General features: G+C 67.8%; 54 protein-coding genes and 1 riboswitch (2 of these 55 only partly in view). Of the genes, 23 read left to right on the forward strand and 31 right to left on the reverse strand.

What is annotated here, in order from left to right; genetic code table 11:
• Positions 1-790, reverse strand: partial view of a LysR family transcriptional regulator gene (locus tag VGN82_RS18865; protein WP_327528575.1) — the 5' portion only. Its footprint begins 116 nt before the window's first position; the window shows 790 of its 906 coding nt (coding positions 1-790); the start codon lies at positions 788-790; its stop codon lies beyond the left edge, outside the window.
• Positions 791-878: 88 nt separating this feature from the next.
• On the opposite strand from VGN82_RS18865, the gene VGN82_RS18870 reads away from it, so the two are divergent.
• Positions 879-1,427: an NAD(P)H-dependent oxidoreductase gene (locus VGN82_RS18870; RefSeq protein ID WP_327528576.1), complete on the forward strand. Its 549-nt coding sequence runs from the start codon at positions 879-881 to the stop codon at positions 1,425-1,427.
• Between the two features lie 76 nt (positions 1,428-1,503).
• Complete coding sequence (locus VGN82_RS18875; protein ID WP_327528577.1) at positions 1,504-2,424, forward strand: pirin family protein; 921 nt, start codon at positions 1,504-1,506, stop codon at positions 2,422-2,424.
• On the opposite strand, the gene VGN82_RS18880 is transcribed toward VGN82_RS18875, so the two are convergent.
• The 3 genes from VGN82_RS18880 to VGN82_RS18890 form a co-directional block, all read right to left on the reverse strand.
• Positions 2,402-3,625: an MFS transporter gene (locus VGN82_RS18880; RefSeq protein WP_327528578.1), complete on the reverse strand. Its 1,224-nt coding sequence runs from the start codon at positions 3,623-3,625 to the stop codon at positions 2,402-2,404. The two genes, VGN82_RS18875 and VGN82_RS18880, sit on opposite strands and share 23 nt — an antisense overlap.
• 126 nt (positions 3,626-3,751) lie before the next feature.
• Complete coding sequence (locus VGN82_RS18885) at positions 3,752-5,164, reverse strand: amidase (RefSeq protein ID WP_327528579.1); 1,413 nt, start codon at positions 5,162-5,164, stop codon at positions 3,752-3,754.
• Between the two features lie 5 nt (positions 5,165-5,169).
• Positions 5,170-6,810, reverse strand: a complete 1,641-nt coding sequence (locus tag VGN82_RS18890; RefSeq protein WP_327528580.1) for an ABC transporter substrate-binding protein — start codon at positions 6,808-6,810, stop codon at positions 5,170-5,172.
• Between the two features lie 209 nt (positions 6,811-7,019).
• On the opposite strand from VGN82_RS18890, the gene dxs reads away from it, so the two are divergent.
• Positions 7,020-8,933 carry a 1-deoxy-D-xylulose-5-phosphate synthase gene (gene dxs, locus VGN82_RS18895; protein ID WP_327528581.1) on the forward strand — a complete coding sequence of 638 codons (1,914 nt, stop codon included), beginning with the start codon at positions 7,020-7,022 and terminating at the stop codon, positions 8,931-8,933.
• Positions 8,934-8,952: 19 nt separating this feature from the next.
• Positions 8,953-9,681: a TlyA family RNA methyltransferase gene (locus tag VGN82_RS18900; RefSeq protein ID WP_327528582.1), complete on the forward strand. Its 729-nt coding sequence runs from the start codon at positions 8,953-8,955 to the stop codon at positions 9,679-9,681.
• On the opposite strand, the gene VGN82_RS18905 is transcribed toward VGN82_RS18900, so the two are convergent.
• Entirely contained in the window at positions 9,682-10,128 is a 447-nt protein-coding gene (locus VGN82_RS18905) for a hypothetical protein (protein ID WP_327528584.1), read from the reverse strand.
• Between VGN82_RS18905 and VGN82_RS18910 the strand changes: the two genes are divergently transcribed.
• A complete protein-coding gene (locus VGN82_RS18910; protein ID WP_327528585.1) occupies positions 10,103-11,026 on the forward strand; it encodes an SOS response-associated peptidase in 924 nt (307 codons plus the stop codon). The genes VGN82_RS18905 and VGN82_RS18910 overlap by 26 nt on opposite strands.
• A gap of 55 nt (positions 11,027-11,081) precedes the next feature.
• Here VGN82_RS18910 and VGN82_RS18915 read toward each other — a convergent pair whose 3' ends face one another.
• Both VGN82_RS18915 and VGN82_RS18920 read right to left on the reverse strand, forming a co-directional pair.
• Positions 11,082-12,470 (reverse strand): FAD-binding oxidoreductase, encoded by a 1,389-nt coding sequence (locus VGN82_RS18915; protein ID WP_327529181.1) that lies wholly within the window; start codon positions 12,468-12,470, stop codon positions 11,082-11,084.
• Between the two features lie 39 nt (positions 12,471-12,509).
• The gene (locus VGN82_RS18920) at positions 12,510-13,748 is read right to left on the reverse strand and encodes a class I SAM-dependent RNA methyltransferase (protein WP_327528586.1); all 1,239 of its coding nucleotides are present in this window, start codon (positions 13,746-13,748) and stop codon (positions 12,510-12,512) included.
• A gap of 143 nt (positions 13,749-13,891) precedes the next feature.
• Here VGN82_RS18920 and VGN82_RS18925 point away from each other — a divergent pair, with 143 nt between their 5' ends.
• Both VGN82_RS18925 and VGN82_RS18930 read left to right on the forward strand, forming a co-directional pair.
• Positions 13,892-14,938, forward strand: a complete 1,047-nt coding sequence (locus VGN82_RS18925) for a cysteine synthase A (protein WP_327528587.1) — start codon at positions 13,892-13,894, stop codon at positions 14,936-14,938.
• 5 nt (positions 14,939-14,943) lie between these two features.
• Positions 14,944-15,447: an MOSC domain-containing protein gene (locus VGN82_RS18930; RefSeq protein ID WP_327528588.1), complete on the forward strand. Its 504-nt coding sequence runs from the start codon at positions 14,944-14,946 to the stop codon at positions 15,445-15,447.
• Between the two features lie 73 nt (positions 15,448-15,520).
• Here VGN82_RS18930 and VGN82_RS18935 read toward each other — a convergent pair whose 3' ends face one another.
• The 5 genes from VGN82_RS18935 to VGN82_RS18955 form a co-directional block, all read right to left on the reverse strand.
• Positions 15,521-15,661, reverse strand: coding sequence for a hypothetical protein (locus tag VGN82_RS18935; protein ID WP_327528589.1), 141 nt, complete (start codon positions 15,659-15,661; stop codon positions 15,521-15,523).
• A 163-nt stretch (positions 15,662-15,824) separates the two neighbouring features.
• The gene (locus tag VGN82_RS18940) at positions 15,825-16,754 is read right to left on the reverse strand and encodes a lipid kinase (protein WP_327528590.1); all 930 of its coding nucleotides are present in this window, start codon (positions 16,752-16,754) and stop codon (positions 15,825-15,827) included.
• Positions 16,755-16,871: 117 nt separating this feature from the next.
• Positions 16,872-18,656 (reverse strand): SLC13 family permease, encoded by a 1,785-nt coding sequence (locus VGN82_RS18945; RefSeq protein ID WP_327528591.1) that lies wholly within the window; start codon positions 18,654-18,656, stop codon positions 16,872-16,874.
• 48 nt (positions 18,657-18,704) lie between these two features.
• Entirely contained in the window at positions 18,705-19,694 is a 990-nt protein-coding gene (locus VGN82_RS18950; protein WP_327528592.1) for a magnesium transporter CorA family protein, read from the reverse strand.
• Between the two features lie 88 nt (positions 19,695-19,782).
• Entirely contained in the window at positions 19,783-20,628 is an 846-nt protein-coding gene (locus VGN82_RS18955; protein ID WP_327529182.1) for an SDR family NAD(P)-dependent oxidoreductase, read from the reverse strand.
• A gap of 89 nt (positions 20,629-20,717) precedes the next feature.
• Between VGN82_RS18955 and VGN82_RS18960 the strand changes: the two genes are divergently transcribed.
• Positions 20,718-21,512, forward strand: coding sequence for a class I SAM-dependent methyltransferase (locus tag VGN82_RS18960; protein WP_327528593.1), 795 nt, complete (start codon positions 20,718-20,720; stop codon positions 21,510-21,512).
• A gap of 20 nt (positions 21,513-21,532) precedes the next feature.
• On the opposite strand, the gene VGN82_RS18965 is transcribed toward VGN82_RS18960, so the two are convergent.
• Positions 21,533-23,308: an acyl-CoA dehydrogenase gene (locus VGN82_RS18965; protein ID WP_327528594.1), complete on the reverse strand. Its 1,776-nt coding sequence runs from the start codon at positions 23,306-23,308 to the stop codon at positions 21,533-21,535.
• Between the two features lie 206 nt (positions 23,309-23,514).
• Here VGN82_RS18965 and VGN82_RS18970 point away from each other — a divergent pair, with 206 nt between their 5' ends.
• Positions 23,515-24,495, forward strand: a complete 981-nt coding sequence (locus tag VGN82_RS18970) for an L-threonylcarbamoyladenylate synthase (protein WP_327528595.1) — start codon at positions 23,515-23,517, stop codon at positions 24,493-24,495.
• A 72-nt stretch (positions 24,496-24,567) separates the two neighbouring features.
• On the forward strand, positions 24,568-25,473 hold the full coding sequence (locus tag VGN82_RS18975) for a LysR family transcriptional regulator (RefSeq protein ID WP_327528596.1): 906 nt from the start codon (positions 24,568-24,570) through the stop codon (positions 25,471-25,473).
• A 20-nt stretch (positions 25,474-25,493) separates the two neighbouring features.
• Here VGN82_RS18975 and VGN82_RS18980 read toward each other — a convergent pair whose 3' ends face one another.
• The gene (locus VGN82_RS18980) at positions 25,494-26,456 is read right to left on the reverse strand and encodes a glycoside hydrolase family 19 protein (RefSeq protein ID WP_327528597.1); all 963 of its coding nucleotides are present in this window, start codon (positions 26,454-26,456) and stop codon (positions 25,494-25,496) included.
• Between the two features lie 348 nt (positions 26,457-26,804).
• Positions 26,805-26,885, forward strand: a riboswitch (ZMP/ZTP riboswitch).
• A 17-nt stretch (positions 26,886-26,902) separates the two neighbouring features.
• Here VGN82_RS18980 and VGN82_RS18985 point away from each other — a divergent pair.
• Positions 26,903-27,583 carry a DJ-1/PfpI family protein gene (locus VGN82_RS18985; protein ID WP_327528598.1) on the forward strand — a complete coding sequence of 227 codons (681 nt, stop codon included), beginning with the start codon at positions 26,903-26,905 and terminating at the stop codon, positions 27,581-27,583.
• Between the two features lie 8 nt (positions 27,584-27,591).
• Here VGN82_RS18985 and acuI read toward each other — a convergent pair whose 3' ends face one another.
• On the reverse strand, positions 27,592-28,578 hold the full coding sequence (gene acuI / locus VGN82_RS18990; protein WP_327528599.1) for an acrylyl-CoA reductase (NADPH): 987 nt from the start codon (positions 28,576-28,578) through the stop codon (positions 27,592-27,594).
• 92 nt (positions 28,579-28,670) lie between these two features.
• Positions 28,671-29,915: an MFS transporter gene (locus tag VGN82_RS18995; RefSeq protein WP_327528600.1), complete on the reverse strand. Its 1,245-nt coding sequence runs from the start codon at positions 29,913-29,915 to the stop codon at positions 28,671-28,673.
• Between the two features lie 240 nt (positions 29,916-30,155).
• On the opposite strand from VGN82_RS18995, the gene VGN82_RS19000 reads away from it, so the two are divergent.
• The 4 genes from VGN82_RS19000 to VGN82_RS19015 all read left to right on the forward strand — a co-directional run bounded on the left by VGN82_RS19000 (position 30,156) and on the right by VGN82_RS19015 (position 33,517).
• Positions 30,156-31,442 (forward strand): cell wall hydrolase, encoded by a 1,287-nt coding sequence (locus VGN82_RS19000; protein ID WP_327528601.1) that lies wholly within the window; start codon positions 30,156-30,158, stop codon positions 31,440-31,442.
• A 201-nt stretch (positions 31,443-31,643) separates the two neighbouring features.
• Positions 31,644-31,883, forward strand: a complete 240-nt coding sequence (locus VGN82_RS19005; RefSeq protein WP_327528602.1) for a hypothetical protein — start codon at positions 31,644-31,646, stop codon at positions 31,881-31,883.
• Between the two features lie 83 nt (positions 31,884-31,966).
• The gene (locus VGN82_RS19010; RefSeq protein WP_327528603.1) at positions 31,967-32,560 is read left to right on the forward strand and encodes a hypothetical protein; all 594 of its coding nucleotides are present in this window, start codon (positions 31,967-31,969) and stop codon (positions 32,558-32,560) included.
• A 363-nt stretch (positions 32,561-32,923) separates the two neighbouring features.
• Positions 32,924-33,517 carry a hypothetical protein gene (locus tag VGN82_RS19015; RefSeq protein WP_327528604.1) on the forward strand — a complete coding sequence of 198 codons (594 nt, stop codon included), beginning with the start codon at positions 32,924-32,926 and terminating at the stop codon, positions 33,515-33,517.
• A gap of 120 nt (positions 33,518-33,637) precedes the next feature.
• On the opposite strand, the gene VGN82_RS19020 is transcribed toward VGN82_RS19015, so the two are convergent.
• The 7 genes from VGN82_RS19020 to VGN82_RS19050 form a co-directional block, all read right to left on the reverse strand.
• Positions 33,638-33,907, reverse strand: coding sequence for a hypothetical protein (locus VGN82_RS19020; RefSeq protein ID WP_327528605.1), 270 nt, complete (start codon positions 33,905-33,907; stop codon positions 33,638-33,640).
• Positions 33,908-33,915: 8 nt separating this feature from the next.
• On the reverse strand, positions 33,916-34,188 hold the full coding sequence (infA, locus tag VGN82_RS19025) for a translation initiation factor IF-1 (RefSeq protein ID WP_066724490.1): 273 nt from the start codon (positions 34,186-34,188) through the stop codon (positions 33,916-33,918).
• Positions 34,189-34,271: 83 nt separating this feature from the next.
• Positions 34,272-35,723 (reverse strand): DEAD/DEAH box helicase, encoded by a 1,452-nt coding sequence (locus VGN82_RS19030; RefSeq protein ID WP_327528606.1) that lies wholly within the window; start codon positions 35,721-35,723, stop codon positions 34,272-34,274.
• Positions 35,724-35,906: 183 nt separating this feature from the next.
• Positions 35,907-36,116 (reverse strand): cold-shock protein, encoded by a 210-nt coding sequence (locus VGN82_RS19035; protein WP_066724499.1) that lies wholly within the window; start codon positions 36,114-36,116, stop codon positions 35,907-35,909.
• A gap of 272 nt (positions 36,117-36,388) precedes the next feature.
• Positions 36,389-37,006 (reverse strand): Isoquinoline 1-oxidoreductase subunit, encoded by a 618-nt coding sequence (locus VGN82_RS19040; protein ID WP_327528607.1) that lies wholly within the window; start codon positions 37,004-37,006, stop codon positions 36,389-36,391.
• Positions 37,006-39,183, reverse strand: a complete 2,178-nt coding sequence (locus VGN82_RS19045; RefSeq protein ID WP_327528608.1) for a xanthine dehydrogenase family protein molybdopterin-binding subunit — start codon at positions 39,181-39,183, stop codon at positions 37,006-37,008. Before VGN82_RS19045 ends, VGN82_RS19040 begins: the two co-directional genes overlap by 1 nt.
• A gap of 1 nt (position 39,184) precedes the next feature.
• Entirely contained in the window at positions 39,185-39,643 is a 459-nt protein-coding gene (locus tag VGN82_RS19050; RefSeq protein ID WP_327528609.1) for a (2Fe-2S)-binding protein, read from the reverse strand.
• Positions 39,644-39,838: 195 nt separating this feature from the next.
• On the opposite strand from VGN82_RS19050, the gene VGN82_RS19055 reads away from it, so the two are divergent.
• Complete coding sequence (locus VGN82_RS19055) at positions 39,839-40,453, forward strand: TetR/AcrR family transcriptional regulator (protein WP_327528610.1); 615 nt, start codon at positions 39,839-39,841, stop codon at positions 40,451-40,453.
• A gap of 82 nt (positions 40,454-40,535) precedes the next feature.
• Here the strand turns inward: VGN82_RS19055 and ppdK are convergent, their stop codons facing one another.
• Entirely contained in the window at positions 40,536-43,220 is a 2,685-nt protein-coding gene (gene ppdK / locus VGN82_RS19060; protein WP_327528611.1) for a pyruvate, phosphate dikinase, read from the reverse strand.
• A gap of 345 nt (positions 43,221-43,565) precedes the next feature.
• Between ppdK and VGN82_RS19065 the strand changes: the two genes are divergently transcribed.
• Entirely contained in the window at positions 43,566-45,128 is a 1,563-nt protein-coding gene (locus tag VGN82_RS19065; protein ID WP_327528612.1) for an ankyrin repeat domain-containing protein, read from the forward strand.
• 22 nt (positions 45,129-45,150) lie between these two features.
• Here the strand turns inward: VGN82_RS19065 and VGN82_RS19070 are convergent, their stop codons facing one another.
• Positions 45,151-45,663 carry a YcgN family cysteine cluster protein gene (locus VGN82_RS19070; protein WP_327528613.1) on the reverse strand — a complete coding sequence of 171 codons (513 nt, stop codon included), beginning with the start codon at positions 45,661-45,663 and terminating at the stop codon, positions 45,151-45,153.
• Between the two features lie 295 nt (positions 45,664-45,958).
• On the opposite strand from VGN82_RS19070, the gene VGN82_RS19075 reads away from it, so the two are divergent.
• The 3 genes from VGN82_RS19075 to VGN82_RS19085 all read left to right on the forward strand — a co-directional run bounded on the left by VGN82_RS19075 (position 45,959) and on the right by VGN82_RS19085 (position 49,555).
• Positions 45,959-48,187, forward strand: a complete 2,229-nt coding sequence (locus VGN82_RS19075) for a transglycosylase domain-containing protein (protein WP_327528614.1) — start codon at positions 45,959-45,961, stop codon at positions 48,185-48,187.
• 125 nt (positions 48,188-48,312) lie between these two features.
• Positions 48,313-48,912, forward strand: coding sequence for a DUF1214 domain-containing protein (locus VGN82_RS19080; RefSeq protein ID WP_327528615.1), 600 nt, complete (start codon positions 48,313-48,315; stop codon positions 48,910-48,912).
• A 10-nt stretch (positions 48,913-48,922) separates the two neighbouring features.
• A complete protein-coding gene (locus VGN82_RS19085; protein ID WP_327528616.1) occupies positions 48,923-49,555 on the forward strand; it encodes a DUF1254 domain-containing protein in 633 nt (210 codons plus the stop codon).
• A 20-nt stretch (positions 49,556-49,575) separates the two neighbouring features.
• On the opposite strand, the gene VGN82_RS19090 is transcribed toward VGN82_RS19085, so the two are convergent.
• Entirely contained in the window at positions 49,576-50,352 is a 777-nt protein-coding gene (locus VGN82_RS19090; protein ID WP_327528617.1) for a hypothetical protein, read from the reverse strand.
• Positions 50,349-50,585: a hypothetical protein gene (locus VGN82_RS19095; RefSeq protein ID WP_327528618.1), complete on the reverse strand. Its 237-nt coding sequence runs from the start codon at positions 50,583-50,585 to the stop codon at positions 50,349-50,351. Before VGN82_RS19095 ends, VGN82_RS19090 begins: the two co-directional genes overlap by 4 nt.
• 145 nt (positions 50,586-50,730) lie before the next feature.
• Between VGN82_RS19095 and VGN82_RS19100 the strand changes: the two genes are divergently transcribed.
• The gene (locus VGN82_RS19100) at positions 50,731-51,864 is read left to right on the forward strand and encodes a DUF2336 domain-containing protein (RefSeq protein WP_327528619.1); all 1,134 of its coding nucleotides are present in this window, start codon (positions 50,731-50,733) and stop codon (positions 51,862-51,864) included.
• Between the two features lie 42 nt (positions 51,865-51,906).
• Here the strand turns inward: VGN82_RS19100 and VGN82_RS19105 are convergent, their stop codons facing one another.
• The 3 genes from VGN82_RS19105 to VGN82_RS19115 all read right to left on the reverse strand — a co-directional run bounded on the left by VGN82_RS19105 (position 51,907) and on the right by VGN82_RS19115 (position 54,745).
• Positions 51,907-52,242, reverse strand: a complete 336-nt coding sequence (locus VGN82_RS19105) for a DUF1491 family protein (RefSeq protein WP_327528620.1) — start codon at positions 52,240-52,242, stop codon at positions 51,907-51,909.
• A 79-nt stretch (positions 52,243-52,321) separates the two neighbouring features.
• Positions 52,322-52,924: a hypothetical protein gene (locus tag VGN82_RS19110; RefSeq protein WP_327528621.1), complete on the reverse strand. Its 603-nt coding sequence runs from the start codon at positions 52,922-52,924 to the stop codon at positions 52,322-52,324.
• Positions 52,925-52,939: 15 nt separating this feature from the next.
• A complete protein-coding gene (locus tag VGN82_RS19115; protein ID WP_327528622.1) occupies positions 52,940-54,745 on the reverse strand; it encodes a sensor histidine kinase in 1,806 nt (601 codons plus the stop codon).
• Positions 54,746-55,082: 337 nt separating this feature from the next.
• Here VGN82_RS19115 and VGN82_RS19120 point away from each other — a divergent pair, with 337 nt between their 5' ends.
• Together VGN82_RS19120 and VGN82_RS19125 are read left to right on the forward strand one after the other, a co-directional pair.
• Complete coding sequence (locus VGN82_RS19120) at positions 55,083-55,391, forward strand: hypothetical protein (RefSeq protein WP_327528623.1); 309 nt, start codon at positions 55,083-55,085, stop codon at positions 55,389-55,391.
• A 66-nt stretch (positions 55,392-55,457) separates the two neighbouring features.
• Positions 55,458-55,886 (forward strand): SufE family protein, encoded by a 429-nt coding sequence (locus VGN82_RS19125; RefSeq protein WP_327528624.1) that lies wholly within the window; start codon positions 55,458-55,460, stop codon positions 55,884-55,886.
• A 24-nt stretch (positions 55,887-55,910) separates the two neighbouring features.
• Here VGN82_RS19125 and VGN82_RS19130 read toward each other — a convergent pair whose 3' ends face one another.
• Positions 55,911-55,948 carry the end of a DUF6456 domain-containing protein gene (locus tag VGN82_RS19130; RefSeq protein ID WP_327528625.1) on the reverse strand. Its footprint extends 787 nt past the window's final position, so the window shows 38 of its 825 coding nt (coding positions 788-825); its start codon lies beyond the right edge, outside the window; the stop codon is at positions 55,911-55,913.

The raw sequence follows: 55,948 nt of genomic DNA on the forward strand, positions 1-55,948 counted from the left end.
TCGGCGGCTCAAAGGCGACGATCTCCCCTCTAACCCGCTCAGGCAGGCAGCGGCTCGGCAAGAGCCCGATCATGTCGGACTCGGTCAGCAGCGGCGGCACCATGACGAAGCTCGGCACCACCATGCCGACATGGCGCGTGCGCCCGATCCGTGTCAGCGCCTCGTCGAGCGGGCCGCGTGTGTCGCCGCGGCCTGAGACCAGCACATGCGGATAGGCGAGCCAGCGATCCAGGTCGAAGGCGGCAGCCGCCGGATGGTCGCGACGCATGGCAACGCGATAGCGCTCCTGCAGCAGTTCGCGGCGGGTAAAGTCCGAGTCGACGCTCGGGAAGACCGAAACGGCGAGATCGACGCCGCCGCGCCCGAGCCCCTCCAGAGCCGCCGCAGCACCATGCCAAGGCATCACCGCGACCGTGATGCCGGGAGCCGTCCGCGCAAGACGGCGTTGCAGCGCCGCGCCGATGGCGACGGCAGGAAGATCCGCCATGACGACGCGCACAGTCTGGCGGATCGCATGAAGATCCGGCTCGGCTCGGTCGAGCAGGGCGGCCATGCCGGCAAGGACCTCCTTGATCGGGCCCGCGAGCGCCTGCGCCTTCGGGGTCAGCACCATGCCGCCGCCCCCCCGTTCGAGGAGCCGGTCGCTGAAGAGATGGCGGCAGCGCTCCAGCGCGCTCGACATCGCCGGTTGCGACAGGCCGACGCGCTCCCCGGCCCGCGAGACATGGGCCTCATCGAGCAGGGCGTCGAGCACCACGAGAAGGTTGAGATCGACCGAACGTAAATTCATACTCTGGATATTACGGTATACCGACCATCGATTGGAGGAATTTTATTGCGACGGACATCCTCTCCCTCGTTCCCCGAAGGAGGATGCCATGACCAAGACCCTGATCCTGCTGTTCCATCCGCATCTCGCCGGCTCGCGCGCCAATCGTGCCCTGCTCGACGCGGCTGCGACGCTCCCCGGCGTCGAATTCGTCGACATGCAGGCGCTCTATCCCGACGGATGCATCGATGCAGAAGCTGAATCGGCTCGCCTGCTCGCCGCAGACCACATCGTGCTGCTGTTTCCGGTGCACTGGTATTCGACGCCGCCCCTGCTCAAGGCCTGGCAGGATGCCGTCCTGACGCGGATGTTCTACATGGCCGCCGAGACCGAGGGGACGCTGCTTGCTGGCAAGCCTCTGCTCATCGCGGCGACAGCCGGCAATGTCGAGGCGGCCTATGCGCCGGGCGGGGCCAACCGGTTTCCTTTGCGTGAATTGCTGCTCCCGCTGGAAGCGACGGCCCATCGCTGCACCCTCGCCTGGGCCGAACCCTTCCTCGTCTACGATGCGCGCCGCGCCGATGCGGAAGCGCTGGATGCGGCAGGTGCGCATTACCGTTCGCGGCTCAATCGCCTGCCGGCCGCCGCCGCGGCTTGACCACTCCCGGCAGGTCTTGCCTTTGCCGACCGGCTCAATCGGTCTACGCTCTCGTGCAGCCACAGGAGCCCACGCCATGTCGCAATTTCCCTCCGAAGATCCGATTCCCGGCGACGCCCGCTCCTGCGCTGCGATCGAGCAGGTGATCGTGCCGCGCGCCCATGATCTCGGCGGCTTCTCGGTCAGGCGCGCCCTGCCCTCGATCGGGCGGAAGATGGTCGGCCCCTTCATCTTCTTCGACCAGATGGGTCCGGCCGAGTTCCATCTCGGCGAAGGGCTGGACGTGCGGCCGCACCCGCATATCGGGCTCTCCACCGTAACCTATCTGTTCGACGGCGAGATCATGCATCGCGACTCGCTCGGCACCGAACTCGCGATCCGCCCGGGCGCGGTCAATCTGATGACGGCGGGGCGCGGCATCGTCCATTCCGAGCGCACCGGGCTCGAGGCGCGCGCAAGCGGACCGAAGCTCTACGGCATCCAGGCCTGGCTCGCCTTGCCGCAGACGCATGAGGAGGTCGCGCCCGAGTTCAAGCACCATGCAGCACCGGAACTGCCGCGGATCGTCGAGGGCGGCAAGCGCATCAGCCTGATCATGGGCTCAGCCTATGGGCAGACCTCGCCGGTCAAGTTCCCCTGGGATGCGCTCTATGCCGAGGCGGTGCTGTCGCCGGGCGCCGTCCTGCCGCTCGACCCTGACTATGACGAGCGCGCGATCTACATCGTCTCCGGCAAGGTCGACATCGCCGGCGACGAGTTCGGCGCCGGCCAGTTGCTGATCTTCAAGCCGGGAGACCGCATCTCGATCCTCGGTGTCGGCCAGACGCGCCTGATGATCGTCGGCGGCGAGCCGATGGACAGCAAGCGCTACATCTGGTGGAACTTCGTCTCCTCCTCGAAGGAGCGCATCGAGCAGGCCAAGGCGGAATGGAAGGCCGGCCGTTTCGACACCGTGCCCGGCGACGAGACCGAGTTCATTCCGCTGCCTGAGGGTTGAGCTCCCCTTCAGGCATTGCTCTCAGCGCCGGCATGCTCGACGCCAGGATCGCCAGCGTCGAGAGGCCGAAGAGCGCGACCGGCAGCCAGATCGCCGTGGCGAGCCCGAACCATTCGCCCGCAAGGCCACCGGCGAGCGCGCCGATGGGGCGCATGCCGTACATCGCGGTCGTCAACGTCGCGCTGACGCGGCCGAGCAGGGCCTGCGGCGTCACCGCCTGGCGCAGGCTGGTCTGGGTGATGAACCAGAGGATCGGCCCGAAGCCGAACAGGAAGAAGGCGACCGCCAGCGCGGGCCAGCCCAGCCCGACCGGCGCCAATGCCAGCAGGCCAGCGCCGACGAGGGAGGAGGCCGGCCCGAAGACGAGCAGCAGCCCCGTCGGCAGGCGAGCGATCAAGGCGGCGCCGCTGAGCGCGCCCGCAATCAACCCCGCGCCATAGACCGAGGAGGCGAGGCCGATCGTCTCCGGCGCGAGCAGCAGGATGCGGGCGGCATAGGGCGCGACCATCGCCGTAAACGCGAAGAAGGCCATGTTCCAGGCGATGGCACAGAGCGCAATCGGCCGGAGATAGGGATGGCGCGCGACGAACAGGCCGCCCTCCGCGATGGCACGATGCAATGGCTGGCGCGGCTGGGGGGCGGGGTGCTCGCCCGGAAGCCTCGACGCAGCCATCAGCACGAGTAGGCCCGCCGACGCGCAGATCAGCAGGCCGAACCAGCCCTGCCCGCGCGCAACGGCCCAGCCTGCGATCAGCGGCGCTGCGAGGCTGAAGCAGGCGCGTCCCAGTTCGAGCCGGCCGTTGGCCCGCGGCAGGGCCGCGATCCCCACCACGCGCGGCATCAGCACGAAGATCGACAGGGCGATGACGACCGGGCCCGTCGCCGCGACGAAGGCCGAGCCCGCGAGCAGCCAGGCAGTCTCACCCGTCGCCAGAAGGGCCGCCCCCGCCAGTGCGCCGACGATCATGAGCAAGCCGCCGATGCGGATCAGGCCGCGCGGCGCGACGCGGTCGGCGAAGACGCCGGCCGGCAGCGAGACCAGAAGCCAGGCTGCCGATTGCGCGGCAACTAGCAATCCGACGAGGCGCGGGCTCGCTCCGGCCTGCGTCGCGGCCAGCGTGATGGTGTCGAGCGCCAGCCTGTCGGCGAACTGCGCCAGAACGCCGGTCGCGATCAGGGCGAAGAGAACGGGTGACGGCATGCTCGGAATCCTGCGTGGCTGATGAGGCCAGCTATCTCACCGCAACCATGAGCGACCCACCCGTTTCCTGCCCGTTCCGGTCGCCACGCCCTTCTTCTTCCCGGAGCCGCTTTCGTACCGCCGGCCTCACAGGACCGCGGGTGGAACCCGCAGGTGATGATCGGTTGCCTGCTGCAAGGCGTAGCCGATGCGCAGCGCGGTCGCCTCCTGATAGCCCGGGCAGGAGATCTGGAAGGACAGCGGCAGGCCCGCGGCGTTGAAGCCGTTGGGCAGACAGAGCGCGCACATCTCCAGATAGTTGGCGAAGCCGTTGAAGCGCGAGAGCTTCACGCTGGCGTCGATTTCGTCGAGCCTGAGCGCGGCAAACGCCGTGCCGGGCGTGAGCAAGGCATCGACGCCGGCGAGAGCCGCCTCCATCCGCCGCTTGCGCCCGACATGCTCGGCCTTGTTGGCGAGATAGTCCTGTGCCGTGACGCCGGCCCCGGCCATGATGCGGGCGCGGACGGCCTCGTCGAGCTGGGCCGTCGGATCGCTGGCGATGGCGCCATGGTGGAAATAGCCCTCGGCCTGAACCATGGCCTGCGGCTGCAGGAAGATGTTGAGGGCAAAGGGCAAGTCGACATCGACGATCTCGGCGCCGAGGGCTGCCAGTACATCGAGCGAACAATCATAGGCCGCGAGCATTTCGGCATCGACGCCTTCGCGTTCGCTCTCCGGCATCCGGGCCAGACGCAAGCCCCGGACGCCGCGCTTCAAGGCCGGCATCGGATCGACAGGCACGATGCCGCGCGTCGTGGGATCGAGCGGGTCGGGCCCTTGCATCGCATGGTAGAGCAGCGCGGCGTCCTCGACATCGCGCGTCATCGGGCCGGGCGTGTCGAGCGAGGGGGCGAGCGGCAGCACGCCATAGGTCGAGATCCGGCCGATCGTTGGCTTGAGCCCGGTCAGCCCGCAGAAGGAAGCCGGTAGCCGGATCGAGCCGCTGGTGTCGGTGCCGACAGCCCAGGGCACGAGCCGACCGGCCACAGCGACGCCGGAGCCGCTGCTGGAGCCGCCGGGCGCACGTACATGCTCGCCATCCCAGGGATTGCGCGGCATGCCCATGTGCTGGTTGAAGCCCCAGCCTCCCGCGGCGAACTCGACCGTGTGGGTCTTGCCGAGGATGATCATACCCTGGGCGAGCAGGCGCCGTGCCAGCGTCGCGGTGACGGTCGAGCGACGCTCGCGCCAGTGCATCGAGCCGCCGGTCGTGATCCGGCCCTCCAGATCGACGAGATCCTTCAGCGCGACCGGCACGCCATGCAGCGGGCCCAGCGCATGGCCCGAACGGATCGCCTTGTCGGCGGTCTCGGCGGCCTGCCGCGCATCGGCGGCGTAGACCTCGACGAAGGATTGCAGCGCCGGCTCCAGACGCTCGATCCGCCGCAGCAACGCATCGACGACATCGACGGGAGACAGGCGCCGCGCAGCGATCTCGCGAGCCAGCATGTGGGCCGGCAGCAGAGCGGGATCGGTGGCAGCGCCAACCATCGTGTTCATCGGGTTCATTCCAGGCTGACGCGCGCCAGGTCGATGAACCAGGATTGCGGTGAGACGAACCCTCGCACCTTCCTCGACATCGCGCGCGGGTTGAGGTCATGGACGATGTAGAGCCAGGGCGGGTTGTCCACCAGCCGCTCATGAGCCAGAGCGGTCTGCTCGGCGATGACCTTCGGATCGTTTGCTGCAGCCAGCTTTGCCAGCGCCGCCTCGAAGGCCTCGTCCTTCCACTGCGGAAAGTTGAAGCCGTTGGGCGGAGCGCTGGCCGCCGCGAAATAGCGCGCCATCACGCTCGGATCGGTCGAAGGCGAGGAGATGTTCAGGGCGAGCGAGCCGTTGAGCGAGGCGGCGTCGGGCAGAGCGCGCATGCTGTTCAGCAAGAGCTGCCATTCCGTGACGTTGAAATCGACCTGGACGCCACAGGCCTCCTTGAGGCTCGCCTGAACAAATTCGTTCATTGGCAGGGGCGACATCTGGCCGGAGCCCGAGGTCGAGATCATGACCTTGAAGGCAAGCGGCTTTTGCGCGGTGAAGCCCGCCTCCGCGAGCAGCGCCCGGCCCCTCGCGGGGTCGAAGCGATAGCGGTTCGCCGGCTTGCCGAAGTCGGGATCGCTGGACTTGAGCCAGCCGATCGCCGGCTCGGCCGCGCCGTTCAGCAGGGTGACGATCGCGTCGCGGTCGACGCAGTAGTTCAGCGCCTGCCGGACACGCGCATCCCTCAGCGGGCTGTCGGTGGCGCCGATGTTGAGAAGCCAGGGCCAGACATGCGGGTAGGAACCGGTTGTGATGGTGAAGCCGGCCTGCCTGAGCGAGGGAATGCCGTCGGCGGGCGGCACCTCGATCCAGTCGACCTGGCCGGTGCGCAGGGCGGCGAGGCGCGCATTCGCTTCCGGCATCGGCACGAGGACGACCTTGTCGAGCTTGGCCTTGCCGGCCGCGTCCCAGTACCCGTCATGGCGCAGCAGTTCGACGCGTTCGCGCGGCACCACGCTGGAGATCCGGAACGGCCCCGTGCCCGCTGCCGGCAGCGTCGCGACCCTGGCCCAGTCACGGCCCGCCTGCTCGAAGGATGCGGGCGATGTGAACAGCGCGAGCGACACCATGTAGGGGAAATAGGATGCCGCGACGCTCGTGGTGATCGCCACCGTGGCATCGTCGATCTTGCGATAGCCGTTCATGATCGGCGCGCGGGCCCGGACGATCGCGGAGGCAGGCGCCTCGAACTGCGGCGCGTCCTTGTTGAAGTAGCGCTCGAGATTCCAGATCACCGCGTCGGCGTCGAACGGCGTGCCGTCATGGAAGCTCACGCCGCGCCGCAGATGGAAGATCCAGGTCAGGGGATCGCCAGCCGCCTGCTCCCAGCGTTCGGCAAGCCCGGGACGAAGCGGCGCGAGCCGGTCGGTCGTCGTCAGGTCCCACAGGGCGAGGCTCTCGAACACCGGGTAGCCGAGAAATCGCATCCCCTCGAAGCCGTTATTCGGCAGGCCGGTTGGCGTCGGAATGTCGGACGCGGTCATCGCGATGCGCAACGTGCCCTGCGCGTGAAGCGGGGCGCCCATTCCGGCCCAAGCCAAAGCGGCAAGCGTTGCGATGCGGAAGCCGGCCTTCAGCCAGCCGCCCATGATTGGCGAGCGACCCTTGCGCATCGTCCAGCCCCTGATTCCTCAACGTCGCCCACTCCTGTTCCAGCAAGTTGTGCGCCAGAGCACAAGCCGCCTGGATCGAAGGCACGCGTTTTCGAGGGTGCCGGTGGCGAGCACGGTAAACACATTGTTCGGCCGGGAATTGCGGACCGGCCTTCGACGACGCCGCCGCGCCCTTGTGCCACCCTGTCGGGATGCGATAGACCGTGCGCGTGACCCAGCGCCCTGCCACGCCGATCCTCGACCGCGTCCGCACGCCGGAGGATCTTCGCACATTGCCGGATAGCGACCTGCGGCAAGTCGCCGACGAGTTGCGCCAGGAAACGATCAGCGCCGTCTCCGTCACGGGCGGGCATCTCGGTGCGGGGCTGGGCGTCGTCGAGCTGACGGTCGCGCTGCACCATGTCTTCGATACGCCACGCGACCGGCTGATCTGGGATGTCGGCCACCAGGCCTATCCCCACAAGATCCTGACCGGTCGGCGCGATCGCATCCGCACATTGCGCCAGCCCGGCGGTCTCTCCGGCTTCACCCGCCGCGTCGAGAGCGAGTACGATCCGTTCGGGGCGGCGCATTCCTCGACCTCGATCTCGGCCGGTCTCGGCATGGCGGTCGCCCGCGATCTCTCCGGCGGCTCCAACAACGTGATCGCCGTGATCGGCGACGGGGCGATGTCGGCCGGCATGGCCTATGAGGCGATGAACAATGCGGGTGCGCTCGGTTCACGCCTCGTCGTCATCCTCAACGACAACGACATGTCGATCGCGCCGCCGGTCGGGGCGATGTCGGCCTATCTCGCCAGGCTGGTCTCGGGCCGGACCTATCGCTCGCTGCGTGAGATCGGCAAGCATCTCGCCGAACGGCTGCCGCGCTTCTTCCACGAGAAGGCGAAGCGCACCGAGGAGTTCGCGCGCGGCTTCTTCACCGGCGGCACGCTGTTCGAGGAGCTGGGCTTCTACTATGTCGGGCCGATCGACGGCCATAATCTCGACCATCTGCTGCCGGTGCTGCGCAATGTGCGCGACTCGCAGACAGGGCCGATCCTCGTCCATGTCGTGACGCAGAAGGGCAAGGGCTACGCCCCGGCCGAGGCCAGCGCCGACAAGTACCACGGCGTGGTCAAGTTCGATCCCGTCACCGGGCAGCAGGCCAAGGCTCCGGCGAATGCGCCGAGCTACACCTCGGTGTTCGGCAATGCCCTGATCAAGGCGGCGCGCGAAGACAGCAAGATCGTCGCCGTCACCGCGGCCATGCCATCGGGGACCGGGATCGACGCCTTCGGCAAGGAGTTTCCCGGCCGGACCTTCGATGTCGGGATCGCCGAGCAGCATGCGGTCACCTTCGCCGCGGGCATGGCGACCGAAGGCTACAAGCCTTTCGTTGCGATCTACTCGACGTTCATGCAGCGCGCCTACGATCAGGTCGTCCACGACGTGGCGATCCAGAAGCTTCCGGTCCGCTTTGCGCTCGACCGGGCCGGCCTCGTCGGTGCCGACGGAGCAACCCATGCGGGGGCCTTCGACATCGCCTATCTCGCCTGCCTTCCCGACATGGTGGTGATGGCGGCAGCCGACGAAGCCGAGCTGACCCATATGGTCGCTACGGCAGCGGCCTTCGACCAAGGGCCGATCGCCTTCCGCTATCCGCGCGGCGAGGGTGTCGGGGTCGAGATTCCAGATTTCGGCGTCCCGCTGGAGATCGGCCGCGGCCGGATCGTCCGGGAGGGCTCGCGCGTCGCGCTGCTCTCGCTCGGGACGCGGCTGGCGGAATGCATGGCGGCGGCGGAGCAGCTCGGCCAGCGCGGCCTGTCGACGACGGTCGCCGATGCGCGCTTCGCCAAGCCGCTCGACGAGGCCCTGATCCTGCGGCTCGCTCGCGAGCACGAGATTCTGCTCACGGTCGAGGAGGGCTCGGTCGGCGGCTTCGGAAGCCATGTCCTGCAACTGCTCGCCCGCAGCGGCCTGCTCGATGGCGGCCTCAAGGTCAGGACGCTGACCTTGCCGGACATCTATCAGGACCACGACAAGCCCGAGGCGATGTATGCGTCGGCCGGGCTCGACGCCGCCGGCATCGTGCGCACGGTCGAGGGCGCGCTTGGGGTGCCGAGCGCGATCAAGCGCGCCTGAACGCGCGAGTGCCGGTGACATGAAGAGCCGCGCCGACCAGCTGCTCGTCGAGCGAGGCCTGTGCGAAAGCCGGGCGCGCGCGCAGGCTGCGATCGCCGCGGGCCTCGTCACGGTGGACGGCCGACCCGTCCGCAAGGCTTCCGAGATGCTGGCGAAAGACGCGGTCCTGACCGCGCAGGCGCCGCACCCTTACGTCTCGCGCGGCGGGCTGAAGCTGGCAGAAGCACTCGATGCCTTCGGATTCGACCCGGCCGGACGCACCTGTCTCGATGTCGGCGCCTCGACCGGCGGCTTCACCGACCTGCTGCTCAAGCGCGGCGCCAGCCGGGTGATCGCGGTGGACGTCGGCCGCGACCAGCTCCATGCCTCGTTGCGCACCGATCCGCGCGTCATGAGCCTGGAAGCACGCGACATCCGTACGCTGACACCTGACGAGTTGCCGGAAGCCCCCGCGCTGGCGGCGATCGATGTCAGCTTCATCTCGCTGCGCCTGGTGCTTCCGGCGGTTGCCGCGCTAATGGCACCGGCTGCGCAGATCGCGGCCCTGATCAAGCCCCAATTCGAGGCGGGCCGTGCCGCGCTGAAGAAGGGCATCGTCAGGGATGCGGCCGTGCACGACAGCGTCTGCGCCGACATCGCGGAGTTGCTGACCGGACTGGGCTTCAGCATCGACGGGCCTGTCCCCTCCCCGATTGAGGGCGGCGACGGCAACCGTGAATTCCTGATCGGCGGCCGGCGCCCAGGCTGATCAGCCAGCCAGCAGGGCGTCGATCTCGTCCTGGAGGGCGCGATTTTCGACCGCGCTGATATCGACCTTGCCGTTGGCGTTGACGAACTGGGTCGCCCGGCCGATCTGGCGGCGCAGCGCCTCGCCGGCAACCTCGGCGATGGTCCTGCTCTCGAGCCCATCCGGCCTCTCGGCCAGCAGCGCCGTCGCCGTTGCAACGAGCCGGGCCATGGTTCTGCACAGCTCCTCGAAGCCCATACGGCGCGACGGCAGGACGCGATCATAGGCAGCAAGCGCCGATGCGGCGCAGCGCAGGGGCGAGGCTTCGAAATGCTGGCGATAGGTGACGCTGCGCCAAGCCTGCAGATCCTGGATCGCCTCGTCGTCGTCGGCGGCCATCTCGATCAGCATCAGGGCTTCGCTGTAACGGTTGAGGAAGTCCGTGGAAAGGCGCGGCAGCCCGGACATGTCCGCTTTGCCGTCCTCCTCATCAGCCAGCGATGTCATCGCGGAGACGGTCATCAAGAACCCCAAACCGGCGCGACTATGCTCGGGCAAACCCAAAGAAAGTGTTGATCGGAGAGGGACTCATCGCCACAGCTGCCGGACCATGTGTGGTCGCTATGCCATTACCCTTCCGCCCGAAGCGATGCGGACGACATTCGGCTATCGCGAGCAGCCGAATTTTCCGCCGCGCTACAACATCGCACCGACGCAGCCGGTGCCGGTCGTGCGCCTGCACGAGGGCGCGCGGCAGTTCATGCTGATGCGCTGGGGCTTCATTCCCGGCTGGGTGAAAGACCCGAAGGAGTTCCCGCTCGTCGTGAACATCCGCGGCGAAAGCGCGGCGACGAAGCCCTCCTTCCGCGCCGCGCTGGTGCGGCGGCGCTGCCTCATGCCGGCCGATGCGTTCTACGAATGGCACCGGCTCGGCCAAGGCCGGAATGCCGAAAGCCGCGCCTACCTGTTCCGGCGTCCGGATCGCAGCTTCTTCGGCCTGGCCGCGCTGTGGGAGACTTGGCACTCGCCTGATGGTTCGGAGATCGACACGGTCGCGCCGATTACCGGGGCGGCGAATGGCGTGATGGCCGCGATCCATGATCGCTGCCCGGTCATCATCGAACCGCAGAACTTCGACGCCTGGCTGGATCCCTCGGCGGAAGCTCGCAAAGTCGAAAGCCTGCTCAGGCCGCCGCCGGACGACCTGCTGGAGATGGCCCGGATCGGCAATGCCGTGAACAAGGTCGCCAATGACGGGCCGGAGGTGCAGGAACGCCTCGGTCCGGCGGCGGCCGAGGCAGCCGTGCCGAAGCCACCTCCCCGCACCAAGCGCCCCGAGGACGATCTGCAAGGCAGCCTGTTCTGAACCGGTGTGCCTGGCCTCCGACAGTCTGAGGCGGTTCCGGCCGACCTGTTGGCCGCTACATCGCCAGAACGGCGCCGGGATTCAGGATTCCCTGCGGGTCGAGCGTCGTCTTCAGCGTCTTCATCAGCGACAGTTCGACCGGGTCCTTGACGCCCGGCAAAAGGTCGCGCTTAAGGCGGCCAATGCCGTGCTCGGCGGAGATCGAGCCATGCATTTCACTGACGATGGCGTGCACGGCCTCGTTCATCGCGCTCCAGCCGGCAAGGAACGCCGCCTTGTCGCCACCGACCGGCTGGCTGACGTTGAAGTGGATGTTGCCGTCGCCCATATGGCCGAAGGGTAGCGGGCGGCAGCCCGGGACCATCTGCATCACCACCTCGGACGCCTTGGCAATGAAGGCAGGAACCGCGTGCAGCGGCACCGAGACGTCATGCTTGATCGAGCCGCCCTCATAGGTCTGCACCTCGGAGAGCATCTCGCGCAGCTTCCAGAAATCGGCGCGCTGCGTCAGCGAGCCGGCAAGCGCGGCATCCGTGACCAGCCCCTGCTCCAGCGCCTCGCCCAGGAAAGCCTCGACGGCCTCGTCGAGCCCGGTCGCGGACTGGGCCGAGACCTCCATCAGCACGTACCAGGGCGACGGCCCCGACAGCGGATCGCGCGCGCCCGAGGCATGGCGGAGGACGAAGTCGAGCCCGACACGAGGCATGATCTCGAAGGTGGTCAACGTGCCCCCCGCGCCGGCCTTGGCCGTGTTCAGCAGCGTGAGCGCCTCTTCGGGGCCGGGCACGGCGAGGAAGGCCGTGGCGCGCGCCGCCGGCTGCGGAAACAGCTTCAACACGGCGGCGGTGATGATGCCGAGCGTGCCTTCGGCGCCAATGAAGAGGTTCTTCAAATCGTAGCCGGTATTGTCCTTGCGCAGCTGGCGCAGGCCGTTCCAGATCCGCCCGTCCGCCAGCACGACCTCGAGCCCCATGCAAAGCTCGCGGGCATTGCCATAGGCCAGGACGGCGGTGCCGCCGGCATTGGTCGAGAGATTGCCGCCGATGGTGCAAGAGCCTTCGGAAGCGAGCGAGAGCGGGAAGAGGCGCCCCGCGCCATCCGCCGCCTCCTGCGCCTTCTGCAGCGTCAGCCCGGCCTCGACCGTCATCGTGTCGCTCTCCGCATCGATCGCGCGGACCTTGTCCATGCGCTGCAGCGACAGGATGATCTCGCGCCCCTCGGCGATCGGGATCTGGCCGCCGACGAGGCCGGTATTGCCACCCTGCGGCACCAGCCGCGTGCCCGTTCGCGCCGCGAGCTTGACCAGCTCCGCGACTTCGGCCGTCGAGCCCGGGCGGACGACGGCCCGCGCCTTGCCGCGGAACAGGTCGCGCCACTCCTTCAGATAGGGCACCATCGCGTCGGCATCGGTGACGATGTTCTTGGGGCCGACGATTGCGGCCATGTCGTCCAGGATGGATGCGCTCAAGGATGCCTCCGAATCTTACTTCTTCTTCGACCGGCGGAAGACGCCGACGAGCTCGATATGAGCGGAATAGCGGAACTGGTCGACGGGCGTGACACCCTCCAGCGCATAACCGCCCGCGATCAGAATCGCGGCGTCGCGCGCGAAGGTCGCTGCATCGCAGGAGACATAGACGACCGTGCCGGTCTTGGCTGCGGCGAGGCGCCTGACCTGCGCTTCGGCGCCCGCGCGGGGCGGGTCGAGCACGACGGCGTCGAAGGCGTTCAACTCATGCTCCAGCAGCGGGCGCCTGAACAGGTCGCGGACCTCGCTGGAGATCGGCTTCAACCCCTGTGTGGCCGCCGCCGCCCGCGTCAGCGCGAGAATCGCCGCCTTGTCGCTCTCGACCGCATGAACCTGCGCGCGCTCGGCCAAGCGGAAGGAGATCGGGCCGCAACCTGCGAAGAGATCCGCAACCCGCTTGACCTTGGGCAGGCCAGCCAGAACGAGGTCGGAAATGGCATCCTCGCCCGCGGCCGTCGCCTGCAGGAAGCCGCCGGGAGCCGGCGCGACCATCGCCCTTCCCATGCGCTGCTGCGGCGGGCGGCGCTCGACGACGATCTCGCCATGCATTGACAGCCGCGCGAGATCGAGCCGCTCGGCCGCCTCGGTCAGGGACAGCCGCAGCTTGTCGCTGGCCGGACCATGTCCGCGAATGTCGATGTCGAGGCCGGCTTCCGAAGCGGTGATCTGGATGTCGAGCGGCTTGTTCGAGCCGCCGAGCCGGTTTGCGACGAGTTGAGCCGCGGCCGGCGCGCGCGCCAGCCCCGGCGCCAGGACCGGGCAGGCCGGAACGGCGATGAGGTCATGGCTGCGGGCGACCATGAAGCCGACCAGCATGCCGGCCCCCTCGCGCCGGGCGTGGAAGGTGACGCGGCGGCGCCCAGTGCCATGGCCGTCGACGATGTCGGCGACCGGCGCCGAGACCCCGGCGCGCGACAGGGCCGTCTCGACCTGCCGACGCTTCCATTCGCGATAGAGGCCGGGCGCCATGTGCTGGGCCGCACAGCCGCCGCAGCGAGTGAAGAGCGGACAGATCGCGGCAATGCGCGAATCGACCGGCGTAATGATCTCGACGAGCTGCCCGCGGTCGCCGTCGCGCACCACGCGAACGGTCTCGCCAGGCAAGGCGTAGGGCACGAAGACCTCGCCTGCCTCGCTTGGCGCGATGCCGTCGCCGCGCTGGCCCAGCCGGGCCACGACAAGAATTTCATTCATGGCGAGGATCATCGTGGTCGAATTTTCTCCGTCCGGGCCATTGCAAGCCGCGCTCCTTCCAACCTCGCCGGAGGATGCGCGACCATGATGACCTGCTTGCCGCTTTCGCCTATCAGGTTGGGAGCAAACAGGGAAATTTCGACATGCCCACCCGCGACGGCGTCATCGAAGCCATTGGCAACACGCCCCTGATCAAGCTGAAGCGCGCCTCGGCCGCGACCGGCTGCACCATTCTCGGCAAGGCCGAATTCATGAACCCCGGCCAGTCGGTCAAGGACCGCGCCGCGCTCGCAATCATCCGGGATGCGGAGAAGCGCGGTCTGTTGCGGCCCGGCGGCGTCATCGTCGAGGGCACTGCCGGCAATACCGGCATCGGCATCGCACTCGTCGGCAATGCGCTCGGCTACCGCTCGGTGATCGTGATCCCGGAGACGCAGAGCCAGGAAAAGAAGGACATGCTGCGACTGGCCGGCGCGACGCTGGTCGAAGTTCCTGCCGTCGGCTACGTCAACCCGAACAACTATGTGAAGGTCTCGGGCCGCCTTGCCGAGGAGCTGGCGAAATCCGAGCCGAATGGCGCGATCTGGGCCAACCAGTTCGACAATACCGCCAACCGCCAGGGCCATATCGAGACGACCGGCCCCGAGATCTGGGAACAGACGGCCGGCAAGGTCGACGGGTTCATTTGCGCGGTCGGCACCGGCGGCACGCTTGCTGGCGTGGGCATTGCGCTCAAGGGCTTCAACCCGAAGATCACCATCGGCCTTGCCGACCCCTTGGGAGCTGCGCTGCACTCCTACTACACCACCGGCGTGCTGAAGGCGGAGGGATCCTCGATCACCGAAGGCATCGGCCAGGGCCGCATCACCGCCAATCTGGTCGATGCGCCGATCGACGTCTCCTTCCAGATTCCCGATGAGGAGGCGGTGCCTGTCGTCTTCGACCTGCTCGAGCACGAGGGGCTCTGCCTCGGCGGTTCGTCGGGCATCAATGTCGCGGGCGCGATCCGGCTGGCGAAGCAGATGGGCCCCGGCCACACCATCGTGACGATCCTCTGCGACTACGGCACGCGTTATCAGTCCAAGCTGTTCAACCCTGAGTTCCTGCGGTCAAAGGGCCTGCCCGTACCGGGCTGGCTGGAGCGCGATAGCTCCGCGCTGCAAAGCGTCGTGCAACGGGTGATGAGCTAGCGGCCATGCCGCTCGCCCCCGCCTCGCCGCTGGCGCACCTGCTCGATGCACCAATGCGGCCGGGGCGGGTCGTCTGGATCGGACTACGGCCGGTGCGGCGGGCGCCGATGCAACCGGTCGTGGAAGCGACCCTCGATCCGCAGCAGGGGCTCATTGGCGACCACTACAGCAGCCGCACCGGTGGCGCCCGCCATGTCACGCTGATCCAGGCGGAGCACCTCGCCGCGATTGCAGCGCATCTCGGGCTGGATGCGGTCACGGCCGAGCAGCTTCGGCGCAACGTCGTGCTTTCGGGCATCAATCTGGCGGCGCTGAAAGGCCGGCGCTTCAAGCTGGGCGAAGCGCTGCTGGAGGCGACCGGCGACTGCCATCCCTGCTCGCGGATGGAGGCGATCCTGGGAAGCGGCGGCTACAACGCCGTGCGCGGCCATGGCGGGATCACGGCGCGTGTCGTTGGCGGTGGCGTGGTTCGGTTGGGCGACGCGGCGGCGCGGGCGGAACAGGCGTGATGCGGACCGCGTCCGGAATTCGATGTTCGGCGGCGGAGGGCGTGCATGCCGCCCTCCGCCGCAACAGTCCTTGTCAGTTCGGCGGGCTCCAGAAGCCAGCCTGGTATTCGCGATCCGAGAGCTTGTCGGCGTCTTCTTGCTCGCTCGTCTCGGGGGTTTCCTGATGGATGCACTCGTCTTCGAGCAGGCAATCCAGATCGTGCCGTTCCAGCATCGTTTCTCCTTTCGTAGGTTGGGAGGTTTTGCGGAGGCAAGAGCGAGATAAACATTTATGCTGCAGCGCACAAGCCACGTGATCGTGATTTCGCCGGCAAGATGTCTACCGATCGGCACAGGATCGGACCTGCATCATCACTCTAGCAAGACTTCAGCGAGCTCTAGCGATGATACACCTGCCAGCGATGCGCGGCCGCGCCAGGTGCGACAGAAGGGGCGAAGATCGAAATCGCCTTCGGATGAACCTTGAAATGTGCGGGAGTGGCGGTGACGATCTCGCCATCCGCATTGATCGGCATGGGCTTCTTCGTCTCGATGTCGAACTCGATGCATTTAGCGGTCCGCACCTCCTGCCAGGCGCCATGCGTTCCTGACCGGAACGAGCGCAGCATCAAAGCGAGCTTCCAGACATTCTTCAGCTCGAGGCTGTAGAGGTCGAGGTGGCCGTCATCGATCTCGGCGTTCTGCTCGACGACGTTTCCGCCGCCGTAGTGGCGGCCATTGCCGATCGCGATCTGGTAGGTGTCGACCTCGGTCGCGCTTCCCTTCTCGGTGATCCTGGCGCTGAACCGTGAGGCCCGCGTCAGCACCTTCATCGCCGCAAGGGCATAGCCAAGCCTGCCAAAGCGCTTCTTAAGCGCCGGGTCGAGGCCCTGGGCCAGTTCACTGCTCAACCCGATGCTGGCCACATTGAAGAACGCATGACCGTTGACGGTGCCGACATCAACCGGGCGCAAATGCCCGCGAGCGATGACTCCTGCCGCCCCGACCAGATCCATCGGCAGATCGAGCGTTCTGGCGAGGTCGTTCGCGGTTCCCATCGGGATGATGCCGAGCGGCAGGCCACTCTCCATCGCCGCCAGGGCCGCCGACGACACCGAGCCGTCGCCGCCGCAGACGATGACGAGATCGGCCCTGTCGCGCAGGCGGACGATGTCGCGCGCGATCTCGGGCAACGCCTCGAAGGTTTCGATGGTGATGTCGATCCCGCCCTGTTCCAGACGCTGGAGAACGGGTTCGATCGGCTCGCGGCCACGGCGTGACTTCGGATTGCGCAGCAATAATGCCCGCCGGTTGGTCGATACGCTCATCATGCCTGCTTACGCTGCTGGGCTACCGCAGGTGGGCAACGCGCCACGACTTTTCAACCTCGGGCGCGGGCCGGGCACACGGACCTGCTTCGCCGGCCCGATCCAGAGCATTGCCGCCTAGGCAGCCCGCAATGGCCACACGATCAGGATCATCGGAACGGCGACGGCGAGCACGATCAGCGACAGCGGCGCACCCAGCCGCGGATAATCGCTGAAGCGATAGCCGCCGGGGCCCATCACCAGCGTGTTGCACTGGTGCCCGATCGGAGTGAGGAAGTCGCAGGCGGCGCCGATCGCGACCGCCATCAGGAAGGCATCGGGGTTGTAGCCGAGCCGCGCGGCGAAACCCGCACCGATCGGAGCCATCACCAGCACGGTCGCGGCATTGTTGAGGAAGGGCGTCACCGCCATCGCCGCCGCGAGGATCAGCGCGACCGAGGCCCAGCCCGGCAGCCCCGAGCCGATATGGGCCAGCCAGCCCGCGAAAACGTCGGTCGCACCGGTTGAGCGCAGCGTGTCGCTGACGGGGATCAGCGCCGCCAACATCAGCAGGATCGGCGCGTCGATGCTGGCATACGCCTCCCGCAGCGGCAGGCAGCGCAGGGCGATCAGCAGGACCGCTGCGGCAAAGAATGTGAGCGGAACCGGGGCGAGCCCGGCAGCGAGGACGATCACGGCTGCCAGCACGATCGTTACGGTCATCAGCGCCTTGCGCGTCGAGCCGAGCGATACGAGCCTGTCGGCCAAAGGCAGCAAGCCGAGTTCCATCAGCTTTTCCGGCAACAGCTTCTCGTCGCCCTGGATGACGACGATGTCGCCGGCGCGCAGGCGGATATCGCGCAGGCGCTGCGAAAAGCGCTCGCCCAAACGGCTGATCGCGATCAGGTTGACACCGAAGCGGGCGTGCAGGCCGATATCGCCGGCCGATTGGTCGATCAGCACGGAATCGGGGCCGATGATCGCCTCGGTGACCTGATCCGGGTCGAGCGCATCGCCCTTCTGCGGCGGTCGGTTCTTGCCGTCGAGATCGAGCCCGCCTTCGGCGACGGTGCGTTCCAGCACGGCCGCATCGCCGCGCAGCAGCAGCGTGTCGCCCGCCTTCAGGCTGGCATCGGGCAGCGGCGCCTGGAGGCGCCGCTCATCGCGCAGGATCGCCACGATCTGGAGGTCGCCACCACCGATCGCCTTGAGATCGGCGACATGCTTGCCGGCCATGGCGGATTTCTGGCCGATACGGGCCTCTGTGACGTAGTCCTTGATATCGATGGCCTGGTCCAGCGAGACCGCACCGCGCCGATCCCTCGGCAGCAGGCGGTAGCCGACTGCCAGGAAGGCGCAGCCCGCGAGCGCGACGACGATACCCACCGGCGTGAAGTCGAACATCGAAAAGGGCTCGCCGCCGAGTTCGGCCCTGACCCGGGCGACGATGACATTGGGCGAGGTGCCGACGAGCGTGACGATGCCGCCGAGCAGGGAGGCGAAGGCCATCGGCATCAGGAAGACAGACGGCGAGACACCACCCTTGCGCGCGAGCTGGTAGGCAATCGGCAGCATCATCGCCAGCGCGCCAATGTTCTTGATGATCGCCGACATGACCGCCACGACGGAGACCAGCAGGACGACCTGTGCCTGCGTCGAGCCGAGATGGGGAGCGAGTCTCGCCAGCAGCCGCTCGATCACGCGCGAGCGGGCAACCGCCGCGCTGAGCACCAGCGCGCTGCCGACAATGATGACAATGTCGTCTGAGAAGCCGGTGAAGGCTTCCTTGGCCGGAACGATGCCAACAACCACGCCGACGAGTAGCGCCAGCATCGCGACGATGTCATAGCGCAGCCGACCCCACAGGAAGGCCGCCATCATCACGGCCACGAGCGCAACGGACAGAAGCTGGGGCGTGGTCATCGACAGGCGTTCATCGTTTCCCCGAGCAGCGAGGATGCCGCGCCGAATTTAGAGCCATTTCTTCCAGCGGAAGAACAGATAGGGCAGCACCGCGAACAGGATCATCAATCCGATCGCCAGCGGATAGCCCCACTGCCATTCCAACTCCGGCATCGTCTTGAAGTTCATGCCGTAGATCGAGGCGATCAACGTCGGCGGCATCAGCGCGACCGAGACGACCGAAAACAGCTTGATGATCTTGTTCTGCTCGATCGAGACGAGGCCGAGCGTCGCATCCATCATGAATTGCAGCTTGTTCGACAGGAAGGTCGCATGCTCCTCGATCGCCTGGACGTCGCGGACTGCCGCGCGCCATTCGGCCGAGAAGCCGGTCTGCGCCTTCTTTGGGCGCGTGTAGTTGGCCGAGAGGAACAGCAGCACGCGCTCGACCGAGACCATGCTCTCGCGCACATTCGAGATGATGTGCTCGTACTGGCCGATCTTCTGGATCACGCCCTGGTAGGCGCCGCCCTGCTCGACGTCCTGGCCGCGCCCGGCGAAGATCCGGCGCGAGGCGATATCGATCTGATCCCCGACGCCGCGCAGGACCTCTGCCGCCCGATCGACGATCGCCTCGATAAGCCCGTCCAGAACGGCTTCGGGCTGGGTTCCGCAGCCGCCGGGCTTGGTCGCGCGGTTCATGAAGATCGTGAAGGCGCCGGGCTCGTCATAGCGCACCGTGACCAGCGCCTTCTCGGTCAGGATGAAGGTGACGTCGGCCAGCTTAGGGACGATCGTCTCCGACTGGCAGATGATGCGCGCTGTCATGTAATGCGCGCCGTTCTCGGTGTAGATGATCTCCGATGGCTCGAGATCATGCATCTCCTCGCGCGTCGGGATCGAGATGCCGAGATGCTTCTCGACCCGGGCATCTTCGGCGGCCGTCGGATTGAGCAGATCGATCCAGACCGACTCGGGCGGAAAGCCGTCCTCGACCGCAACCGCGCCGGGAAGCAGCTTGTCGCGCGAGGTCGGGCAGACGCCGTGGATCTGGAGCATGTAAGGCCTCAGGCGGTCGCGGATTCGGATCGATATGCGGCAGGAACGCCGATCCCACTGCCATGTCAAACCTGCATGACGCAGACCGTCAGGTAGGGAGGGTGAAGCGCTCGGGCCGCCGACCATCGCGGTCGGTGAAACCATAGACCGCGGCGAGGTCGGCCACCTGCAGCACCTGCCCGGCATGGCGGGCGACCTCGGCATCGCCCATCAGCGCCGCGACCGCACGCCCGGCATAGAGCGGTGTCTCGGTGGTCTCGTCCGCCATGCCGGCATCGCGGACGCGTTCGGTCAGGACATGACCGGGCGACAGACCGAGCGCCGTGACGCCGAAGGGCTTCAGCTCCGCCGCCATTGCCAGCGTCAACCGGTTCATCGCCGCCTTGGCAAGGTCGTAGAACACGTCGCCGAGATACCCGCCTTGCGCGTCGAAACTCACCGTGACGATCAGGCCCTTGCGAGCCTGCACCATCGCCGGCGCGACCGCGCGCGCCAGCAGGAGCTGCGCATAGACGCCGCTCTCGAAGCTCGTTCCCAGCCGCGCCACGGGCCGGCGCCAGAACGGCGCACCAAAGGAAGACCCATCGGGATAGCGGACGCCGTCATAGCCCTCGTTTCCGCCCCAGACGGCATCGATCACGGCGTCGAGCCGGCCAAACCGGCGCAACGCCCAGGAGACGAGTGCATCGACCTCGCGCTCACTAGTGTGGTCGCAGCGATAGGGATGCCCGCGCCCGCCAGCCGCATCAACCTCGCGCGCCGTATCCTCGAAGGTCTCGGAGCGCTGGTCGGTGCGGGCGCCCGCCTCGCTGGACCGGCCGGTGACGATGACCGTCGCGCCAGCTTCCCCGAGCGCCCGGGCGATGCCGCGCCCGAGACCGCGCGAGGCGCCCGCGACGAGGCAGACTCGGTCGGAGAGCCGTGGGTTGGACATCCCGGTCACGATCTCGGCCTCCATGTCACGTCTAGCCACCAGCTGCGGGCTTCACTATAGCCGCCATCCCTTCGCAACGGAGCAGCACAATGGACCGCATGGACGTCGCCGCCTGCTGGGAGGCCAATGCGGAGACCTGGACCCGGCATGCGCGCGCCGGCTATGACCTCTACCGCGACGCGCTGAACACGCCGGCCTTCCTGGCGAGCCTGCCGCCCATCGACGGCCTGGACGGCCTCGACATCGGCTGCGGCGAGGGCAGCAACACGCGCAAGCTCGCCGAGCGCGGGGCGCTGATGAGCGCCATCGACATCGCCCCGACCTTCATCCGCCATGCGCGCGAAGCGGAAGAACAGGCCCGTCTCGGCATCTCCTATCTGGAGGCGGACGGCACGGCCCTGCCCTTCGCGGAGAACAGTTTCGACTTCGCCACCGCCTTCATGTCGCTGATGGACATGCACCGGCAGGATCTCGGCATCGCGGAAGCGGCCCGCGTGCTCAGGCCCGGCGGCTTCCTGCAGTTCTCGATCCTGCATCCCTGCTTCGCGCCGCCAAACCGAAAGGTCGTTCGCGACGCCGACGGCACGGTGACAGGGCTGCTCATCAGCGAATATTTCAGCGACCCGGCCGGGGCGATCGAGACCTGGCGTTTCGGGGCCGCGCCGGACCATGAGAAGGCGCGCGTCGAGCCCTTCCGCGTGCCGCGCTTCCACCGCACGCTGAGCGACTGGGTCGCGATGATCGTCGCGGCCGGGCTTGCGATCGACCACATGGCCGAGCCGCGCGTCGATCCGGCGACCGCCGAACGCGAGCCCTATCTGGCCGATACGCTGCTGGCGCCGCTGTTCCTGCACATCCGGGCCCGCAAGCCTACGGTCCCCTGAGCGCAGCGCGGCCTGCCCTTTCACGCGGCGAAGACGACCGCCGCATCCTCGACGGCGCCGGCCCCTTCCGTCACAGCCAGCTCCAGGGCCGGCGCTTCCGTCGCCAGGATCTCGGCGAAGAAGCGGGCCGTGGCGAGAGCGCCCGATGCATGATCGTCGGCGCGCGTTGCCAGCGCCTTGCGGGCGAGACCGGTGCCGCCCTGGGCGAGCGCGAAGAGCTTGAGGTAAGGCGTCGCGCCTGCCAGCGCATCACCCTGGCGCTCGCCCATCGTCGCGAGCATCCATTGCGTCGCACGCTCCAGCGCATCGACCGCAGCGCGCAGGCGCACAGCGCTATGGCCGAAACCCGGCGTGTTGGCTGCCTCGACCTCCGCGACGACGGCACGCATCTCCGCAATCAGGTCCGCCACCGCCTTGCCGCCGGAGAGCGGCAGCTTGCGCAGCACGAGATCGATCGCCTGGATGCCATTGGTGCCCTCGTAGATCGTCGCGATGCGGGCATCGCGCAGATGCTGGGCCGCGCCGGTCTCCTCGATGTAGCCCATGCCGCCATGGACCTGGACGCCCGTCGAGGCGACCTCGACGCCGATATCGGTGGCGTAGGCCTTGGCGACGGGCGTCAGGATCGCCGTGCGCTCGCTGGCGGCCTTACGCTTCGCCTCGTCCGGCTCGCGGCGGGAGCGGTCGAGGGCCTCAGCGACCTGATAGGCGATGGCGCGGGCGGCCTGCGTCTTGGCCCGCATCTCCATCAGCATGCGGCGGATGTCCGGATGCACCACGATCGGGCTCATCGGCGCCCCCTTCGGCGCATCGAGCGCGACGCCCTGACGGCGTTCCTGAGCGAAGCCGAGAGCCTGCTGATAGGCCCGCTCGGCAATCGCGACGCCCTGCAGGGCCACATTGAGGCGGGCGTTGTTCATCATCGTGAACATGCAGGCGAGGCCGCGGTTCTCCTCGCCGATCAGCCAGCCGATGGCGCCACCCTTGTCACCGAAAGCCATCGAGCAGGTCGGCGAGGCATGGATGCCGAGCTTGTGCTCGATGCCGGAGCAACGCAGGTCATTGTGCTCGCCGAGCGAGCCGTCGGCGTTGACGAGATATTTCGGCACCAGGAAGAGCGAGATGCCTCGCGTGCCGGCCGGCGCATCGGGCAGGCGCGCCAGCACGAGGTGGACGATGTTCTCGGTCAGATCGTGCTCGCCATAGGTGATGAAGATCTTCTGGCCGATGATGCGGTAGGTGCCGTCCGCGGCCCGTTCGGCCTTGGAACGGAGCGCATTGAGATCGGAACCAGCCTGCGGCTCGGTCAGGTTCATCGTGCCCATCCACTCGCCCGCGACGAGCTTGGCGAGATAGGTCTCCTTGAGATGCTCCGAGCCATGGGCATGCAGCGCCTCGATCGCGCCGACCGTCAGCAACGGGCCGAGCGCAAAGGCGAAGGCGGCCGAGTTCCACATCTCGGTGCAGGCCGATTGCAGCAGCGCCGGCAAGCCCTGGCCGCCATGCTCCTCAGGCGCCGGCAGCGCGTTCCAGCCAGCCTGCGCCCAGGCGGTGTAGGCTTCCTTCCAGCCCGGCGGCGTCGTCACCGAGCCGTCCTTCAGCGTCGAGCCATGCAGGTCGCCGATCCGGTTGAGCGGCGCGATGACGTCGGAGGCGAACTTCGCGGCCTCGTCGAGCACCGCCTGCGTCATGTCGCCGTCCAGCTCGGGAGCGAGGCCGTCGGCGATCAGGCGGTCGAGGCCTGCGACATGGCGCAGCGTTGCGAGGATGTCCTCGACGGGGGCGCGATAGCTCATCTTCGTTTCTCCCTGCGGCCGGCGCACTGCTGCACGCGGACCTGCCCGTTCCGGCCCCGGCTGCTTTTGGCGTTGCCGCGATGGTAGCGAGGAACTATCCCCGATGCCACGCGCCGACGAGGACGACTTTGGTCACGCGTCCGGCATAGTTTAGTTGTAAACGATTTTCGGTCAATCGGGCGGAAGCGCCTGACGATGGGTGTATCTTGAGGCATGATCTGACGTCCAGCCGCGCAACGGAACGGCTCAGCGCCGATGCCGCGGGGATCGCACGCGCCGCCGAGTTGTTGCGGCAGGGCAAGCTCGTCGCGCTGCCGACCGAGACGGTCTATGGGCTCGCCGCCGACGCGACCTCGGGCGCGGCCGTCGCCGGCATCTATGCCGCCAAGGAGCGGCCGAGCTTCAATCCGCTGATCTCGCACCTGCCGGATCTCGTAGCCGCGCGCAGGCAAGGCTTGTTCGACGCCAACGCACTCGCCCTCGCCAAGGCCTTCTGGCCCGGACCGCTGACGCTGGTCGTGCCGGCCGCCTCAAGCTGCGAGGTCAGCGAACTGGCGCGGGCCGGCCTTCCCTCCGTCGCGCTGCGCGTGCCCTCGCTGCCGCTCGCCCATGCCGTGCTCGAGGCGGCGGGCCGGCCGATCGCCGCTCCGTCGGCCAATCGCTCCGGCCGGATCAGTGCGACCAGCGCCGCCCATGTGCTCGCCGATCTCGACGGCCGGATCGACGCGGTGCTCGACGGAGGGCCGACAGAGGTCGGCCTCGAATCGACGATCGTCGCCTGCCTCGACGGCGCGCCGCGCCTGCTACGTCCAGGCGGCATACCACGCAGCACGATCGAAGGCGTGATCGGGCGCTCGCTCGTGATCGCGGGGGAAGCCGGCATGGCGCCGATCTCTCCCGGCTTGCTCGCATCGCATTATGCGCCGGCGGCGCAGGTCCGACTGAATGCCGACGCCCCGCAGCCCGGCGAGGGATGGCTCGGCTTCGGGCCGCAGCCACACGATGTCCCGCATTCGCTCAACCTCAGTCCGGCTGGTGATCTGGTGGAGGCGGCCAGCAACCTGTTCGGGCATCTGCGCAGGCTCGACGTGCTTGGGCTACCCTCCATCGCGGTTGCAACGATACCGGAGCATGGTCTTGGCGAGGCCATCAACGACCGACTGCGCCGCGCCGCCGCGCCGCGCTGAGGGGCGCCAGTTCACCCTTGCACCCGCGCAAGATTTCGGCTTGCCTTGCCCGGCCCGAGGATATCGCCGCCAATGAACGCCAATCTCGCCTGGGACGATTTCCGGCTGGTCAAGGCGATTGCCGACCATGACGGGCTGACCGGCGCGGCCGCAGCGCTCGGCGTCAACCACTCGACCGTTTTCCGCCGCCTCGGGCAGATCGAGGAGCATGTCGGCCTGCAGCTCTTCGAGCGCCGCAAGACCGGCTATGTCGCGACCGCCGCCGGCGTCGAGATGGCGGCGCTGGCCGGCCGCGTCGAGGAAGACGTGGCCGCCTTCAGCCGGCGTCTGGCCGGGCGCGACGTCGCCCCCTCCGGCGAGTTGCGCGTCACCACCACGGACACGCTCTATCTCCATCTGCTGCTGCCGATCTTCGCGGCGTTCCGCGCGGCGCATCCGGCGATCCGGCTAGACATCGTGATCGGCAATCAGGCGCTCAACCTGTCCAAGCGCGACGCGGACATCGCCATCCGCGCCAGCGACGCCCCCGGCGAGACGCTGGTCGGCCGCCGGCTCGCGACATTGAGCTGGGCGATCTACGGCCGAACGAGCGACGTCTCTCAGCCGGACGACGGTAACGGCACGGCCAGACTGTTCGCCCGCGACTGGGTCGCACTCGGCGACCAGCTCGCCCATGTGAAGGCCGCGCGCTATGTCCGCGACAAGGTCGCGCCGGAGCGGATCGCGCTCAGGAGCTCGGCCGTTCTCGGCCTCGCCGAGGCGGTCGAGCAGGGGCTCGGCATCGGCCCCCTGCCCTGCTTCATCGCCGACCAGCGGCCGACGCTGGTGCGCCTCCTGCCGCCGGACCCGGATTTCTCGACCGGCCTCTGGCTCCTGACCCACCCGGATCTCCGCAACGCACCACGCGTGCGCGCCTTCATGGATTTCGTCGGCGGCGAGCTGGCGAAGCTGCGCGGCCTGATCGAGGGCACGGGGTAAGCGCGCCGCGTCCGCCCGCCTCAGATCTCGACGCCTTCGGGGATCAACCGCAAGCCCTTGTCATAGGCGTCCTTGAAGCGGTCGAAGCCGTGGCTGCCGCCATTGACGAGCCTGCGTGCCACCTTCAGGTTTCCGTCCGCGAGGGCAATCCGGATCGGATCCTCGTTGTTCGCCAGAAATTGCGCGAGGATTCGGCCCGCCAGAATAGAGTCGTTCGCAAGCGTCGGATTGCCGACGAGATCGACGCCGATCTGGCTGCCGATACGGGTGTAATTGTCGCGGCCCGTCAGCTGGATGAACCCCCGCCCCTTGAAGCGGGCGCCATCGCCAGGTTCGATATTGCCGAGTTTCACCGCCGTCGACGTGCCTGGCTCGTATTTGTCAAAGGCCACCTGATCGGTGTTGTAGGGGCTGACGAACTCGTCGATCGGGACGAAACCTTCGGTCTCCGCACGGATCGTGGCGAGTGCCATCAGCAACATGTCGCGGTCGATGAGATCGCAGGAACGCAGGCCAGCAAGCACGTTGGGGAGATGCGTCCTGATGTTGGCGCGCGGCGTTGCCGGCACGAACAGGCGCGCCACCAGGTCCGGTGTCAGCGATGCCGCTGAAGGCCCCGTCAGCAGCGCCCAACTGGTCTCCGGCGAGCCGGCCGCGGCCGTCGACTTCAGCGACGCAATGTCTGCCTGCAACTGGGAGGTCTGCGCATTGAGCTGACTGGCCAGGTTGGCCTCCATCTGCGCCGCGACCTTCGCCGCGGCGCCATTGCCGGACTGATCCGGCAGCACGGCGACGCCAGAGCCGGTCGAGCCCGGGCCTGCGACGGCGCCTGCGCCTGCGCCCGGCAGCGGCACCTTCTCCATGAAGCCTTCGATGAAATCGGTGCCGGCATAGCCGGCGGCGATCAGCCCGAGGAGCATCTCTCCGCTGAACCCCGTAGAGCCCACCAGATCCTTGACGCCCAGCGCCAGCGCGGCCAGCACGCCGGCGATGAAGCCAAGCATCAGGCTGACGAACATGCGGCTGGCGAGGAAGGCATCCTGATTTCCCGGCGGCTGGGACGCGTTGACGTCGTGCAGCTTCTTCAACCCGACGATGGTTCGCGCGCCCTGCCCCACCATCCCCATCAACCCCGCGAGCACCAAGGCGCCCAACAGACCGTCCGCTTGCATCGCTTCCCCCAATGATTGCACGCTCAGGATATGCAATCATTGGTTGCAATCTAAATCAAGAACAACCCTGCGCTCTCATGGCGGGTTTTCAGCGGATGCCAGCCACTCTCGACCACGACGCACCGTCATTGCCGGAGGTGGTAAGGGCATCTAAGGTCCAACCGTTCGCGCGACTGGCGCTGCAAGATGGATGACCATCGGGGAGCGCGAACATCGGAGCCGCGCGCCTGGGCAATTCCCATCGAAAGGAGTGGCCCATGCATGTTGTCATGCTGCTCTACCCCAACCTGACCCAGCTTGATCTGACCGGCCCCTATGAGGTCCTGGCGCGCTACAAGGAACTGTCGCTGCACCTGGTTTGGAAGGATGTCGAGCCGGTGCGAGACGGCTCGGGGCTGCGGATCCTTCCGAGCTGCAGCTTCGCCGATTGCCCGCAGGCCGACATCCTGTTCGTCCCCGGCGGCCTCGGAATCGCCGCGCTGCTGGAAGACCAGCAGGTCCTCGATTTCCTGCGCCGCCAGGCGGAGAATGCACGCTACATCACGTCGGTCTGCACGGGCTCTCTGGTGCTTGCGGCGGCCGGCCTGCTGAGCGGCTATCGCGCCACCTGCCATTGGTCGGCGCTTCCGCAACTCGCGCTGTTCGGCGCCGAACCGGTCGCAGAGCGCGTCGTCCATGATCGCAACCGGATCACGGGAGCAGGCGTGACCTCCGGCATCGATTTCGCGCTCAGCCTGATGGCAGCCTTGTTCGGCGAAGACCGGGCCAAGGCCACCCAGCTGATGATCGAATACGATCCGGCTCCGCCTTTTGCCGGTGGCTCGCCGAGCAGCGCCTCACCGGAGACGCTGGCAGCGGTGAGAGCGATCACGAATGCGTTTCAGGCCAAGCGCGAAGAGGTGCTGAGGCGCGCGGCGGCGGCACTGACGCCCCACTGAGACAGACCTCAGCCGATCTCGACCACGACGCGCCCGCGCACCTTGCCGTCCAGGATCGCCCGGCCGGTCTCGACGACATCCGCAAGCGGGATCGTGCTGGTGATCAGGGCAAGCTTCTGGCGGTCGAGGTCGCTGGCGAGGCGCGCCCAGGCCTCGAGACGGCGCGGCGTCGGGCACATCACCGAGTCGACGCCCAGCAGCGAGACACCGCGCAGGATGAAGGGTGCGACCGAAGCCGGCAGGTCCATGCCCTGCGCCAAACCACAGGCTGCCACGGCGCCGCCATAGCGCGTCATCGACAGGACGTTCGCCAGGGTGTGCGAGCCGACCGCATCGACGCCTGCGATCCAGCGTTCCTTGCCGAGCGGCCGCCCCGGAGCCGACAGCTCGTTGCGGTCGATGATCTCGGCGGCGCCGAGGCTCTTGAGATAGTCCGCCTCCTCCGCCCGCCCGGTCGAGGCCACGACATGCCAGCCCGCCTTCGCCAGCAAGGCGACGGCGACGGAGCCGACGCCGCCGGCCGCGCCCGTGACAACGACCGGCCCATCGGCAGGCTTGAGGCCATGCTTCTCCAGCGCCAGCACGCAGAGCATTGCGGTGTAGCCGGCAGTGCCGATCGCCATCGCCTCGTCCGGGTTGAGGCCGGCGGGCAGCGGCACCAGCCAGTCGCCCTTGACGCGGCTCTTCTGGGCATAGGCGCCGAGATGCGTCTCGCCCGTGCCCCAGCCATTGAGAACGACGAGGTCACCCGGCTTGAAGCCGGGATGGTCTGACGTCTCGACGCGGCCGGCAAAGTCGATGCCAGGGATCATCGGCCAGCGGCGGATGACCGGCGCCCTGCCGGTCAGGGCGAGACCATCCTTGTAGTTCACCGTCGAATGCGTGACCCGGACGGTGACGTCGCCCTCCATCAGGTCGCTCTCGGCGAAATCCGCGAAGGCGAGATCGGTGCCGGTCTCGCCCTTGGTCGCGACAAGGGCCTTGAAGGTGGGCATGGGCATCTCCTCCTGAACGTTCTTGGCCGCAGGAGATACGCAACCTGCGCCGCACGGCAACCCGTGCGGCCTCCGCCTTTCGTCAGCGCGTGTCAGGCCGGCTGCGGAACCGTGCGCTCCACGGGCTTCTCGACGATCGGCAGGTTGATCAGCGCGGAGGCGATGCCGAGCGCGATCGAGAGCCACCAGACGATGATGTAGGAGCCCGCGGCTTCGTAGAGCAGGCCGCCGAGCCAGACACCGAGGAAGCCGCCGACCTGATGCGAGAAGAAGGCAAAGCCATAGAGCATCGCCATGTATTTCGTGCCGAACATCAGCATGACCAGCGACGAGGTCGGCGGCACGGTCGAGAGCCAGAACAGGCCGATGACGATGCCGAAGGCGATCGAGGTCACCGGGCTCGCAGGCAACATGATGAAGGCGGCGATCGCGACGGAGCGGCCAAAATAGATCCAGGCGAGCAGATGGCGCTTGGGCATGCGCGTCGAGAGCCAGCCCGACGACAGAGAGCCGACGGCATTCGCGAGGCCAATGACGGCGAGCGTCCAGCCGCCGACCCAGGCCGGCAGACCCATATCCTTGAGGTAAGCCGGCATATGCACCGTGATGAAGGCGAGCTGGAAGCCGCAGGTGAAGAAGCCGAGCACCAGGAAGACGTAGCTCTTGTGCTTGAACGCTTCCGACAGCGCCTGCGCGATCGACTGGTTCGGCAGGTTCGCGGCCGCAGCCTGCACGGTGCCGCCGAGCTTGCGCGTCGACAGGAAGATCGAGATCGGCAGGATCGGCAGCAGGGTCAGCGCGAACACGATGAGCGCCTGGGTCCAGCCGATCTGCTCGATCAGGATGTTGCCGATCGGCGGATAGAGGAACTGGCCGAAGGAGCCGGCGGCGGTTCCGGCGCCGAAGGCCATCGGGCGCCAGGATTCGGGCAGGAGCTTGCCGAAGGCGGCGAGGACGAGATTGAACGAGCAGGCCGAGAGGCCAAATCCGATCAGCACGCCGGCGCCGAGATGAAGCTGCAGCGGCGAGGTGGCATGGGCCATCACGACGAGGCCGAGCGCGTAGAGCAGCGCGCCGGTGCAGAGCACCTTGACGATGCCGAATCGGTCGGCGATGGCGCCGGCGAAGGGCGCACCGAGGCCCCAGAGCAGATTCTGAATCGCGAGCGCCAGGCCGAAGGTATCGCGGCCCCAGCCGAACTGCACCGTCATCGGGATCTGGAACAGGCCAGCGCTGGCGCGCGGGCCGAAGGTGATCAGCGCGATCAGGCAGCCGGCCGCGACGATGATTTCCGGGGCATAGCTACGCCCCGGGGCGGCACTCGGCGTGACACTCATTGCGAATCTCCGGAACCTGACAGGGGGCGTGTGTCTGCACGTTACCGCCGATCGCCGAAGTCCGACAACGCGAATTCGTGGCCTGGCGCATCACGCGATTGCATGGGAAGCGCATGAACGGGCCGTTTCCGCTCGCCGCGTTAACCCCCGCTCAACCCTACCGAGGTGATAACGGAACGATGCGAAAGCGCGCCGGTCGCGCGCCGGTCGCTACCCTCGTGTTCAAAACGGGTGAGCGAGTTGAGTCATTTGCGTTTGCGCCGGCGTACGAGACGCATTGGATCGCTCGGGCTGAAATGGGCCCTGGCGACAACGGCGCCATGGGCGCTCTCGGTCGGCATGCTGGTCTCGTTCACCGCCTCGGCCGGCCAGAATTTCAGCATCGACACTCTCCCCACCACGTCCCTGTCGCGCACCTTGCCAGGCCCCGACTCCGAGCTCGAGGAAGGGCCGTCGATGCTGATCGCGGCCAGCGCCTTCCGGCTTCCCGGCCTCTCCCTGTCTTCGGCGGTTCGGCAGGCGCATCTGTCTTTCGATGACCCCGAGCGGCGCGTCGCCATCGATCCGCGCCAGCCGCGCGAGGAGATGAAGCGCAGTGTCGCCGGCTTCCCCGAGGTCGATCGCACAGCCAAGGGCGATGCCCTGCCCCGACTGCGCCCGAGCATCTCGGCCAAGGCGCCGCGCGAGCTGGAACGCGTCGTCTTCGGCGACAACCAGCCGGGCCTGATCTCAGGTGGCTTCTCGCTCGACGCGCTGCGTGAGGCGGAGGCGCTGACCGGGCCCCAGATCGGCTTCGAGCCCTATGCCGAGGACCAGGGCCTGACCGATCCGGCTCTCTCCGACGCCTCGCCCGATGCCCTGAAATCCGCCAACCCCTATGGCGCGGTGCCGCGCACGATCGACGGCGCGACGCCCGGTGTCACCTCCGAGATCGCGCGGGGCTCGTCGACGCCTGCGGTCTCCTACAGCGTGACGACGCTGGTTCCGGCGCTCGCACTCCCCCTTGCGCCGGAGCGCCCGGGCCTGCTCGCGCGCGGCCCCGCCTCGTCCGAACGGCGCGGCGGCAGGGCCGAGCCCGGCCCGCGCGAGATCTATACCGGTCTGATCGCGGCAGGGGACATGGCGCGCCAGCAGCGCTGCCTGGCGGAAGCGGTCTACTTCGAGGCGCGCTCGGAATCCGAAGAGGGCCGCGCCGCGGTGGCGCAGGTCGTGCTCAACCGGGTCAAGAGCGGGCTCTACCCCGACACCGTCTGCGGCGTCGTCTACCAGAACAGCAACCGCTACCTCGCCTGCCAGTTCACCTTCACCTGCGAAGGCAAGTCGCTGCGCATCACCGAGCCGGAGCCGTGGCGCGCCGCGGTCCGCATCGCCCGCGAGGTCTATGAGGGCACTACCTACATGCCCGAAGTCGGCGCCTCGACGCATTATCACGCCCAATATGTCCGGCCCTACTGGGCGAAGAAACTCAAGAAGATGGACACGATCGGCCAGCACGTCTTCTACAAGCTGCGGCCGGGACAGACGTAAGCCGAGGTGCAGCGGCACGTCCGTGAGGGCTGATCTACCCCCTCTCGCACCCGCTTCGTGGTGACCGCCCACACGGCTGACTGCCTTATTCGGCGGTCGCTATCGGCGCCTGGGCCAACCGCTCGCCAGCCCGCGCAGACCGGCAGGCGGAACAGTCGCCCTCCTCGACCGTTACCTTCTGAGAACCTTCAGGAGGTGGCCATGAACGCTCTCTGCGCGGCGGCATTTGTCGCGATCTCGGCCGTCACGCTGGCGATGGTGGGGCTGTCCGATCTCCGGCCCATCGAGACGCGCTGCCGTCAGCTCGTTCCGGGCTCGATCATCGAGGTCGTAAACTGCCCGCACACGCCGGCGCGAGAGCAGGTGGCAGCCGGGCGGGGCGAGCAGCGGCTGCTGAGTGCACTCTTGGGCCCGTCAGCGGCTCGACCGGCCACCAACTGATCGCGTCGAGCGGCGATTTCACCACGCTGGTCCTCCCACGGCGGCGCAAGCGTCACGCAAGGTTGGCGGGACAGCTTGTCGGCATGACACACAAGGCCCACATCGTTTCGGCGCTCGCAGCCTCGGCTTTCTCGGCTGCTCTGCTGCTGGCTCCCACCGCCGCCCACGCCGATGGCTGCCAGGGCACGGCCTGCTACAATCTCGTCAAGACGCCGCCGACCTATGCCACGGTCGCCGAGCGGAAACTGGTGCGAAAGACGCAGACGCGCCGCCGCGTGGTCCCGGCCCGCTACGCCACCGTCACCGAGAAGGTGCTGATCCAACCCGCACGGCAAATTCCCCACCATGTCGAGGGACAGTACTACTCGATCTCCGACAAGGTGCTGATTGCGCCGGGCGGCCCGCGCTGGGAGGTCACGACCGACATCTATGGCCGCACGTCGGGCTGCTGGATCTATGACGAACCGCAGTACGGATTTCGCCAGCGCCTTGTCGAATCCGCACCGGCCAGGATCGAGTACGAGACCATTCCCGCCGTCTACACGCAGCGGGAGCGCCGGGTGTTGGTCCGACCGACTCGAGTCGTGAACGAGACCATCCGCGCCGGCTACAAGACCCGCTATCGCAAGGTGCTGGTCAGCCCCGGCTCGGAGCACTGGCAGCGGGCCGGCTACTGAGCTCGACGCGCAGCCCCTTTGACTCCGAAACAGACCAGTATCGCGGCGTCTCGTGCCGGCATCCGTCCAAGCGCGCCGGCGGTCCATGACCGCTTCCGGAGCAGCAAGGCTGCGCGGCCTGCCCTGAATCACGCCGCCAACGCGAATTCGGGCGACGGAACGTCAAAGCCCCGTGGAATCCGCTCAAATGCGACCGTTTCGCTTCACGCAAACGCAAACTGCGTGAATCCACAGACGATGCCCGGCTTGGTTAATTTTACCTTGTTTCGGCGTTTACCTTGCGTTCATCACGCTTTCCCGGCTTTCTCCGGTCAACGAGCGGCGCCAAGCGCCGCACAGGACTGGCGGGGGCAGGTTTTCGGCATGACGATCAAGGCTTTCACCGCTCCGGCTCTTGCCGCTACGGCCGTCTCCGTTGCGCTGCTGCTGGGCGCGACCGCGGCCCAGGCCGGCGGCTGCCGCGGCAGCGCCTGCTACAATTTGGTTCAGACCCCGGCGATCTACGGCACCATCGCGGAGACGCAATTGGTGCGAGAGGCTCAAACGCAGCGCCAGGTCATCCCGGCACAGTATGACTACGTGACCGAAAACGTCGTGATCCAGCCGGCCAGGCAGATCCCGCGTCACGTTCCCGCGACCTACTCCACGATCTCCGAGAAGGTGCTGATCTCGCCAGGCGGCAAGCGCTGGGAGGTCACCACCGACGCCTATGGGCGCACCACCGGCTGCTGGGTCTATGACCGACCGCAATACGGCATCCGGCAGCGCACGGTCGAGGTCACGCCGGCGACCGTCGAGTATGAGACAATTCCCGCTGTCTACACGCAGCGGCAGCGCAAGGTGATGGTGCGCCCGACCCAGGTCGTCAGCCAGACCATCCCGGCCGTATACGAGACCCGGCACCGCAAGGTGCTGGTGAGCCCCGCCTCGCAGCATTGGCAGCGAGCCGGTTACTGAGTTTTACATGTAGACCCTTTGACTACGGAAAAGACCACTCATACCCCGGCTCCGGCCGGGGTTTTTTTGTGGCTTCCGCATAAGGGATGTCGGCCGGAGGCCGCCGCTCCACCGCCTGCCCTACCCGAGCCCGCCCATCAACAGCGCCAGCACGCCGACGCCGAGCAGGAAGGCGAGCATGCGGGCGGGCATGCCGATCAGGGCGCCCGGCGAACGGCCGAGCGCGAAGCCGGCGACGATTTCAGAGAGGCCGAGGCCAAGCAGGACAAGGACGAAGGGCGGGAAGCTGGCCGAGGGCGCCAGCCAGCCCGCCTTGAACACGGCGGATACGATCGCGCCGAGGGCAGCGCCGAACGCGACGAAAACCAGCTCGGCGCGCGAAAACCGCATGGCGCCGATCAGCGCCGACGGAAGTTCTGGTTGCGCGGCGGGCCGCTCGGCGCGGGGCCGGCGGTCTTCTGGCGGAAATTGATGCGCCCGCGATCGAGATCGTAGGGCGACATCTCCACGACCACACGGTCGCCAGCGATGGTGCGGATGCGGTTCTTCTTCATCTTGCCTGCCGCGTAGGCCAGGATCACGTGGTCGTTGTCGAGCTTCACGCGATAGTTGCCGTCCGGCAGCACTTCGACCACCGTGCCGTCGAATTCGAGGAGTTCTTCTTTAGCCATCCCGTTGTCCTTCGTGTGCCCTTTGGCGCGGGGAGCGGACCGGCTTCAATTTGCTGGTCCGCTCCGGCTCTGGCGTCGCTGCGTCAGTTCGCGCGCCGCCGGGCGCCGTTGGTGCGTGGTTGCTGTGTTCTTTGCTGCAAGAACGCGACGCCGCCAAGTCCTTCCTTGGCGGAACCACCGTCTTTTCGCTGCGCAGGCTGTTCGCTGCGCTGCGGCCGATCGTTGCGCGGCGCATCATGGCGCTGGCCGCCGGCATGCTGGCCGTTGCCGCCATTGGCAGGCTTGCCACCATGACGCTGCCCGGAGCGCTCGCCTTGGGGGCGGCCATGATCGCGGCCACCGCCCTGCTGGCCGCGCCCGCCGCGGCCCTGGTTCTGGGGCGGCTTCTTCGGGGTACGACCGTCCCAATACGGCACCTCGCCGATCGGCGTGATGGCGACGCGGGTCAGCTTCTCGATCGCGGCGAGATCGCCACGCTCTTCCGGCGTGCAGAAGGCGATGGCCTGGCCCGAGGCGCCGGCGCGCGCGGTGCGGCCGATGCGATGGACGTAGGTCTCGGGCACGTTCGGCAGGTCGAAGTTCACGACATGGCTGACGCCGTCGACATCGATGCCGCGGGCCGCGATGTCGGTGGCGACGAGAATGCGCAGATCGCCGTCGCGGAAGGCACCGAGCGCCCGCTCACGCTGGCCCTGGCTCTTGTTGCCATGGATCGCGGCCGCCTTGATGCCCGCCACCTCGAGCTGGCGGACGACCTTGTCGGCGCCGTGCTTGGTGCGGGTGAAGACGATGGCGCGGTCCATCTCGGGCACGCTCAGGGTCTTCGCCAGCAGGGCCGGCTTGTCGCCCGGCGTCGTATGGATGACGCGCTGCTCGATCTTCTCGGCAGTGGTCGCAACAGGCGCCACCGCGACCTCGACCGGATCGGTCAGATAGGCCGAGGCGATCTCGCGGATCGGCTTGGGCATGGTCGCCGAGAACAGGAGCGTCTGGCGCTTCTTGGGGATCAGCGTCGCGATCCGGCGCAGGGCATGGATGAAGCCGAGGTCGAGCATCTGGTCGGCCTCGTCCAGCACCAGGAACTCGATGTCGCGCAGCGAGACGGCGCGCTGGTCGACGAGGTCGAGCAGACGGCCGGGCGTGGCGACGAGGATGTCGACATGCTGGCCGAGCGCGCGGATCTGCTTGCCGACGGGCACGCCGCCGAAGATCACCGTCGACTTGATGGTGGTGAACTGGGCGTAGTTGCGGATCGAGGTCTCGATCTGGGCTGCAAGCTCACGCGTCGGCGACAGGATCAGCGCACGCACGGAGCGGGCCTCCATGCGGCGCGGCTGCGTCAGCAGGCGATTCAGCAGCGGCAGGGAGAAGGCGGCCGTCTTACCGGTGCCGGTCTGGGCGGCACCGAGAAGGTCGCGGCCCTGCAGAATGGGAGGAATGGCCTGCGCCTGGATCGGCGTCGGCGTGGTGTAACCTTCGGAGGCGAGCGCCTTGAGAAGCTGCTCGGCCAGGCCGAGGTTGGTGAATTGAGTCAAAACAGGTCTTTCCGAACGCCGCGACGCAAGGGGCACATGTGGATTTCGGCTGTGCCGCCGGATTGCGCCCGGCCTTGAGTATTTGCTCTTCCCTGCCGGCGAACCGCTAAGCCACAGCGCCGGGAGGTGTCTTTGCAAAACCGGGCGGGCGCAACGCGCCTGCCCGGTCGATAGTCGTCAGTATCAGGCGACGGCGAGGTTGCCGGCCGAGGACTTGCCGGTCTTGCGATCGGCAACGAGCTCGAACGACACGACCTGGCCTTCGACCAGCTCGCGCAGGCCGGCGCGCTCGACGGCGGAGATGTGGACGAACACGTCCTGGCCGCCGTTCTCAGGGGTGATGAAGCCGTAGCCCTTGGTGGCGTTGAACCACTTGACGGTGCCCTTGTTCATGGAAGGTAGTCCTTACGTTTCAGATCCGCGTAACTTGTGGAGACACGGCGCGGCGCGCGGACGCCTGCCATGGCCTTGTAGTCGATGTGTGGTGGATCTGATTCGTGCCCGCCGACCGGAGAACCCGCGCGGAGGATTGGCCAGAACCCGGCCGCATCTCGTCTTACATGGGCGGAGCTAGCACAAATTGCAATGCGGGTCCAGCGACCCACCCAAAGGCGAGTGGCGGCGGGCTCGGGCAAGCCCACCGCCTCCTCATACAGTGGCCCGTTTCAACGCGGGCAGACGGCGCCGGTTTCTGTCCAGGCCTTGAGCAGCGCACCGAACTCGTCCTGCGTGCCGGGCGCGGGCTGGCGACCGGGGCCCGGGCGCCAGGCCCAGCCGACGAGCGTGTCTTCGGCGACATGCTTGATCAGCGCGGCAAAGTCGCGGCTGCCGTTGCGATTGGGGTCCTTGATCTGCTCGCAGATCTGGCCGAGCGTCTTGCCTTCCCAGGCCATCGAAGCGGGCGCCAGTGCCCAGTGGCCGTCGCCCGGCACGCGAGCCGGATCGAAGTTCTCCTTGCCGTGGCAGGTCGAGCAGGCCATGCCGGGTGCGCCATGCCCGTCCTTGCCACGCACGACGAGCGGCTGGTGCAGGCGCTGCGCGTCGGTCTGACGCGGACGCTCGGTCGCGGGATGGCAATTCACGCAGCGCGGATGCTGCAGGACCTTGCCCATCTCGGTGAACAGCGCCGCCGAGCGCGCCTCGCGCTGGGCGATCGACTGGAAGCTCTCGACCGAGCGCAGCGTACCGGCTGGCGGGGTCGGTGTCTGAGCCGTCGTGATGGCCGTGCCGGCGAGCGCGAGCCCAAGTCCGGCGGCCGCTGCGAGAAGGGACTGCCGCAGCATCAGACCATCCCTCCGACCATGGGCAGCTGGCGCGGGCGCCCCTGGCCGAGGCGCGCCAGAGCATTGGCGACGGCCGGCCCGATCGGCGGGACGCCGGGTTCGCCGACGCCGGTCGGCTTCTCGGCGGAGGCGATGATCGCGACCTCGACCTCCGGCATCTCGTGGATGCGCAGCGAACGGTAGCTGTCGAAATTGGTCTGGATGGGCTTGCCCTTGTCGAGCGTCAGCTCGCCATAGAGGGCATGGCCGAGGCCGAAGCCGATGCCGCCCTCCATCTGCGCGCGGATGACGTCGGGATTGACCGCGATGCCGCAATCGATCGCGCACCAGACCTTGTGGACCTTCGGCTCACCATCCGTTCCCACCGAAACTTCGGCGATCTGCGCCACGAAGGAGCCGAAGCTCTCCGCCACGGCGACGCCGCGCGCCCGGCCATTCCCGGCATCGGGGCCCGTCCATTTCGACAGCTCCGCGACGGCCTTGAGCACGCCGGCGAGGCGCGGCTCCTTGCCCATCAGGGCAAGGCGGCCGGCAACCGGATCCTGCCCCGCCGCCTGCAGCAATTCGTCCATGAAGCACTCGACCGCATAGGCGGTGTGGGTATGACCGACCGAGCGCCACCACAGCGTCGGCACGCCGACCTTCGTCGCATGCACCTCACAGCGGAAATCGGCGACCTCGTAGGGCAGCTCGCTCGCCCCCTCGAACATGGTCGAGTCGAGGCCGTCCTTCGCGATCATCGGCTCGAAGAACGTGCCGAGGATGAACGACTGGCCGACGATGCTGTTGGTCCAGGCGGTGATCTTGCCGTCCTTCACCGCGCCGCGCATGCGGTGGACGAAGAGCGGGCGATAATAGCCGCCGGTCAGGTCGTCCTCGCGCGTCCAGACAAGCTTGACCGGCCGGTTCGGACCGATTGCCTTGGCGCACATGGCGAGTTCGGCCGCGAGATGCTGGCTGACCTGCGCGCGCCGGCCGAAGGAGCCGCCTGCGAGCATGGTCTCGAGTTGCACCTTCTCCGGCGGCAGTTCGAGGATCGTGGCGATGGTCTGGTGCTCGGTCGTCTGGAACTGGCTGCCAAAGCGAGCGATTGCGCCCTGCGCATTCCATTCGAGATAGCCATCGAGCGGCTCCATCGGCGCGTGCGCCAGATAGGGGAAGACGTATTCCGCCTCGATCACCCGCTCGGCCCTGGCGAGCACGGCCTCGGCATCGCCATGCTGGCCGGCAATCTTGCCCGGCGTACGGGCGAGCGCGCGGTACTCCGCCACGAGCTCGGCGCTGCCGCGCTTCTCTGCCTCGCTCTCGTCCCAGGTGACCTTCAGCGCCTCGCGGCCCTTGAGCGCCGGCCACATGCCCTGCGCATAGACCGCAACGCCCGAACCGATCTGCTTGACGTCGACGACGCCCTTGACCTTGAGCGCATCAGCCGCATCGAAGCTCGCGACCTTGCCGCCGAAGCGCGGCGCCCGGGCCACGACCACGGTCAGCATGTCCGGAGCGCTGATATCGATGGTGAACTGCGCCTTGCCGCGGGCCTTGTCGGCACCGTCGATGCGCCTGACCGCGCCTTCCTTGCCGATGAGCTTGAACTGCGACGGCTGCTTCAGCGGAGCGTCGGCAGGCGCGGACAGCTTCGCAGCAGCCTCAGCGAATTCGCCGAAGCGGCCCTGCTTGCCCGAGGCGTGCTTCAGAATACCCTTTTCGATCGTGATTTCGCCGGCCGGTACTTTCCAGGCCTGCGCCGCAGCCTGCACCAGCACGACACGCGCCGTCGCGGCAGCCTTGCGGATCTGCTCGAAGGAGTTGGCGATGGCTGTCGAGCCGCCGGTGCCCTGCACGCCGAAGGCGAGATTGGCGTAGAGCTTGACGTCGGCAGGGGCATGTTCCGCCCGCATCTGGGCCCAGTCGGCGTCCATTTCCTCTGCGACGAGGGTGGCCAAACCTGTGAAGGGTCCCTGCCCGAACTCGATATGCTTGACCAGAACGGTCACGCTGTCGTCGGCGGCGACGCGGATGAAGGCGTTGGGCACAAAGGTCGCCGCTCCGGCGGGGCGAAAGGCCTGTGCGGCGCCGGACTGGGCGCGAGCCGCCTTGGGCAGCTGCAATGCGATGATGAGGCTGCCCGCACCGGCAAGCAGCGAGCGGCGCGAAAGGGTGACGTCATGTGCGGTCATATCAGCCCTCCAGCGTGCGGGCGGCGGTGTGGATCGCCGTGCGGATGCGGGCATAGGTGGCGCAGCGACAGATATTGCCGTTCATCGCGAGGTCGATGTCGCGGTCGCTGGGCTTGGGATTTTCCTTGAGCAAGGCGACGGCACTCATCACCTGGCCGGACTGGCAGTAGCCGCATTGCGGCACGTCGATCTTGTCCCATGCCGCCTGGACGGCCTGCGCCTCCTTGCCTTCAAGCGCCTCGATCGTGGTCACCTTGCCCTCGACCGCTGATATCGGCGTGACGCAGGAGCGAACGGGCTGGCCGTCGATCCAGACGGTGCAGGCGCCGCATTGCGCGACGCCGCAGCCGAACTTGGTACCGGTCAGGCCGAGATTGTCGCGGATCGCCCAGAGCAGGGGCGTGTCGGCGTCGACATCGACGCTATGGGTGCGTCCATTGACGGTGAGCGTATGGGCCATGGCTGCCTCGCGGATATGAAATGCCGTGTGAAGAACCGGAACGTCGCCCTGCCGCGGGGGTTATCTGGCAACCCGATCCGGCATAGCGTCGGCAGCGACCGCGGACATGGCCCGCGACCACCGAAATAGACTCATTGGATTAATCCAGTCTATTTGGTATGGTCGCGCAGAGTCTGGAATTCGTCAAGACTGAGAATGATCAGCTCACGAGATTGTTCCCCGGCCGTGCCGGATGAAGCGAGGACCCGCATCGAGCAGATCGCGGATGCGGCCTTGCGGCGTTTCGCGCGCTATGGCTTCAAGCGCAGCTCGATGGAGGATGTGGCGCGCGAGGCCGGCCTCGCGAAGGCGACGCTGTACCTACATTTCAAGGGCAAGGACGACGTTTTCCGCGCCATGATCGAACGCTTCGGCGCCCGGATCGCAGCACTCTGCGAGGCCGTGATGGCGCGGCCCCTGCCCTTCTCCGAGAAGCTCGAGGAGCTGATGCTGGCGCAGTTCGGCGCGAGCTATGCCGCCTTCGGCGATGGCGAGCACCTGGCCGAGCTCAAGGCGGTGATGGCGAGCATCGCGCTGCGCGAGATCCAGGCTTTCGAGGGGATCTTCACCGCCAATGCGACGAGGCTCCTGACGGAGGCTGCGGCCAGGGGCGAGATCGCGCTCGGCTCGCTCGCCGCCGACACGATCGTCGAGACGCTGTCACAGGCTGCGGTCGGCGCGAAGATGGGCCAGCCGCCCTCGCTGGAAACCTACGAGGCGAGGCTACGCCAGATCGCGGCGCTCGCGGCGCAGGCGGTCGCGAAGCGATAGGCTGGCCTTGCAGCGGCGCATCGGCGAGGGCCGATCGCGCCGCGTGTCTCTGGCAACGGGCGGGCGTGCCCGTCGCATCATCTCAGCCTTCCTTCGCCCTGACCGCGCCCAGCGCCGCCTGCGCCGCCGCGAGGCGGGCAATCGGCACGCGGAAGGGCGAGCAGGAGACATAGTCGAGGCCGACACTCTCGCAGAAGCCGACAGAGGCCGGATCACCGCCATGCTCGCCGCAGATGCCGAGCTTGATGTCGGGCCGGGCCTTGCGACCGCGCTCGGCGGCGAGCTTCACCAATTCGCCGACGCCCTCCTGGTCGATGGTGACGAAGGGATCGGAGGCGAGAATGCCCTTGGCCGTGTAGGCGCCGAGGAAGGAGGCGGCGTCGTCGCGGGAAATGCCGAGCGTCGTCTGGGTCAGGTCGTTGGTGCCGAAGGAGAAGAACTCCGCGCTCTCGGCGATCTCCTGTGCCCGCAGGCAGGCGCGCGGCAACTCGATCATCGTGCCGACCTGATAGTCCACCGGGACGCCACTCTCCTCGATCACGGCCTTGGCCATCGCATCGATCCGCGCCTTGACCAGATCGAACTCAGGCACGCCCATCACCAGCGGCACCATGACCTCGGGAATGACGGCCTTGCCGGTCTCCTTGGCGGCGATGACGGCCGCCTCGAAGATGGCGCGAGCCTGCATCTCGGCGATCTCAGGGAAGGCAACGGCGAGACGGCAGCCGCGGAAGCCGAGCATCGGGTTGAATTCATGCAGCTCGGCGGCCCGGTGCTTGAGGGCATCGGCCGTGACGCCGAGCGCGCTGGCCACGGCGGCGATCTCGGCCTCGCCATGCGGCAGGAACTCGTGCAGCGGCGGATCGAGCAGGCGGATGGTGACCGGCAGCCCCTGCATGATCGTGAAGAGCTGGACGAAATCCTGGCGTTGCACCGGCAGCAGCTTGGCAAGCGCGGCGCGGCGGCCCTTGTCGTCCTGGGCGAGAATCATCTCGCGCACGGCCTGGATGCGGTTCTCGTCGAAGAACATGTGCTCCGTGCGGCAAAGCCCGATGCCCTCGGCGCCGAATTCGCGTGCCATCCTGGCATCGTCCGGCGTCTCGGCATTGGCGCGGACCTTGAGGCGGCGCACCTTGTCGGCCCAGCCCATCAGCGTGGCGAACTCGCCCGACAGCTCGGGCTTCTGCATCTTCACCTCGCCAAGCAGGACCTGGCCGTTGCCGCCGTCGACGGTGAGGAAATCGCCGGCCTTCAACGTGGTGTTGCCGACGGTCAGCGTGCCCTTGGCGTAGTCGACGCGGATCTGGCCGGCGCCCGAGACGCAGGGCTTGCCCATGCCGCGCGCGACGACCGCGGCATGCGAGGTCATGCCACCGCGCGTGGTCAGGATGCCCTCGGCGGCGTGCATGCCGTGGATGTCCTCTGGCGAGGTTTCGACGCGGACGAGGATGACCTTGCGGCCGGCCTTCTTGGCGGCCTCGGCATCATCGGAGTTGAAGACGATCTCGCCGGCGGCGGCGCCGGGCGAAGCCGGCAGGCCTGTAGTCAGGATGCGGCGCTCGGCCTTGGGATCGATCGTCGGGTGCAGGAGCTGGTCGAGCGCTCCGGGCTCGACGCGGCCGACGGCCTCCTCCTGCGAGATCAGCCCCTCGGTCGCAAGCTCGACCGCGATCCGGAGCGCCGCCTTGGCGGTGCGCTTGCCGGAACGGGTCTGCAGCATCCAGAGCTTGCCCTCCTGGATGGTGAACTCCATGTCCTGCATGTCGCGGTAGTGCTTCTCGAGGATGCCGTAGATGCGGCAAAGCTCGGCATAGGCCTCCGGCATCTCCTTTTCCATCGAAGGCTTGTCGGAGCCGGCCTCCTTGCGGGCGGCCTCGGTAATGTCCTGCGGCGTGCGGATGCCGGCGACGACGTCCTCACCCTGGGCGTTGATCAGGAACTCGCCGTAGAGCGCGTTCTCGCCGGTCGAGGGATTGCGGGTGAAGGCCACGCCGGTGGCTGAGGTGTCGCCCATATTGCCGAACACCATCGACTGGACGTTGACCGCCGTGCCCCAGGCGGCCGGGATGTTGTTCAGCTCGCGATACTTGATCGCGCGCGCATTCATCCAGGAGGAGAACACCGCGCCGACGGCGCCCCAGAGCTGCGCCTGCGGATCCTGCGGGAAGTCGCTGCCGAGCGCCTTCTTCACGATGTCCTTGTATTTGCCGACGAGCACCTTCCAGTCCTCGGCGCCGAGATCGGTGTCGAGGTGGTAGCCCTTGCGCTCCTTGTAGTCCTCGAGCGCCTCCTCGAAATGGCCGTGATCGACGTCGAGCACGACGTTGGAATACATCGTGATGAAGCGGCGGTAGCTGTCCCAGGCGAAGCGGGCGTCGCCCGAGGCCTTCGCCACGGCCTCGACGGTCACGTCGTTCAGACCGAGATTGAGCACGGTATCCATCATGCCCGGCATCGAGGCACGGGCACCGGAGCGCACTGAGACCAGCAGCGGGTTGGCCGGATCACCGAAAGTCTTGCCGGTCAGGGCGCCCATTGCGTCGAGCGCCGCCTTTGCCTGAGCCTCGAGCTCGGGCGGGAACTTCTTGCCGTTATCGTAGTACCAGGTGCAGACCTCGGTGGTGATGGTGAAGCCGGGCGGCACGGGCAGGCCCAGATTGCTCATCTCGGCGAGATTCGCCCCCTTGCCGCCGAGCAGGTTCTTCATGCCCGCCTCGCCTTCGGCCTTGCCGTCACCGAAGGTGTAGACCCATTTCCCGCCAGCCATCAGTCAAAACCTCTTCATTCAGCCCGGGCAGCAACGCCAGGGCGATCCAAAAGTTTCCGCGCAGCGCCCATCGCGCGTGGGCACCGGCGGCAGGGACGGGGTGGTCATGCCGAAAAGCACATGAACAATCAATGAGGGAGACGTGGCGCTGCCGGCCGGCCGCCCGGCATCACGGGCGCCAGGCGACTTGAAGAGCGCGCTCACAGCCCATATGGTCGCGACTAGGCGAGACGAGACGCCTCCGGACCCGCGGAAAAGGTCTAACCTGCTCGGAAAGCGACTATCTGACGCGTCTGCCCCTGTGCAGCCGATTGCGGGTCTTCGGCCTCATGCACTGGAGGCGTCATGTCACAACTTCCCGCATCTCCCGATCTCGACCATCTGCGCAAGCAGGCCAAGCGCCTGTTGCGTGCCGCCCGTGCCGGCACCGACGACGGGCTCGACCGCTTCGCCGCCGCGCTGCCGGCGGCTCGGGACCTTCCTGTCGAAGCGCTGGCGCAACTTCCGCTGCGGTTGCACGACGCGCAGTCCGTCATCGCACGCGAGCACGGCTTCCGCTCCTGGACCGAGCTCAAGCGCTATGTCGAATGGGCGCGCAGCGCCGCCTCCGAACGGCTGGAGCGCTGGCTGGCTTGCGTGTTCGAAGGCCAGGCGCGCGAACGCGCTCTGGCGCTCAGGATGCTAAGGGCCGAACCATCGCTTGTTGCAGGCGATCCCTGGCTCGCGGCTCCCGTCGGCGACGTCGCCCGCCTCGAACGGGCGCTCGCAGCTGATCCGGATTTCGCCAATCGGCCCGGCGGGCCCTTCGCGATGCCGCCGCTTGCCGCCGTCACGTCCTCGGCCCTGATCCGCGAGCCGGAATTCGAGGAGCAGCTGCTGACGAGCGCACGCTTGCTCGTCGCCCATGGCGCGGATGTCAACGGCCGCTGGATCGATCGGCGCTTTCCGGACGATCCGCTCTCGGTGCTCTATGGCGCTGCCGGGCGGACGCATCACGCCGGCATGACCAGGCTGCTGCTGGAGTCAGGGGCGAGCCCCGATGACAACGAGTCGGTCTATCATGCCGTCGAGAGCGCGGACCTCTCCTGCCTGCGCCTGCTTCTGGCGGCGGGAGCAAGGGTTTCCGGCACCAATGCCGTCGCGCGGGCGCTCGATTACGACAGGCCCGAGGCGCTGGAGCTGTTGCTGGCGCAAGGCGACACCACGCCAGAGCGGCACTGGCTGCACCATGCGTTGCTGCGCGGCCGCTCGCTCGCCCATATTCGCGCGCTGATAGAGGCCGGCGCGGATCTGACGGCCCAGAACCGCAGCGGCGCGAGCGTGCTATGCTTCGCCGAGCGCCTCGGCAGGAACGATGTCGTCGCGCTGCTGCGCGCGCATGGCGTCAACGAGGCAGCGCCAGCCGAGGAGCGTTTCATCGGGGCCTGCGCGCGCGGCGACGAAGCCGCGGCACAGAGGCTGCTCGCGGCGATGCCCGACATCTTCTCGCGCCTGAGCGACGCCCAGCTTCAGGCCATGCCCCAGCTCGCGGCACTGGGGCGGATCGAGGCCGTCCGCACGATGCTCGCGCTCGGCTGGCCGCGCGAGGTCAAGACCGCCTGGCACGCGACCGCGCTCAACCTCGCGATCTTCACCGGCGATGCCGTGATGACGCGCCTCCTGCTCGACGCCGGAGCGGATTGGCGCACGACGCATGGCTATGGCGACAATGCGCTGGGCACGCTCTCCTTCGCCTCGCAAGCAGACGATGTCGGCGACGACGCGCCGCGCGACCACATTGGCTGCGCGGCCGCCCTGCTCGCCCATGGCGTGCCGGCGGAGGCGTTCAAGAAGTACGTCTTCTCGGAGGAGGTCGGCGACCTGCTCGAAGGCGACCCCGCGTCGGAGCGGGAGCAGGCCGTCGGCTGAGGCTCACGAGGCGGGGGTGCGCTCAGCGCGCCCTCGCCTTCTCTCTTGCCGCTTCCCGCGCCTTCTTGGGCCAGCGCAGCGGCCAGTTGACGATGCGGTCGGGCACGTCCTCTTCCGGCACATCGTCCTCGCTGGCGAAGACGCGGCCGCGCACCGCGACGCCTGCCTCGACGACCGTCTCCGGATCGCCGGAGACCAGCGGGTGCCACCAGGGCAGGTCCCTTCCCTCGGCAACGAGCCGATAGGCGCAGGTCGGCGGCAACCAGGGCAGCGTCCGCACGTCATGGGGCGTCAGCGTCACGCAGTCCGGCACCGTCGCCGATCGATTGACATAGTCCTTGCAGCGGCAGGTCTTCGCGTCGAAGAGGCGACAGCCGATATCGGTCGCCAGGATGGTGCCAGTATCCTCGTCCTCGAGCTTGACGAGGCAGCAGCGGCCGCAGCCATCGCAGAGCGATTCCCATTGCTCGCGGCTCATCTCCTCCAGCGTGGTCGTGCGCCAGAACGGATCATCGGGATTTTGGTCGCCGGTCATGCTGCCTTATGCTCTGCCGGGCCGGCCGAGGGAAGCCGACGAATGGAAGCAGCCCGCTTGCATCCGCAAGGCGCCCTGCAGCTTACCTGCTCCAGCCGTGCCGAAACGGGACAGTTCCGCTGGCCCAAAATCTGCTCTTTGACTGGAGACTGTGACCCGGGTCACTTACACTTTTGCCGGGACTGAATATCTATCGCAGGCACGGCCGGAATATGTTGCCAAGACGGCCGGGGCGCGGCAGGACAATGTCGTCGCCTTTCGAGGCAGCGGCTCTCATCGGGATCCTGGGACTACGATGGAGTTCAAGAGGACAGGCTGGACGACCCGACTGAAGCGCTACGCGCTGGCGGTCGATTCATGGGTCGATGCCGGGCTGTGGAACGCCGCGCGCCGCGCTGGCGACTCTTATGAACGCATCCGAAGCTTCACCGACCGCCTCACCGTTACAGGCGGGCAGCGCCTGGCGGCCGAATTCACCAGCGAAGGCCTGAATCTCGGCATCGCCGGCTCGCTGCTGATGCTGTCGCTCGCCATTCCTTCCTTCCATGAGGGCCGCGAGGAGGCGCTGAAGCACCAGGTCTTCGCCGTCACTTTCCTCGACCGCTACGGAGCCGAGCTCGGCCATCGCGGCGCGCGTCACGACGACTCGCTGAAGCTCGAGGAGATGCCAGATCACCTGCTCAAGGCTGTTCTGGCGACCGAGGACCGGCGCTTCTACGACCATTTCGGCATCGATGTGATCGGCACCGTTCGCGCACTGACGGTCAATGCGCGGGCGTCGGGCGTCGTCCAGGGCGGTTCGTCGCTGACCCAGCAGCTCGCCAAGAACCTGTTCCTGACCAATGAGCGCTCGCTCGACCGCAAGATCAAGGAAGCCTTCCTGGCGATCTGGCTGGAACAGAGGCTGACCAAGAACGAGATCCTCAAGCTCTATCTCGACCGCGCCTATATGGGCGGCGGCACTTTCGGCGTCGCGGCCGCCGCGGAGTATTATTTCGGCAAGTCGGTCAGGGACGTCTCGCTCGCCGAGGCCGCGATGCTCGCCGGGCTGTTCAAGGCGCCGACGAAATACGCTCCGCATGTCAACCTGCCGGCGGCGCGCGCCCGCGCCAACGACGTTCTGAATGCCATGGTCGATGCCGGCTTCATGACGGCGGGCCAGGTCGACAGTGCGAAGCGCAACCCGGCCACGCCGGTCGATCGGGCGCGCGATTCCAGCCCCGACTACTATCTCGACTGGGCCTTCGACGAGGTGAAGCGCCTTGCCGACGACGGCAAGATCGGCCCTGACCGGGTGCTCACGGTGAAGACGCCGCACGACCCCGCGATCCAGGACCGGGCCGACGAAGCGATCGAGGCCATCCTGCGCCAGCACGGGCCGGGATACCGTGCCCGGCAAGCGGCGACCGCCATCATGGATACGGATGGGGCGGTGCGCGCGCTCGTCGGCGGCCGCGACTATGGCGCGAGCCAGTTCAACCGCGCGACATCGAGCCTGCGGCAGCCCGGCTCGTCCTTCAAGCCCTTCGTCTATGCGGCAGCGCTGCAGGCGGGGCTCTACAAGCCCAATACGGTTGTCACCGATCGCCCGGTCTGCATCGGCAACTGGTGCCCCAACAACTACGGCCGCTCCTATGCAGGCTCGATGCCGCTGACGGTGGCGCTGGCCAAGTCGATCAATACGATCCCGGTCCAGATGTCGATCGCCATCGGTCAGGCGACCGGCGAGACCCATGTCGCGCGCGCCGCCCGCATCGGCCGGCTGAAGATCATCGAGACCAGCCGCGCCATGGGCCTGAACTCGCCGCTGACCGACACCGTTTCGCTACCGATCGGCGCGGCGGAGGTCACCGTGATCGACATGGCGGCCGGCTACGCGGTCTTCGCCAATGGCGGCAAGCGAGCCAGGCCCTATGCCGCGATCGAGATCCACAACTCGCAGGGCGAGCCGATCTATCGCCACGACCGGGACGAGCCCGCGCCAACACAGGTCCTGAGCACGCAGGTCGCGCAGGACATGAACTTCATGCTCTCGAAGGTGCCGACCGAGGGAACTGGGCGCCGCGCCGCTCTCGACGGCGTCGTCACCGCCGGCAAGACCGGCACGACCAATGGCTACAAGGACGCCTGGTATGTCGGCTATTCCGGCAATCTCGTCGGCGCGGTCTGGTACGGCAACGACGATTCCTCCGAGACGAACAACATGACCGGCGGTTCGCTGCCGGCCATGACCTGGAAGGAGATCATGCAGTTCGCCCATCAGGGGCTCGAACTGAGGCCGATCCCGGGTGTCGCCCCGCCCGATCCGAAGGCCGTGACCGTCGCCAAGGCGCCGGCGCCCACGGCCGCAATCGCCGCGGTATCCGGCCCAGGCGCAGGCCATATGCCAAGACAGTCCTTCGAGGTCCTCTCGGCAGTCGGTGCCATGTTCAGGACGATCGAGCCCTCGCGCCCGGCAGGCCAGCGCGTGCAGATCGGCATTCGCGAGGTCTCGGCGACAGGCAGCGTGACCCAGATTCGCTAGAGCGCCGGTCCGGAAGCTGGGATGCGTTTTCGGAACGGGGCGGCGCGGGGACGACGGCGACATCGACCGCATTCTGTTGACGTACGGCAGCAGGGTGGTTCAACTCGCGCCGCCGGCCGCCAGCGATGGCCGGTCTTGAAAGCAGGGTCGTGCGCGTCTTCCATCTCGCCTATCTGATAGCGCTCGGCGCCGGGCTGGGACTGGCGTCGGCGCATTTCGCGGTCGCCGGCCGCCCGCTGCTGGGCATGGTCGAGATCGGCGTCTGGAAGGCCTGGCCACGCAGCGGCGGGCGCGACATCGATCCTTACATGCGTGCCTACCTCGCCCGGGGCGTGCATCTCCCACTAGGCGCGGGCGAGGGGCTCGAGCTGATCGCCGAACGCGACGAGCAAGGCTGGGCGCTCGACGGCCGCTGCCGCTATGCCCTGACCGGGTCTACCCCGACGACGCGAGGCTGGACGCTCAGCGTGACCGATGCCGACGGACGCGCCTTCCGCCTGCCGCTCGACCGCAGCGGTTTCACCGATGCCGAGATCGTGCGCGACGAGGGCGGCACCTTGCGCATCGCCGCCGCATCATGGCCACAGGCCGGCAACTGGCTGCCCCTGCCGACGAGCGGGCGCTTCCAGTTTCGCCTGCGGCTCTACGACACCCCGATTGCAACCCAGGCTGGCGAGACCCGGCCCGAGAGCCTGCCCCGCATCCAGCGGATCGACTGCCCATGAGTCGACTGCCATGAGCACGACCGAACAGGAGATCGGCGATGCCGTCGCCGCCGGGCCGAGGCCCTTGCCGCGTGGGGCTCGCTTCGCGGCCGCCCTGCGGCGCCTGTTGCTGGCGACGCTCGCGGGGCTCGTGCTCGCCGGCATCGTCCACATCGTGACCGTCCTGCTGGTCCCGGTCCTCTCGGACAGCGACGCCGCCCACGCCTATCGCGTGCTCGGCACCTCGGGGAAGGCAGAGCTGATCACCTCGGCCGACCGCAGCCTGCCCCTGCCCCGCGAGGCGGACGCTGCCACTGTCACGGCGATCTGCAGCTACGACCTGACCGGCGGGCCGATGCGCGTCGTGGCGCGGGCCGGGACTTTGCCGCTAGGCCTCACTTTGCACCGGCGTGGCGGGGGCGTGCTCTACGCGATCACCGACCGCGCGGCGATCCGCGGCGTCGTCGAGTTCGTGGTGATGACCGAGGAGCAGCGCGACGAAAGGCTCGCACGCGACGAGGAGGGCGAGGCTGCGCGTGAGCTGCGGGTGGTTTCCGACACTGATCAGGGACTGATCGTGGCGCGAGTGCTGGTGCGGCACCCCTCCGACCGCGCCGACGCCGAGGCACTGGCCAGCGGCGTCGCCTGCGGAATGGCGGATTGAGCGGACAGCCCGGTCGAGCTTCAGCCCTTGGCGACAATCGGCGCGAAGGTTCCGATGAGCTGCATCTTGCAGAGTGGCGCGGCCTCCGCCTCCAGCGCCATGATGGCGCGTTCGGCGCGGATCGCCTCGCGCGAGGGCATCTCGACGACGAGGTTGGCGAGCGCGTAGTGATAACTCTTGATCCGGAAGCCGATGCGCTCGCAGACCCAGAGGATCAGCCCCTCGTTTTCGACGACGCGGGCATGAGCCGGATCGATCTGTTCCGGCGCGACATAAGGCGAGCCCTCGGCCGTGCGCATCCGCACGCGGTCGGCGGAAACGACCCGCATCGCGTTGGCGCGGAAGGGCCCGATCAGCAGCCGGTCGGCATTCACGTCTTCCGCCAGGCGCGAATAGCGCGAGACCTGCGACGAGTAGGAACCCGACGTCAGCGCGACGAAGTAGTCCGACACGGCGCTCGATTGGGCCTCCACCGGCAGGATCCGGTAATGCGCGAGGTCCGAGACACGCCCCTGGAAGACGCTGCGTTCATGGCCGGGCATGACGAAGCGCCAGGCGCGGTCGCGCAGCTGCTCCTCGTCATCGGTCATGCGAAAATGCGAAGCGGCCTCGCCACGCAGTGTGGCCGACCAGAAGCCCTTCTGGGGTGCGACGACCTGGCTCCAGTAGTCCGGCCGCGGGCGGCCGAAATCGCCGGGACCGGCGCAGGATCCGGCGCAGAGGCCGAACATGAGAACGGCCAGGAGACTGCTCCGCCGCGGCACGGCGCGCTGACGCTCGACGGGCACGAAGGTCACGCCGGCTGCCTGGCGTTCGTCGTCTTCTTGGTCCGTTTCGGGCCACCGGCCGACAGCGCTGCCACGATGCGCCGCCGGCGCCTGACCACCGGCTCGGGCGCCACGGGCTCGGCCTGCCGCTCATAGCGAACGCCGGTGAAAAACAGGATTTCTGCGGGCTCTGGCCGCATGACGGCCGAAGCTTCCGTTGATCGCGCCCGGCGGAGCGGCGCAAGGGGGATGACGACGGCCATGTTGCGCCTCCGTTTCTTGGCGCCTCGGGTTACGGTCGCGGGAGAATCTCTCTCCGTTCCGCATCAGGCCCCGACATGGTTAACGCCCTCTTAAAGCCTCGGGGATTACTCTCGCCCTGCACCAAGAATCACAGCCGAGCGCCCCATGCCGTCGCGAATTTCCGCCGAACTCGCTCATCTCGCCCGCCTTGCGCGCGATGGCGGACTCGATCTCAGCCAGGTTTCGCTGCGGGTGAAGGCAGATCTGCTGATGTCGACGCCCCACCCGGCGCCCGACGATCTTGCTGCCTTCGGCGAGATGGCCACGGCCCTCATCCCCGGCATCGACGAAGCCACAGCCATCATCCTCGCCCGGAAGCTCGCCGGCTGGCGGCATCTGCCGGTGCCCGTGCTCACGGCGCTGAAAGCACGCGGCGGCGCCGTCCTGTCGGCTCTGCTGCGCCATGGGATGCCGCTGACGCCGGTGGAGATCGAGGATCTTGCCGGCCACGACGATGGAAAGATTGCCGGCGCTCTCGCGGAGCGGTCCGATCTCAGCGCCACCGCGGTCCTGATGCTGGTCGAGCGCGCCGACCGGACGATCGACTTCGCACTGATGGGCAATGCGGCCGCCCCGCTGCCCCGCGCCGCGCTCGACCTGCTGCTCGCCCGCTCGCGCGAAGATGCCGCCTATGTCGCGCCGCTGCTGGCGCGGCGCGACCTCTCCAGCGCGGAACTGGCACCGCTGTTCCTGTTCGCCGGGCCCGAACGACGTCTTGCCATGCTGGATTCGCTGGCGGCACTGGATTCGCTCGGTCCCTCCGAGCGGCGCCCTAACGTCTCAAGCGATATGTTCGCCGGCTGGCTCGCTCTGGCAGCGGACGATCCTGCGGGTGCCTTCACGGCGCTGGCGAGCCATCTCGGCGGCGGGCCCACATTGGCACAGGCGATCGAGGCCGACCGCTCGCGCGACCTCGCGGCGCTGGCGCTGACCGCGGCCGGCGCCAGCGTCGAGGATGCGACGCGCTTTCTGATCAGGCTCGGCGACGAGGCGGCGCATTCTGTCGAGCGGATCTTCGCTGTCGTCGCCCTGATGCGCTCGGTTCGCCCGGCGGTGGCGCTCAGGCTGGTCATGCAGGTCGCCGGCGCGCCGCTTCCGTCGGCTTCGCGGCGGGGACAGCATCAACCGGCAATGGACCCGAGCGGCACGCCGGCCCGGAGTGGCGCTACGCGTCCGGAAAGCTCCATCAGCGCCAGCGAGGTGCTGCGCAAGCTCGGTCTGGCGCGCGACCGGGGCTAGGCGAGTACAGCCACGGCTGCTTCGCGCGAGGCTGCCAAGCGCCTACTCCGCGGCCAGGTCGAGCCTGGGGTCGCCCTGCCGGTTTTCGATCTCGACCAGCCAGAGATCGGAATCGAACCGGCGTTCGCGCTCGACCCGTTCCTCGATGCTGCCGGGATCGCTGTCGAGGATCAGCTGGAAGCGGCGGACACCGTCATCCGCCGCCATCGATTGCGGCGCCGGCCCGTAGAGTGCAGCGGTTCCATCGAGCCGGTCGAGCTTGACGAAGATGGCGCCGGCCTCGGGCGATCCGCGCCGCCTCAGCACGGCGACCAACCCGTCATGCGCCGCCTGGCGGAGATAGGCCGAAACCCAGAAATCACTGGTGAGACGCGCCATCGGCGCCATTTCCTTCTGTGTCCCAGCAGCGGCGTTGCCCGAAAGCCGCAATCGAGCTGTCGGGCCGATGCTGCCCGCCTCAGTTCTCGGCGCTACGGCGCGGCGTGGCGGGTTTCGCCTGGGCGACTCCGCGGATCTCCGCCGGCGGCCGGATGTCAGCGCCGTTGATCAGGTCGGCGATCGGGTCGCGCGGAGCGGCGGCGCGCGCGGCCGGAGCTGGCGCCGGCGCCGGAGCGGCGGCCGAACGTGGTACATTGGTCACGCCGGCCGGCGGCCGGATCACGGCCTCGCGCGACGCGGTCTCGCGCGCCTGCTGCGGCAGGTCGTTGGGGCGGGACGGCGGCAGCGGAGCAGGCGCCGCATTCGCAGCCGCTGCCGGCGCGGCGTTGGGAACGGCGGCAGGCTGCTCGGAACGGACCGCCTGGCGGGCAGACGGCGATTGCGAGGGGGCGGAGATCATCGGCGCAGGATGGCGCGCCTTCTGCAACATCAGCGCGTTGGCCAGGATCGCGGCGGATACGCCGGCGAAAACCAGCAGCACGAAGGCGCGGCCGGGACGATGGGCAGCCATCCGCCCGACCCGGCCCAGCCATGTCGTCTTGCGGCGCGGCTGCGGCGCCGCGCGCCTGACCGGGGCGGAGAGCGAAGCGCTGGAATGGGCGCGGGCGGCGATCGTGGACATGCGACGGGCTCGTGATCAGGCGGTCAGACGAAAAGGAGTCTTGGTTTCGAAGCCGCGGCGCGGGGCGCGGGCGAAGGTGGCGATCCTGGCGGGCTGCGAGGCGTCCTCGACGCCGCCGACCGGCAGCCGGACGGCGACCCGCGTACCGACGCCGGGCGCGCTCTCGATGCTGAGACGCCCACCATGCAGGCCGACGAGGCCGCGCACCACCGACAGGCCGAGGCCGGTGCCTTCATAGGTGCGATCATACGAACCCTTGGCCTGGAAGAAGGGGTCGCCCAGGCGCGGCAGGTCGTTGGCCGCGATGCCGATTCCGGTATCCGACACCGACAGGTCGATCATGTCGCCGTCCCGGACGACGGCCAGCACGACTCGACCACCGGCCGGAGTGAACTTGATCGCGTTGGAGAGCAGGTTGATCATGACCTGCTTCAGCGCACGGCGGTCGCCCAGCACCTGCGGCAGGTCCGGACCGACGACGCGATCGACCTCGATCTCGCCGGCCTCGGCGCGCAGGGCCATCAGCGCGCAGCAGTCGCGGGTCATGTCGGACAGGTCGAGCGCCTCCTGCTCGATCGTCATGGTGCCGCTTTCGATCTTGGAGATGTCGAGCAGCGTGTTGACGACGTCGAGCAAGTGATGGCCCGAACTGTGGATGATGCGGGCGTATTCCAAGCGCTTGCCGGCATCGAGCCAGGTCTGATCGTCGGCCGTCAGCATCTCGGAAAAGCCAATGATCGCGTTCAGCGGCGTGCGCAGTTCATGGCTGACGGTCGCCAGGAAACGGCCCTTGATGTCGCTCGCCTTGACGGCCTCGGCATGGCCGCGCGCCTGTTCGTCTTCCATGGCACGGCGGGCGGTGATGTCGCGCATCACGCAGACAACGGCGGCGCTGTCTTCCGGGCCGGCGGTCTCGATGCGATGCGCACGCATCTCAAGCCAGAGCGAGACCGGGTGCGGATGCTCCTGCCCGCTGCGCGGCACGAAAAGCGTGCGGAAGCAGGCGGTCGCCGAACCCGCGCCGTGCGCCGCATCGCTCAGCGCCTTGAGAAAGAGCGGCCGGTCGGCGACATGGACGCGCTCGAACAGGCCGCGCCCATGCAGATCGCGAGGCTCGGCGCCGGCGAGCGTGCGGGCTGCATCATTGGCGAAGACAACCGCGCCACTGGCATCGTGCCAGGTGACGAGGTCGCCGACATGGTCAAGCAACAGCTGGGCGCGCTGGTCGGACGCGCGGTGCTCGCGCAATTCCTCGCGGCGCCAGCGCAGGAAGCCGACCGCCACGACCATCGCCTGCACGATGGCGCTTATCACCAGAAGCGGCATCATGCCGGCCGCCCAGGAGGCCTGGCCTGCGAAGAAGCCGAGATGTTCGAGAAGCATCACACCGAAAAGCGTCACTGCGGCGATAACACTGGCCCGCGCGACATATGCGCGTGCGCCGAAGAACATCGCCTCGGCCGGGACGGCTGCGAGCCAGAGCAGAAGCGGCGAGTCGGCGCCTCCCGTCATGCCGGCGAGCGCGCCGATGAAGAGGGCTAGCGCCGCCGAGGAGATGCAGTGTGCGATGTCGAGCCGGCCGCTGCGGGAGAGCGTCACCACCGCGAGCAGCGGCAAGGCTGCGGCGACGATCACTGCCGCTTCGAGAGCGCCCAAGGTGCCGCGCCAGGCGATATAGGCCGGAGCCAGGCCGAGCGCGATCGCGCCGACCAGCAAACGGGTCATGATGAAGCGCTCATGACGCATGCGCTCGAGCGAATTCGGCAGCACCGATGCGTGCACCATTGCCGCCACCTGCGTCCTGATCGCCTGCATCTTCATGAGAAACGCAACGCCTAACCTGCTGCGGACGACACGTCCGCTCGCAAGCAATCTCGCCCGGAGCGGTTTAAGCGGGGCTTAAGGCAGCCTCCGAGAAAACGGGGATCGAACCGGCCTCACAGCGATTTTATCTCGTGAAAGCAATTACTTGAAGACGCCCCAGACCTGGTTCCGGCCCCGTCTCGATGTTGCAAGCAGGGTGAACGGAAGCTGAAGATCGGCCGCCGCTTTTGATACGCATTTGAGGCTTTGGAATGACGCGATTTTTCCGGGTCGCGGTCTAAGGTCGAGGCAGGGTGAGCCCCCAAGGGTTCACAATCCGACGACGGGGACCGGCATGGCCTACATTCTGCGAAGCTTGGCGGTGATCGGCGTGATCGCGCTGAACTCGCCCGTCCATGGCGAGAAGCCGGACGATGGCGGCCACAGCGCCGCGACTGTTCGAAGCGTCGCCAGGACGGCGGCGCAGATCGACGCGCATGGCGCGATGTCGATGACGACGTCCAGCATCACCGCCGCGCGCGAGGCGGCGCAGATCCTCGCCGGCCTCGACCCCGCGACACGTGAGCGCCTGATGGCGATCACGGCAGCCGCGGCAGCAAGCCGCAGCGAAGGGCGCGAGCGCAGCACGGGAATGACGCGCTGACGCACTCGGGGGGCTTGCGACAAGCCGGCGCTTGACGCGGGGAGCGGACACGCCGAAGACGCGCATATGAGCGCCAACCTCAACGAGATCATCGCCAATTTCGACCTGCTCGACGAGTGGGACGACCGCTATCGCTATCTGATCGAACTCGGCAAGGAGCTCGAGCCCCTGCCGGAGGAGGCGCATAACGACGCGAACAAGGTGCGTGGCTGCGCCAGCCAGGTCTGGCTCGACGCGAGGCGCGAGGGCGGACCGGGGCCGCAGACGCTGCTGCATTTCCGCGGCGACAGCGACGCCCATATCGTGCGCGGGCTGGTCGCGCTGGCGCTGGCGATCTATTCCGGCCGCAAGGCCACCGACATCCTCGAAACCGACGCCTTCGCGATCTACGAAAAGCTCGGGCTGGCAGCGCATCTGACCCCGCAACGCTCCAACGGCGTGCGTTCGATGATCGAGCGTATCAAGACCGACGCCCGCGCGGCCACCACCGGCTGACCCGTTGGCGACGCTGCGGCCGCTTCACCCGGCCCGTTCGGGCAGGAGGTGTGGCCGTGCAT

It is taken from the genome of Allobosea sp., assembly GCF_035999205.1.
Taxonomy (GTDB): Bacteria; Pseudomonadota; Alphaproteobacteria; order Rhizobiales; family Beijerinckiaceae; genus Allobosea.

Coding starts and splice junctions, on each gene's coding strand:
- VGN82_RS19035 (WP_066724499.1), bottom strand. CDS start 36,116: ATGAACAAGGGCACCGTCAAGTGGTTCAACGCCACCAAGGGCTACGGC.
- VGN82_RS19065 (WP_327528612.1), top strand. CDS start 43,566: ATGTCACAACTTCCCGCATCTCCCGATCTCGACCATCTGCGCAAGCAG.
- VGN82_RS18880 (WP_327528578.1), bottom strand. CDS start 3,625: ATGCCGTCACCCGTTCTCTTCGCCCTGATCGCGACCGGCGTTCTGGCG.
- VGN82_RS18885 (WP_327528579.1), bottom strand. CDS start 5,164: ATGAACACGATGGTTGGCGCTGCCACCGATCCCGCTCTGCTGCCGGCC.
- VGN82_RS19100 (WP_327528619.1), top strand. CDS start 50,731: ATGCCGTCGCGAATTTCCGCCGAACTCGCTCATCTCGCCCGCCTTGCG.
- VGN82_RS19020 (WP_327528605.1), bottom strand. CDS start 33,907: ATGCGGTTTTCGCGCGCCGAGCTGGTTTTCGTCGCGTTCGGCGCTGCC.
- VGN82_RS18915 (WP_327529181.1), bottom strand. CDS start 12,470: ATGGCCGCAATCGTCGGCCCCAAGAACATCGTCACCGATGCCGACGCG.
- VGN82_RS19085 (WP_327528616.1), top strand. CDS start 48,923: ATGAGCACGACCGAACAGGAGATCGGCGATGCCGTCGCCGCCGGGCCG.
- VGN82_RS19010 (WP_327528603.1), top strand. CDS start 31,967: ATGACACACAAGGCCCACATCGTTTCGGCGCTCGCAGCCTCGGCTTTC.
- acuI (WP_327528599.1), bottom strand. CDS start 28,578: ATGCCCACCTTCAAGGCCCTTGTCGCGACCAAGGGCGAGACCGGCACC.
- VGN82_RS19110 (WP_327528621.1), bottom strand. CDS start 52,924: ATGTCCACGATCGCCGCCCGCGCCCATTCCAGCGCTTCGCTCTCCGCC.
- VGN82_RS19095 (WP_327528618.1), bottom strand. CDS start 50,585: ATGGCCGTCGTCATCCCCCTTGCGCCGCTCCGCCGGGCGCGATCAACG.
- infA (WP_066724490.1), bottom strand. CDS start 34,188: ATGGCTAAAGAAGAACTCCTCGAATTCGACGGCACGGTGGTCGAAGTG.
- VGN82_RS19055 (WP_327528610.1), top strand. CDS start 39,839: ATGATCAGCTCACGAGATTGTTCCCCGGCCGTGCCGGATGAAGCGAGG.
- VGN82_RS18890 (WP_327528580.1), bottom strand. CDS start 6,810: ATGCGCAAGGGTCGCTCGCCAATCATGGGCGGCTGGCTGAAGGCCGGC.
- VGN82_RS19070 (WP_327528613.1), bottom strand. CDS start 45,663: ATGACCGGCGACCAAAATCCCGATGATCCGTTCTGGCGCACGACCACG.
- VGN82_RS18960 (WP_327528593.1), top strand. CDS start 20,718: ATGGACCGCATGGACGTCGCCGCCTGCTGGGAGGCCAATGCGGAGACC.
- VGN82_RS19105 (WP_327528620.1), bottom strand. CDS start 52,242: ATGGCGCGTCTCACCAGTGATTTCTGGGTTTCGGCCTATCTCCGCCAG.
- VGN82_RS18930 (WP_327528588.1), top strand. CDS start 14,944: ATGCCGCTCGCCCCCGCCTCGCCGCTGGCGCACCTGCTCGATGCACCA.
- VGN82_RS18900 (WP_327528582.1), top strand. CDS start 8,953: ATGAAGAGCCGCGCCGACCAGCTGCTCGTCGAGCGAGGCCTGTGCGAA.
- VGN82_RS19120 (WP_327528623.1), top strand. CDS start 55,083: ATGGCCTACATTCTGCGAAGCTTGGCGGTGATCGGCGTGATCGCGCTG.
- VGN82_RS19075 (WP_327528614.1), top strand. CDS start 45,959: ATGGAGTTCAAGAGGACAGGCTGGACGACCCGACTGAAGCGCTACGCG.
- VGN82_RS19125 (WP_327528624.1), top strand. CDS start 55,458: ATGAGCGCCAACCTCAACGAGATCATCGCCAATTTCGACCTGCTCGAC.
- VGN82_RS18975 (WP_327528596.1), top strand. CDS start 24,568: ATGAACGCCAATCTCGCCTGGGACGATTTCCGGCTGGTCAAGGCGATT.
- VGN82_RS18925 (WP_327528587.1), top strand. CDS start 13,892: ATGCCCACCCGCGACGGCGTCATCGAAGCCATTGGCAACACGCCCCTG.
- VGN82_RS18950 (WP_327528592.1), bottom strand. CDS start 19,694: ATGCTCCAGATCCACGGCGTCTGCCCGACCTCGCGCGACAAGCTGCTT.
- VGN82_RS18985 (WP_327528598.1), top strand. CDS start 26,903: ATGCATGTTGTCATGCTGCTCTACCCCAACCTGACCCAGCTTGATCTG.
- VGN82_RS19015 (WP_327528604.1), top strand. CDS start 32,924: ATGACGATCAAGGCTTTCACCGCTCCGGCTCTTGCCGCTACGGCCGTC.
- VGN82_RS18870 (WP_327528576.1), top strand. CDS start 879: ATGACCAAGACCCTGATCCTGCTGTTCCATCCGCATCTCGCCGGCTCG.
- VGN82_RS18995 (WP_327528600.1), bottom strand. CDS start 29,915: ATGAGTGTCACGCCGAGTGCCGCCCCGGGGCGTAGCTATGCCCCGGAA.
- VGN82_RS18955 (WP_327529182.1), bottom strand. CDS start 20,628: ATGTCCAACCCACGGCTCTCCGACCGAGTCTGCCTCGTCGCGGGCGCC.
- VGN82_RS18945 (WP_327528591.1), bottom strand. CDS start 18,656: ATGACCACGCCCCAGCTTCTGTCCGTTGCGCTCGTGGCCGTGATGATG.
- VGN82_RS19005 (WP_327528602.1), top strand. CDS start 31,644: ATGAACGCTCTCTGCGCGGCGGCATTTGTCGCGATCTCGGCCGTCACG.
- ppdK (WP_327528611.1), bottom strand. CDS start 43,220: ATGGCTGGCGGGAAATGGGTCTACACCTTCGGTGACGGCAAGGCCGAA.
- VGN82_RS18905 (WP_327528584.1), bottom strand. CDS start 10,128: ATGTCCGGGCTGCCGCGCCTTTCCACGGACTTCCTCAACCGTTACAGC.
- VGN82_RS18875 (WP_327528577.1), top strand. CDS start 1,504: ATGTCGCAATTTCCCTCCGAAGATCCGATTCCCGGCGACGCCCGCTCC.
- VGN82_RS18935 (WP_327528589.1), bottom strand. CDS start 15,661: ATGCTGGAACGGCACGATCTGGATTGCCTGCTCGAAGACGAGTGCATC.
- VGN82_RS18940 (WP_327528590.1), bottom strand. CDS start 16,754: ATGAGCGTATCGACCAACCGGCGGGCATTATTGCTGCGCAATCCGAAG.
- VGN82_RS19040 (WP_327528607.1), bottom strand. CDS start 37,006: ATGCTGCGGCAGTCCCTTCTCGCAGCGGCCGCCGGACTTGGGCTCGCG.
- VGN82_RS19050 (WP_327528609.1), bottom strand. CDS start 39,643: ATGGCCCATACGCTCACCGTCAATGGACGCACCCATAGCGTCGATGTC.
- VGN82_RS18965 (WP_327528594.1), bottom strand. CDS start 23,308: ATGAGCTATCGCGCCCCCGTCGAGGACATCCTCGCAACGCTGCGCCAT.
- VGN82_RS19080 (WP_327528615.1), top strand. CDS start 48,313: ATGGCCGGTCTTGAAAGCAGGGTCGTGCGCGTCTTCCATCTCGCCTAT.
- VGN82_RS18920 (WP_327528586.1), bottom strand. CDS start 13,748: ATGAATGAAATTCTTGTCGTGGCCCGGCTGGGCCAGCGCGGCGACGGC.
- VGN82_RS19045 (WP_327528608.1), bottom strand. CDS start 39,183: ATGACCGCACATGACGTCACCCTTTCGCGCCGCTCGCTGCTTGCCGGT.
- VGN82_RS19115 (WP_327528622.1), bottom strand. CDS start 54,745: ATGAAGATGCAGGCGATCAGGACGCAGGTGGCGGCAATGGTGCACGCA.